Source organism: Vibrio crassostreae (assembly GCF_041439375.1).
GTDB lineage: Bacteria > Pseudomonadota > Gammaproteobacteria > Enterobacterales > Vibrionaceae > Vibrio > Vibrio crassostreae_D.
Window position 1 is genome coordinate 1 of sequence record NZ_JBGONY010000012.1, and the last position, 57,671, is coordinate 57,671.

Sequence of the window (57,671 nt, forward strand, 5' to 3'; positions counted from 1 at the left end):
ATAATCACCCATACTGGCCGTTTCTATCTGAGATCCAATTAGGAAACAAAGCCTCTCTAAAGTGCTTAACTTTCCCGAAAAATTCACAAGATTTGGCGTTCCAGTGAGTTTGTTTAGGTTAACTTCTTGCTGAGTATGCAGGTAAGTTAACTTAGGTAAATTAAGTTTTTCTATTATGTTGAGTGTTGTATCTGGGAGCATTAACCCTGTCAGGTTTTTGAATTGGTTTATCTGTTCTGGTGCTAAGTCATCAGAAGTATGTTCAAAGGTTAACTCTTGAACATTATTGACTGAACCATTTAACCATTCAAATGTATCGTAAGTTAGATGATCTAAGCGTAACTCTTTTAACCAAGGAAAAGGATTTTCTTCCTTGTTTTTTAAATTGGTTCTTCTAAGAGAAAGATCAAGACTTACTAGTCGGCTAAAGCCTTCGATTAAGTCCCAATCAGAAAATTGGGAAGATATATATATGCAATGTTGAGATAAGTTTTGCTTTCTGATTAATGCAATTAGTTCATCTATGTTATCTTCATCGCCAGGCCTGATCCCTTCAATGGCTAGTAATGTGTGATTTATGACTTTTAATGCTGGTTCACTTATGTATCTGCTAGCTATATATTTTTCTATGTGTGCTTTATCAATGTCAGTATCGAGACTTAAATGTTGTATTAGAAAATCTCTATGCCAAATAGGATCTATGGAATCTTTAAGACTTTGAATCTGTTCATCGGTTAATTTTGGAAGACCATCGAATATCGTTTTTACATGTTCCATCACTTCTTCTCCATAACCAACGCAACTCTACCCACAACTCTCACTTCATCTTCTTCGATTGTTAGAGTCGAGCCGTTAAAGCTGATCGCTAGTTTCTTACCTGGTAGACGCTGAATGTCGTTTAGAGACAGTAGGCCATCCATATCCACTAGGTAAGTGCCGCTTACTGCTTGGTGAACTTTTTTATCGGCAATGAATGTAGTCCCATCGTGCTCGATGCTCATCATATACAAACCACGCTTAGATTGACTTAAAGGCTCGCTTCAAAGCCTATGAAATATTTAATGATATACAGAATATCATTATGATCTCATATCAAGTAGCTCTAAATCTGTATTTTATGACTTGCAACAGTTACTTACGACTTTGAGGTTACTTATTCAATACGCAGGTTAGGGTGATGGAATCAGGAGGGAGATTTTTGAACTAGGAGGGATCGGCGGTTATTTTGGAGTAATCAAGGTGAAGTAAACGGCCCAGCAGATTACTACTGAGCCTCTTTGTTAAACTTTACTTCTACTTCGCATAATTCGAAGGAAACAGTGCTCGTTTCGCTTCTTCATCACGTTCGGTTTTAAATTCAACGTCTTTGCCGATTTCGCGAGCACGCAGTGCAGCAGGGCGAGTGTTGATGGCGTTAAACCAACGCTTTAAGTTCGGGTAAGGTTCTAGGCCTTCTTCACCAAGCACGAAAGGTGCTTTATCAATCCAACCCCATGCAGCGACATCGACAATGGTGTACTCATTTCCGACGATAAATTCACGACCTTCCATATGCTTCTCTAACACTTCGTAATGACGTTGTGCTTCACGTAGATAACGGTTCACAGCGTAGTCTAGGCCTGCTGGAGCAGCATGACGGAAGTGTACCGATTGGCCAGAGTATGGACCAAGGCCGCTCGCAATAAACATCATCCAAGATAGCAGTTCGGCTCTATCTTCTGGCTGACCAGCTAGCTTGCCTGTTTTCTCGGATAGGTACAGCAGGATAGCGTTAGAGTCGAATACACGTTGTCCTTCGTCTTCAATCGCGGGCGTTTTGCCGTTTGGATTGATCAAACGATATTCCGGTGTGTGTTGCTCGCCTTTTAAGGTATCGACAGGAACAAGTTCAAAATCTAGGCCTGTCTCTTCTAGAAACAGAGCGATCTTCATTGGGTTGGGTGTTTGGTGAAAATAGAACTTAAGCATGGGGTAACTCCTTGTATTGGTCATTCATTAAAGCATTACTTGAACGATCGTTCAATGTCTGATTTTTGAATTTTCTGTGAATTGATCGGTTTGATATCACACTCTGTGCCTTTTGAACTGGTCATGTGAGCGTGAATGAGCGTGGACTGGTAGGGGGATCGCGTTTTAAGTTACTGAAATAATGAACATAAAACGCACGTTTAGATTCGAGGCTGAGCTTCGAAGCTTACGGATTTAGATGGAATAGGCGTGTGGGGGCGAAGTTAAATATTCCAAAGTAATCAAGGGAGTTCCTCATAACTAGAAGCTATCTGGATATTTGAGCTTACTCTGGCGCATAAAATCGTGATCTGCAGCCACACCTTATGCAACAAATGAATATTAACCTCGGAGATTCTGGTGTGGTTCACGGTTTTTTAATCTTAGGGACTTACATTGGTGAACAAATCTGATGTGAACACTTAACGACACAGGATCTTTCCATGAAAAAGAACATTATCGCCCTCGCTCTTGGTGGCATGCTAGCCTTTGGCGCAACACCTTATTCTTTTGCTGCTAACGATGGTGCTGTACAGGCTTCTGCGGACTACGCGCAGCTGGTGACTAAGCGACAAGTTGTCGACCAACTACTTCTTGATGCGTTGCAGGCGTTTAAGTCTCCGGCAAGAATTTCTCACGCGGGCTTCACGGCTAAAATGCCAAGCAACATGGAAATTGTGACCAACCGATTGTTAGAAGCTTACCAGTTAGAACCTTACCGTACTGATTTGTTGATCTCGGCAGCGAACGCTCAGATCTACAACAAGAATGCAGAGCGCGCTATTGAGCTGTTTGAGCAAGCATTGACGGTTGCGCCAGATGATGTCGACTTACATGCGTATCTTGCGGTTTGGCAGAGATTCGAAGGCAATGACAGTGAATCCAACAAGCACATGGAGAAACTGGAAAGCCTGAACAAGGGTAAAGCAGAAGACATCAAACGCATCTTTGCTACGGTTGACCGCGTGTTAGAAACACCTCTTAAAGAGTCTGCGGATAAGGGACTGTTGAGCGACCACGGAGCCATCGTCACTTTGGGCTACGCGCTTAACCCTGATGGCTCTATGCATAAAATCTTGATTGAACGTCTTGAAACGACATTAGCAATGTCGAAAGCGAACCCAGACGCGATGATCGTGTTAACCGGCGGCGTGCCTAAGAACCATAAGACAGAAGGCAAGTTAATGGCGGATTGGCTTATCTCAAAAGGGGTAAGTAAAGATCGCATCATTGAAGAGAACTACGCGACCAGCACGGTAGGGAATGCCTTATTCAGTAGCTATGCGCTTGCTCGTCATGATATTAAGCACGCGACCATTATCAGCTCGGCAAGCCATGTTCGTCGTGGTCAAACTCTGTTTGAAATCGCTAGCTGGCAAACGGGCCCTCAGGGCATTACCTTCGATACGGTTTCTTACCCAGACAAGCCGCTCGAAGATCTTAAGAAAGCGAGCAGTGGTGAGCTTCTAGGCATCTACCGTGACGCACTGAGAACGTATGGTATGTGGAGCTACCGCTCTTACCCATTAGAGTCTCGCTAAGCCCAAGCATTATTTGCGTTTGGGAAAAGTACCGTTCGCGTTAAACCAAAGCTTCACTTGCTAGTACAATCGAGCACAGCTAGATGGTATGCTGTGCTCCTACTTAATTTAGTGTTTCAAAGGCAAAAAAATGAACCCGATTTTAGCAATGTTGAAAGAGAACAATATTAGCGACGAGCAGATCAGCGAGATATTCAAGACGTTGACCGAGAACCCTCTTGCAGCAATGGCGACAATCAGCCAACTTGGTTTACCACAAGATAAACTTCAAATGCTGATGGGTCAGGTAATGCAAAACCCTGCGCTAATCAAAGAAGCAGTTGAAGAGCTTGGCCTAGATTTTTCTAAGGTTGAAGCGGCTAAAGAGCAACTTCAAAAATAAGTGAATTTGAATGAGCTAATATCGAATTAGCTTAATCCACATTCAATAAAAAGGTCGTTTAAGTTCAGCAATAGGCTGTCTTAACGGCCTTTTTTGATCTTGGTGGCGATTTTTGACTTTGATTTGAGTGCTTTCAATCATCCTCTCTGACCCTATACATACCGACCATTCCAACACAATTTGACAGCAACCTTGCCAAATATGCACGACTATTGACAATTTACTTACTAGACTTAACTAACCTATGTGCGACCTGATATGTGCACCTTGATGAACAGAGTTTTTGGATGAAGACAGCCCTAAATAATAGGGCTAGCCGATTTGGGCCATAAGCGCGGTTTATCTATGAGTCACATTAAGGAAAAGAATAAGAGGGCAACAAACTAAGCCCTCTATTAAGCAGTGATTTATAGGAAATGAGTTATGAAGTATTTAAAGGAAACCGCTTTATCGAGCCTTGTGCTGGCTGGGCTTGTTGGTTGTGGCGGTGATTCAGGTTCATCAAGCAGCACAACACCCATTACCTTGAGCGTGAGTGATGCGCCCATTGATGAGGTTAAAGACGTCACCGTGACATTCAGTAAGGTCGCTTTACTTCCTCAAGAGGGAGGTTCGCCACTGATTTATGATGTGTATAAAACGGACGAAAACGGCGACTACGTTGATGAAAATGGCGATCCATTGCCAGATGGTGAGGACCCGATTCCATTAAGTGTGAATTTGCTAGATTACCAAGGCAGCGAGGCGCTTCCTTTGATTGAAAATGAGGTCATTCCGGTAGGCAGTTATAAGTTGTGTGTGTTCGCAAATGACGGCGATCATCCAACAGATCCATCTTACGTGATAGAAAACGATGATATGACTCGTGAGCTAACGGTGAAAGGTGAAGGCGCGTGCCCGCAAGGCGTGGGTAAAGAAGATAACGCTGGCGTACTTTACTTTAATGATTCATTTAACGTGAACCAACAAAGTAACGACTTTGTTGTCGAGTTCGATCTTCGACGTGGGCTAAAGAACAGTTCAAGTCTCCCTGATTACACCATTCAAAGAACGTCTGTGAGCCTTATCAATACGGTTGAGACAGGAAACATTGAAGGGACTGTTGCGAGTACAACTTTTGAAGCTTGTAACCCTACAAATGACAATACTTACGTTCAATCGGTTTATTTGTATGAAGGAAACGTCGACAAAGATGACATGACACCGATTGGTGGTAGTGAGGAAGTAAAACCCGTCACTTCAGCATCAGTGGCAATGAATGAAGCACAGTCTAACTATGAGTTCTCTCTGGGCTTCATTGATCCAGGTACTTACTCATTGGGTTATACCTGTACTGCGCAGTACGACAGTGATGAAGACAATGCCGATCCGGTTGCTGATGGTTTTGAAATCTATGATGTTCAAAACAGTGTTCAGGTAGTGGTTGGTCAGGATAACCAAGTATCGTTTTAAATCTTTGACGTGATTTAGCATTCGAATAAAAACGGCCTCTTATTTGGAGGCCGTTTTTGATCATGTCACTTAGCTAGCATGAATTTGATGTGCATTGAGTGTGACTCTAGGGAAGTGATAATGTAACGTTGTATCTCTTACTTGAACCTAGCGAAATGTACTCCGGCGTTGCTCATGAAATCTAGCTTAAGCATTCGATCTTACACCAAGCAATTTAATACCCATGCTCATGATGACCATCATCAACTGGTATTGCCGATCCAAGGCAGTATTAATATCGAAATGGTGGGGTATGTCGGTAAAGTGGCGGTGGGCGAATGTGTGGTGATTCCGGTAACCACAGCACATGCGTTTAAAGCGGACGAAGCAGCGCGGTTTATTGTCGCGGATATGGCTGTGTTGCCTCAGCATTTGTTAGAGCACGAGCTCTCGGTTTTCACGATAACGCCACCTTTGACGAGCTTCTTGTTGTTTGTTGAGAAGCAGCTGGAATATCAGGTCGATAGCGGTATTGAGTCATCCATCTTGGATGTGTTTTCACTGCTGTTAGAGCAACAACAAGTGAGCAAGAGCATCGACCCAAGAATCCGCGCTGTACAAAGGCTGATAGCGGATAATTACACACAACCATTATCCATTTCGCAACTTGCAGAAACGGCTTGTTTGAGCCCCACTCAATTCAAAAAACGCTTCAAAGAATGTCTGGGTATCAGTGCGCTTAAATACATCACTCGCTATCGTATGGAGAAAGCCCAAGCCTTGTTAACTCATACCGATTTACCGGTTCAATTGATTGCTGAAAATGTGGGCTATAGTGATGTGTCTGCTTTCAGTCGTCGCTTCTCTCAGCACTTTGGCATGTCTCCAAGGGCGTTTCTAGGCTCAATGAAAGACAGTCTTTAGAAACAACAATAGCGTCCTTTCGGCAAACTAACTTTTATCAATCTTCACTATTATCTATTTCAGAACTGAAAATTGGGTAATAGAAATGAATCTTGCCATCAATCGCGTTAACGAATTCCAAACGGGCACTTTAGCCATCTTGTTTGCTTCTATTTTATGGGGCACGACAGGCACCGCCGCAAGTTTTGCGCCTGATCTAAGCCCATTAGCGATTGGTGCTTTCTCTATGGGCGTCGGTGGCCTAATGCAAGCGGGATTGGCGTATCGAAAAATCCTATTCGCTTTCGACAAGCTTTTGCAGAACAAGAAGCTGTTGACGGTGAGCGCTTTGGCTTTAGCGATCTATCCTTTAGCTTTCTATTCTTCAATGAAATTATCTGGCGTGGCGATTGGTACAGTGGTTTCGATTGCTACCGCACCTTTCTTTTCTGCTCTGTTAGAGTGTCTTATTAGCAAAAAGAATAATATCAACAAACGTTGGCTCACTAGCTTTGCGATTGGTGTGGTGGGTATTGGGTTGTTGGTGTTTTCAGAATCTTCATCGACGAATGAATCCGGTGATGATCTCAAGCTGTTCGGTATTGCTTTAGGTTTGCTCGCTGGGTTGTGTTACGCCATTTATTCTTGGGCGACCAAAGCACTGATCGACAAAGGGATTAAGTCACAAGCGGCGATGGGCAGTATTTTTGGCCTGGGTGCGATGCTGTTGCTGCCAACGCTCTGGTTTACGGGGGAGAACCTGTTTTCCTCGCAGATTAACGTATTAGTCATCAGTTATCTGACGTTAATCCCACAATGCTTGGGCTATATCGCGTTCAGTTTTGGTTTACGCCACGTGACCGCGAGTAGCGCCAATCTGCTGACTCTGTTTGAACCAGTAGTTGCAGCGGTGCTTGCCGTCTGTGTTGTCGGTGAGCTGATTCCTTTTACAGGTTGGCTAGGTATGTCTCTGATTGTGTTGTGCTTGTTTATACAGTCGAAGCCATCTAAAGGAACGTTATAAGTATTTGTTTTGTTTTGCCTAATTGAAATTTTTTCATGTGTAATTCTTATAATTGAATAAAATCAGTATCTCAGTTGTGAGAGTGCTGTTACTATCGCTATCAATAGTCGGGGGGCATATACCTTATTTGGTGTTTGCTGAGATCGTTAATCGAGACCCGTTGAACCTGATTCAGTTAACACTGGCGTAGGGAACTATAAGCACTCGATCTGCGTCTGCACCCATGAAAACTTTCATGTGTTTATTGCGACTTCTCCTTCGATCGGTGTTCGTTCTCCTACGTCTTGTAAGATAGTAGGAGCGACAATGACACACAGTTCTAATTCAAAAGATTTAACGCTAAAAGCCTCAGTTTCGCAGCACTCTGCTGATGGTTCGATTCGAACAAACACTCCGATTGTATTGACGATCGCTGGTTCTGACAGTGGCGGCGGCGCAGGTATTCAAGCGGATATTAAAGCCATGTCTGCAACGGGTAGCTTCGCTTGTTCGGTGATTACTGCGATTACCTCTCAGAATACCCAAGGCGTATCAGCCATTTTTCCAATCCCACTTGAGCATGTTGCTAGCCAGTTAGATGCGGTGTTCACCGATCTGAATATCGTGGCGGTAAAAGTTGGTATGTTGGCGGATTCGCAAATCATCAAAGTCGTTGCAGACAAAATCAAACAATACCAACCAAAACACTTGGTAATTGACCCTGTAATGGTCGCGACAAGCGGCGACCTTCTTCTAGAAAACTCTGCTATCACTACGCTAAAACAAGAGCTGATTCCGCTCGCCGACATTATTACCCCTAACTTACCTGAAGGCGCGGCGTTAACAGGCAAGCCGGTACCTGAAAGCGAAGCCGAAATGCAGGACATGATTGAAGATCTGCGCGCTTTAGGTGCTAAAGCCGTTCTGCTAAAAGGTGGTCATCTAGAGAAAGATGAAAACAGCAATGACTTACTGATTCTACCAACTGCATCTGCTGTGATTAGCGCGAAGCGTTTTCCTACCAAAAACACTCATGGCACGGGCTGCACGCTCTCTTCTGCTATTGCTTCTTTCTTGGCTCAAGGCAACACGCTCCCAGAGGCTGTAGACCTGGGTAAACAATACATTTCACGCGCGATTGCCCATGCTGACGAGTTGAAAGTCGGTCAAGGTCATGGCCCAGTAAATCACTTTTTCGCTGGGCACGGTAATGTCCGTTAATACGGTTGGCGTTCAACTTAGCAATGCGACGTTGCGTTACCGAGATAGCGAGCACGCGACCCTGTCGGGGCTGTCACTTAACTTAAGCGCAGGTAAGTGGACAGTGCTACTTGGACGCAGTGGTTGTGGGAAAACGACGGTATTGTGTTATTTGGCAGGTTTGTTGGAAGACAAGGTGGAGTGGCAGGGTACATTGGCAACGTCTGATGAACTGCCTCTAACTGATCGTATCGCATACATGGCACAGCAAGATTTGTTACTGCCATGGCTATCGGTTATCGACAATGTATGCCTGAGCCATCGCTTCCAGAACACCACGAACAAGCATCAAAACGCAGAGCAAAGGAACCGAGCGTTCGAGTTACTCGCTTCAGTTGGTTTGGCCGATTACGCGGATACTACGCCGGATCAGTTGTCTGGTGGTATGCGCCAGCGTGTTGCTCTGGCTCGCACCTTAATGCAAGACAAACCTGTCGTGTTGATGGATGAGCCTTTCTCAGCACTGGATGCAGTAACAAGACACAAATTACAGACCTTAGCGTGTGAACTGTTGAGAGATAAAACCGTTGTGTTGATCACCCATGATCCGCAAGAAGCGGTGCGTCTGGCGGATAACTTGTATGTGTTGCAAGGCATGCCTGCGAGTGCTCACTCTTTACCTGTGCCTCACACCTCAACGCCACGAGTGCTCGATGGTGAGTGTGCCGAGTTGCAACAGGCGATCTTAGATCAGTTGGAGCGTGATTATGAATGATCTAATGCGAAGTGAAGCTGTGACTCAGTCAACGAACGTGCAGTCTAGCACTGAACGTTCAAGTCAGATGAATCCCGTTATGCGTTTGCTTATCAGCAGTGTTGTGATTCTTGGCTTATGGCAACTTGTGGTCGTTGTTTTCGAAATGCCGAGCTTCATTCTTCCGGCCCCCGCAGAAGTCTTTCTCAAGCTTATTGAACGCTACGATGTGTTACTCAAACACACTTGGGTGACCGCACAAGAGATCTTACTTGGGCTATTACTAGGTTTGTCTATGGGGCTGTTTTTCGCCTTGCAGATGTTGATGTTTGATCCGTTGAAACGTTGGCTGTTGCCTATCTTAATTGCGAGCCAAGCGATCCCCGTGTTTGCTATCGCTCCAGTATTGATGTTGTGGCTTGGTTACGGCATCGCGTCAAAAGTGGTGATGGCGGCGACCATTATCTTCTTCCCTGTGACCACATGTTGCTACGACGGCCTACGTAATACACCGACAGGCTATCTCGATCTTGCCAAGACGATGGGCGCATCGAAATGGCAACTGCTTCGTCACATCCAACTGCCTGCTGCACTGCCAACATTGGCGTCAGGTATTCGTGTCGCTGTGGTTATTGCTCCAATTGGCGCGGTTGTCGGCGAGTGGGTGGGTTCGAGTGAAGGGTTAGGCTATCTAATGCTGCAAGCCAATGCGCGCATGATCATTGATGAGATGTTCGCGGCCTTGTTTATCTTGGCGGTGCTCTCTATCTCGCTCTACTTCATCACAGACAAATTACTCAAAAAAGCTATCCCTTGGGAGAACCAGTGATGGCTAGCTCAATAACTCTTTGTTTAATAAAGCTTCGCTCAAGGCTATTTATCTAAACAACACCTCGTTAAAAATTAGATCGACAAACACAATAATAATATTCAAAAGGAAAGGTTAACTATGAAAAACACCAAATTGGTAGGTGCAGTAGCACTGCTTGCTTCGCTAGTTTCAGGTCATGCATTGGCGGGTTCTGAACAAAAGAAACTGACATTGATGTTGGATTGGTTTGTGAACCCGAACCATGGCCCAATTGTGATTGCTCAAGAGCGTGGTTACTTTGCTGACCAAGGCCTAGAGGTTGAAATCCAAGAGCCAGCTGACCCAAGCACTCCAGCGAAACTTGTCGCAGCAGGTAAGGTCGATTTAGCCGTAACCTACCAACCAAGCCTAACTATGGATGTGGCAGCAGGCTTGCCTCTCGTTCGCGCATCAACTCTTATCGCAACGCCACTGAACACGCTCATGGTTTTAGATAACGGCAAGAACGATTCGTTAGCGGACCTGAAAGGCAAGAAGATCGGTATTGCGATTGCGGGCAACGAAGAAGCGACGATCGGCACCATGCTGGCTCAAGAAAACGTTGAGTTTACTGACGTGCAAACCATCAATGTCGGTTGGGCACTTTCATCTTCATTGGCATCGGGCAAGGTAGACGCAATTTGGGGTGGCTTACGTAACTTCGAAACTAACCAGCTAGCGCTTGAAGGCTTTAAAGCGAAAGCATTCTTCCCAGAAGAGCATGGTGTGCCAGCTTACGATGAGCTGATCTTTGTGGCGAACGCAAAGAAACACGACGACGAAGCAATCAAAGCATTCAACAAAGCACTTGAGCAAGCAACAACTTACATCGTGAACCACCCTCAAGATTCATGGAGTGAGTTTGTGGCGTATTCACCAGATACGTTGAACAACGAACTTAACCAACGCGCGTGGAACGACACACTGACTCGTTTTGCACTTCGCCCTTCAGCTGTAGATATGAAGCGTTACGATGATTACGCGCAGTTCATGTTCGACAAAGGTATTATCAAATCACTACCAAAAGCCGCAGATTACGTACCGACTTTTGACTAAGGAATCTCATGAAATACCAAGACTTAATCCAAGCCTGTCAGCAAGATTGGCAAGACTACACCGAGCATGATTTTGTTAAAACGCTGGCGAACGGCACTCTTGCTCAGCCGTGTTTTCTGCATTATTTGAAGCAAGATTTTCTGTTTTTGAAGCAGTATGCTCGCGCTTATGCATTGGCGATTTACAAAGCTAAAACTTTGGCAGATATGCGCCGTGCTCTGCCAAGTGTTCATGCTCTATTAGATTCTGAAATTTCACACCACGTGACTTACTGTGGTCAGTGGGGTTTAACGGAATCTGACTTGGAAAACGAACCTGAAGATTTTGGCACAGTCGCTTACACGCGCTACGTTCTAGATGCAGGTATGACGGGTGATCTTGTCGATCTTTATGCGGCACTGGCTCCGTGTTCAATTGGTTATGCCGTGATTGGTAAAGCGCTTCTAGAAAGCAGTGATACTGTTTTAGAAGGTAACCCATACGCGAGTTGGTTACAGCTATACTGCGGAGAAGAGTTCCAATCGGGCGTGGCAACGGGCGCAGAGTATTTCAATCAGCTACTGGCTGAAATTGATATTAACAGCGAGCGCGGTCAGAACATCGTTCATATCTTCAAAACGGCAACACGTATGGAAGTGGCTTTCTGGCAGCAAGGTCTGAATGCACTTGATGACTCAACAGCGGATTAAAAGCGACTTTCACGAATAAGGATTAACCCATGCTAACTGAACAAATCATCCAATCGCTGCGTGCAGTACGAGAGCAAAAGCCGTTGGTTGTGAACATCACCAACTACGTGGTGATGAATAACACGGCCAATGCTCTGCTGGCGATTGGTGCTTCGCCTATCATGGCGCACTCGCAACAAGAACTGGCTGAGATGATGTCATTCTCTGGCGCGCTTGTGATTAACATCGGTACGTTAGACAGTGTTTGGACGCCAAGAATGCGCTTCGCGGTTGAACAAGCGAATGCGAACAATAAGGTTGTGGTTCTTGACCCTGTGGGTTGTGGCGCAAGTACGCTGCGTACCGAGACTTCTCGTGAAATTGCACGTTTAGCGGATAAGCTAATCATTCGTGGTAATGCGTCTGAGATTATCGCGCTAGCGGGTGAGCAAGCACAGAGCAAAGGCGTTGATGCGTTGGATAGCAGTGATGCTGCAATAGGCGCTGCGCAATGCTTAGTGGCTGAATACGGTGCGAATGTGGTTATTTCTGGTGAGACGGATTACGTTGTCACGAAAGACAGTGTTGTGACGTTAAACAATGGTCATCCAATGATGCCGTATGTGACAGGCATGGGCTGTACTTTAACAGCATTGACGGGCGCATTTGCTGCTGTCGGTGATGACAGTGGTTTGGCTGCTGCGGCGGTATTGGGTGTGGTTGGTGAAATTGCGGCTGAGAACTCACGTGGCCCAGGTAGCTTGCAGATGAACTTACTCGATGAGCTGTATCAACTAGATGAAGAGACACTGATTCAACGCTTGAAGATTCAATAGGTTTAATCTAGTTCTAAGCTCAAAACTGATAGTTCTGAGTTAATCGTTCTTAACTTAAAGCTCCTAACTAAAAGAAAGCCCCCGACACTTATGTGTAGGGGGCTTTTTATTATTGGTTCGAAACCGTGTCAGCCGTGTTGAAGGCTGGTTTCGTTAGGTTCTAAATCGATTTACTTGGCTTTCTAGGTGGTGAGCAACCTCGGTTAAGTCGCTCGCTGCACCTGAAATGCTGCTGACCGATTCTTGGTTGCTTTGTGCGATGGTATTGGCACCTTGCGCATTTTCACCCAGAGATTTGGTTAAGCAATCCTGCTCATCGACCGATACCGCGATTTGGCTGTTGGCCTGATTCAAATCTTGGATGTGTTGGTTAATCACATGCAAATTCTGAGAAGCTTGCTGTGCCTGAGTTGAAGCATCAGAAACGGTGCTATGACTCTCTTTGATCGACTCTAACGCATCTTTAGCGCCACGTTGTAGCGAAGTGATGAGTTCATCAATCTGGCTCGCAGAATCTTGAGTACGCTTAGCGAGCGTTCTCACTTCATCGGCTACGACAGCAAACCCACGACCTTGTTCACCCGCACGAGCGGCTTCAATGGCAGCGTTCAATGCCAGTAGGTTGGTTTGCTCAGATACACCTTTAATTACTTCAAGAATGGCACCAATGTTCATCGACTCTTTGTGTAAGTCAGTCACTTTTTGGCTGCTGACCTGCATGCTTTCATCGGCGCTGCCAATTTCATGCAGTGTTTTGTCTACTTCTTTCAGTCCCATCGCCACATTCTCGGTTGCTTGGTTAGCAACTTGAGACGCGTGGTTAGCACTTGCCGCAATTTCTGATGTGCTTGAAGCCAATTGATCAACGGCAGAAGAGATATTGATCATTTCGCTGTTCAATTGTGTTGCGTTGGTCGAGCTGTTGTTTGTCACTTGATTGAGTGACTCCGACATCTCACCAATACGCACACTAGAGCGGTTCACTTGGCCAACAATATCGCGCAGAGACTCAATGGTGATCTCCATGTTGGTTAGCAGTTCACCAATCTCGTTCTTGCTCTCAATGTTCACTTCAACATTCAGATTGCCCTGAGAAAGTTCGTTGGTGATTTGTTTAACCTGCGCGATGCCTGTGGTAATAGAGCGAGTCACCAACACGGCGCTCGTCATGCCAATAACTAAGGCAACTCCTGTCAGCAATATAATGATTTGAATCGAGCGCTTTTCACTGGCTTGCAGTACAGGCGTGAGCGCTTGCTTTTGTTGTTCGAGAATACTTTGAGCATCGGCGACCGCAATCGCTAAACTGTCGCCAATAGAGGCGAGGGTAGCGGTTCTTTGCGTGTTCTCAATCATTTGTTGATGAACTTGCTCAAAGCCCTTTGCATACGCTTCGCGTTGGTTCGAGAAGTCTTCAATCAGCTCACTTTGATAAGGCGATGATTTGAGAGATTCAATGTCGCCTTCGATACCTGGTAGCGCGTATTCAAAGATATCTTTGCCCGCTTCATAGGTTTTGAGGTCGTTGTTGTTTGAGTAACTGAGCACGGTGATCTTGGCTGCGAGGAAGTTCTCCATCAACATGCCGGCGTATAAGCTCGCGTTTGGATCATTGTTATTGTAAGACTCATACAACAAGCTCTGAGCAGCTTTCAGTGCGTTGGTCTCTCGTTTGACCATCTCAACGTTTACCAGTTGTTCAATGAGGAGCTCACTCTGTTTCATTGACCCATAAGCCACATCAAAGGCCGCAACGCTGTCTTGCACTAATTGCAGGCTCGACAAGCTATCGGTGTTGGTGGTGGTTTGGATTAAGTTGTTCAGCAGTTCATCAATCGCGAGTTTACTTGATTGATAATTCGTTTCGTACTGTTCATCCAATGACTCTAAGTAACGTTCAGAAGCCAAACGCACCTGAAGAAAGTGCACTTGAATGTTGCCTGAGAGTGTCGCTTTATGGCTGAGTTCACTGTATTGGCTGAAGCCGTTCGACAAGGTTTGGATACCTTTGTAACTCACAAAGCCTGAAATGACGAAAAAGAGCAAGCAGATGGCATAACCCAGCTTGATCTTGAGCGCTATAGAAAGGTGGCGCATAACTATCCCTATATTTACCTGATTCCTTCATAGCGAAGTATTCCATAAAACAGCGTTCTGGGCAGGCTTAAGTGAATAGTTTGTGTAATAAGTAACGCTTTCGTTAAAAATTTCAGGGTTTTCGGTATGCTTTCAACGAGTTGCATATTCAATGGTGCGCGCTTAATTGAGCTAATTTAGTATTAACTTCCATGCACATGATGCGAATTGTCGGTAAAATGGTAGCAACTCAATTTAGACTCCGACTCCAAAGGCACGATATGAACCCTTATAAGCTCTACTTAGTAACGGATGACCAACAAGATTTAGAAACGCTTAAGTTCGTGGTTGAACAAGCAATCGCTGGTGGTGTCACTATGGTTCAAGTAAGAGAGAAGCATGGAGATGTGAGAGCTTTTATTGAACGAGCGCAGGCCGTTAAGTCGATTTTGTCTGGTTCAGGTGTGCCGTTGATCATTAATGATCGAGTTGATGTGGCATTGGCCGTTGATGCCGATGGTTTGCACTTGGGGCAATCGGATATGCCTGCCGCGTTAGCACGCAAGCTGATTGGCCCAGACAAGATTCTTGGTCTGTCGATCGAAACTGAGCAACAGCTTCAAGAAGCCGATAGTTTGCCGATCGATTACATTGGCCTCAGTGCGCTTTTTGCCACACCGACCAAGACGAATCTAAAGAAACATTGGGGTTATGAAGGCATTCAAATGGCGTTGGAAACAACGAAGTTGCCGATTGTGGGTATCGGTGGAATCAACGAGTCGAACATTCCGCAGTTAGTTGAGAGCGGTATTCATGGGTTAGCACTGGTATCTGCGATATGTCACGCTGAAGATCCAAAACAAGCGACGCGGGATCTGTTGTCTCTGATGGGAGAGTGAAGGGGTTATAGACTAGAAAACAAATGAGGTTAACCATTTGTTTTCTAGTTAAAGAACAGGCTCATAGAAAGGCTAAATTGGCCTATCGCTTGAGCTTTTAAGACAATTTATTTAATACACAGTTTGGTTTACTGAGCGCATAAAGCAACAGTACCGATGATCATAAGAACGATCGCGGCATACCAGCCGTATTGTGCGGTCTTATCAGCAACAAACACCTTAATGTAGTTGAGCTCTTCATGTGCCATTGCGATGAAGTCCGTGTAGTTAATCGATAACTCACGGCTCGCTTCTTTCAAGTCTTGCTGAAGTTTGTTGAAAGCCTCATCGATGAAGCCTTTTGTTTCTGAAACAGACGGAGTAGCAACCAAAGTTAAGCTATTCCAAACCGCCATACGCGATTCATACTCGCTTTCACTGACACAATTAAGTACGCGTAAATCATACTCTCGTTTGTTACGCTCTTTGCCCATTTTCTCAGGGCAAATATTTCTTAAAACGTTCACGACAAATTTTCCAAAAGGTTCATTTAGATATAAAAAAGCACTCGAAGAGCGCTCATAAACTGGGTGCGAATCAATATTCAAAAGTGATCTATTTGAAGCTTTCACAAGTGGTTGCAGGGCAGGGGCACTTATGTGGGAGATTTGAAGTTGGGTCAGTGATGTTAAAGAGCGATTTGGGTCTGTCTACATTCGTTTGAAAAGACACACCCGGTTGGGATCGCAGTGTAGTTAGGTCACTTTTGGACATCAACTAAGGTGTTTTATCCACACGACAAAGAAAATTATCGGCACGAAAAGCGGAAATGAGGTAGCGGTGGTGAGTTCCACACCGATGTTGAATCTCTGAATTGACGATTTTTTCAAAAATGGAATGGCTTTAAAAAAACAGAGGAGTTTTGAAAATAGAGGTGCTTTCAAAAATAGATGTGCTTTCAAAAATACAGGAGACTAGTTGGCTTGCCATTGATTGTATTGCAGTGAGTGTCCCTTAAGTTGCTCAATCAAGCTGGTCAGCACTGGCCCATTAATGTGGCTGCGAGACACTAAGCAACCCACTGGAGTAATCCAACCACCATGCTCGTGTGCCACTGGCAGTGCTACGAGATCGCCTTTTTGAATGCCTTCCATCACCATCATTTCAGGCACATTTGCCCAGCCAACGTTCTGTTCAACGAGATCGATGATCGTTTTGTGGTTGTTGGCATACCAAAGCATCGAGCTAATACCGTAGGTGAACCACAGTTCGCGCTGCTTTGAACTGCGATGCACACATTGGCGGTAACGCTTTAGATCTGAGTCTTGTACTACCGACATTTGGCTGAGTTCGTGAGTGGCGGAGCTAACTGTAAGAAAGCGGGCTTGGCCCAGTAAGAAGAAGTCCATATCCACTTTAAGTTCACCATCCGCATAGATGATGCCAATCTGCGCTTTGCCGCGTCTTACGAGGTCTTCCACATCGAAGGTTGAGGCCGTAATAATATCGAAGTGCGTGATTGGGAACTGATCGGCCAGTGAGCTGATTATCTTAATGAAATTCTTATCTATGATGCTTTCATCAACCGCAATGATCAGTTCGTGCTCATCTTCTTGTGTGAGCGATTCTACTTTTTGGTCGAAGTACTTTTGTTGGTCGAGAATCGACTTAGCGACAGGTAATAACGCTTTACCTGTGTTGGTCAAAACGGGGATGTTTTTCTCTCGGTTAAATAGCTCTTGGTCGATGGCAATTTCTAGGTTGGCGATCGACTGGCTGACTCCAGACTGAGCGCGTTTCAGTTTGCGAGCGGCGGCAGAGAAAGAGCCACTTTCACACACAGTGACGAAGACTTTTAATTGCTCAAAACTGTACATGTTATCTCTCGCTCAATACCAAAGGGGGTAATCACTCCTAGGCTATCACTATTCGTGATGGCTGTTAACTTTCTCTTATTATTTCAGGTGACATAATCTCGACCAATCCAACACGTAATAGATTATTTAGAGGAATGTATGAGTACGTTAGAAAGAGTGTTTCATTCAGTGTTATTTGAAGTATTGGCCGTAACACTATCAATTATAGGCTTAGCGATATTTACTGATCATGATGTGAATGCCTTATCAGGAACCATGATAGTTGTTGCGACCATCGCGATGATTTGGAACTACTGTTTCAACCGCATTTTTGATCGCTACTTCACGGGTGAAAAATCAAAGCGTTCGCTGAAATTGCGTGTTTTTCACGTGGTGTTGTTTGAAGCTGGTCTTCTCATAGCGACAATCCCAGTGATGGCTTTCTTGCTTAATGTGGGGATTTGGCAGGCATTCTTAATGGATATCGGCGTGACCATTTTTATTACCATTTACGCGTTTGTGTTTAATCTGATTTATGATCATATACGAGCATTCTGGGTACGCAGAGCGGACTTAGCCGTTCAGTAATCTACCAAGTCAGTAAACACGAGCTTGGTTACTAACCGTTTGTTTATTCGTTATTTTGACGGAGATATTCGGTTAGTAACTCTAGGTAACGCGGCGTTTGTTCTGCTATCTTAAATAAGGTGATAATTAGAGTTCTTGAAAGAACAGATTAAGAGGAAAGGATGCCAAATACCTCTCAGATAATGACAGTTGTAGATAAGAAGGAAGTCGAGCTGTTCGCGGAACTGTTCAAACATATTGATGGTGAAATCTACACCTTACTACGCAGTGCCCAAATCCCTAATGATATTCTCACCAGTAATGACCATTACGATTATCTCCCTGAGACAACGGTTAAGAACGTGGTCAAGATTATGGGGGAATCTGCGTCGAGAGAAGAGTTTTCGCTGTTTATGTGGAGTTTTTGCAAGCAAACCTATGTACCAAGGTTTGTGGCTAAGCTAAGTCAGCAGGATTCATTGAAAAGTGCGCTAGACCAATTTGGTGAGCAGCTGAAGCTCGTATCCAATGGTGCGAATGTCTATACCAAGCAATCTGGAGGCAAGTGGTGGTTGGTTCGCGAGAAGCCGTTTACTAACGCGCCTTGGTTTAAGTTCGCTGAGCTGTTCTCTGTCATTTTCATCAACGAGCTACTTTTAGTATTAACGCAAGGGCGTTGGAAGCCGTCTGAGGTTGGCATTCAGAATGGCGATCTCGAATGCTTTCAATCTCTACCACAAATGGGCAGTGCTCAGTTTTATACGCATAGGCCGGTCACTGCCTTTGAGATCCCTGAAGATATCATGCTTGCACCGATTGTTTTACCCAAAATTGCTCAAGTACCAGATCTCATTAAGCCTTTGCCTAGCACATTCCTGAGCGCTTTTAAGCTTGTTATTAAACCTTATCTCACGATGGGGAAACTCCCAATTAGCTTAGCTTCTGAGATTCTGAATATTCATGTCAGAACGATCCAGCGTCGATTGGAAAGTGAAGGGGTGGTCTACAAAACCTTGATTGAAGAGATGGTTCTTGAGCAGGTTTTAGAATTGCTTAAGCAGTCAGATCTATCGATCACGCAAGTAGGTGCGAAAATGGGCTATTCCGATTCTTCCCACTTTACCCGAGCGTTCAAACGACAGATGAACATGACGCCAAGACAGTACCGAAAAGAGCACAGCTAAAACCAGTAAGTAAAAACAGGAGCCTGCACGCAGAATTATTTATTGTCACCAAATGGCCATTTATCGACCTTGAATACTGGCAATATCACTACTAAGTTATTGAATGTGGATGAGTTGTTTTTTTTAGCGAGTTTCGCGGCTGACAAAAACACCTTTGAAACCTCATGACACTCATTAGTAGTTACGGAATCGTTATGGGAAGTGGACTCCACTCATAAACGGAATCAAGGTGTATAAATGAAAAATGCAGGCTTAAAACTCTCTGTTGTTGCTCTTTCGTGTTCATTTGCTCTTTCTGCAAATGCCGCATCAACGCTATTTACTAACGTCGATGTGTTCAATGGTACTGAAAACAAATTGTACGAAGACCATCATGTATTAGTCGAAGACAATCTTATCAAACAAATCTCTGCGAGCCCGATAGAGGCTGGTGACGCTGTAGTGATCGACGGCGAAGGCAAAACGCTAATGCCGGGTTTAATCGAAGGCCATGGTCACTTGTTGCTGAATGGCGGTAATCTAAGTGACCACGAAAACAACCGTACGATTGAAGAACTGGCTGCTCGAGCAACAGTGAACGCGAACGCTGCGTTTCAATCAGGTTTCACCACGTGGCGTGATGCTGGTGGCTTGAATACTGGCTTACGTAAAACAATCGATTCTGGCATGTTGCCGGGCCCTCGACTCTACACATCAGGCGCATTTATTGGCCCGACGGGTTCGCATGCCGATTTCAGTAACCTAACCACGGCTAACCAACACTTCTTTGGTTCATCAACCAGTATGGCTCGAAATAGCGTGAGCTTTAATGCCGATGGTATTACAGAAATCAAAGCCGCTGCTCGTCAAAACTTCAAGCAAGGCAATACGCAAATTAAGATCATGTCTTCGGGTGGTGTGGCTTCAACATTTGACCCTTGGCAGCTGAATGCGATGTCTGCGGAAGAAATTGAAGCTGCCGTGGAAATTGCTGATGCGTATGGCTCTTACGTGATGTCGCACGCCTACAGTAAAAAAGCGATCATGCGTAACTTGGATGCGGGTGTTAAAACGATCGAGCACGGTTTCATGTTCGATGGCGATATCGCTGACAAGATGGAAGATAAAGACGCTTACATCACAACTAACATGACCGCGTTTTCACCTTACCTGACGCAGATCGAAGCGATCAACTCGAACCCTGCCTCTAAGCGTAAAGCGGAGTCGGCAACCAAAGCATTCAAAGACTACATCTCGAACGTCAACAAGTACCAACCGAAATGGGGTTTCCACACAGACTGTGTTGGTGACGTGGTTTCTTGTATCAAACAAACTGACCATACGATCTTCCTTGCGGGTAAAGAGTTAGGCAACTTCTTCACTTTGAAAGGGATGACATCGGTAAATGGTGAGATCGTTAAGTTATCTGGCGTGATGGACCCATACCCAGAGGGTAAGTTAGGCGTGATTGAAGCGGGCGCATACGCCGATATCATTATTGTTGAAGGCAACCCACTTGAAGACTTGTCAGTAATTGGGGCAAACGAAAAATGGTTTGATGCAGAGCCGCGCAGCCCCGAAATCGACACCATTAAAGTCATCATGAAAGACGGCAAAGTCTACAAAAACACGCTGTAGTTCAGTTCGACAACTCAGTTAGAAATTAAGCTTTAATGGGTGACCTATCTGGGTAGGTCACCTCTCTTCAAGGTGTTCCTTATGCAAAAAATGCTTTCTCTTATCCTGTCGGTGGTATCACTGACGGCCGTTGCTTTTCCTACTTTTGCTGAAACTGCGATGAATCTTGAGTGGCAAGATCTGAACTCAGAGTCTCACGAAATGAAAGTAGAAATGCCGGATCTCACCGATCAACAAATGCGTCTATTACAAGGTGTGATAGCAATGAGTGCATCAGAGGAAGAGCAAGCTCAACAACAGGTTTTATTATTTAAACAAACGCTAAAAGAGCAGGGTGTAGACGCAGACGAAGTGATCGCACTGCGTGACGAATACATGCAAACCATGAAAGCAAACGCCGAAGCTATCACGACAGAGTTTGATGGCAAGAAAGTACGAGTTCCCGGTTTCATCGTTCCACTGGAGTTCTCAGAGGGAATGACAGCAACAGAGTTTCTGTTAGTGCCTGTGGCGGGTGCGTGTATCCACATGCCGCCACCACCTGCAAACCAGATTGTGCGCGTGTCTTTCCCTGAAGGCTTTCAGGTACAGAACGTTCAGTATCCAGTGTGGGTAGAAGGTGACTTTAGCTCCAACAAAGTGACTGAAGAGGTCTTCCTAGTCGATGGAAAAAGTAACCTCACTATGGGTTATGAAATGAAAGCTTCGATGATCGAAGACTATTATGAAAAAGAAAATTAATGGTTGTCATCAAATGACAATTTTCAATGTGAGTAATGAATAAAATAAAACTAACTTAAAAAGCACTGGTGACATGATGAACTCAAGATTCTCTAAAGTAAGTATGGCAATTGTGATGGCAGCGAGCACAATGAGCGGCGTTGTTTACGGCGCTAACTTTGAAGGCCCAGATTCTGTTGAAAATACAATTGCAGAGCAGAAAGCACAAAAGAAATCTTGGAGGGAGTCATTAGCTGAAGATGGTTTTACATTTGGTGCAGATTACTTTGCTTTGGGGCTGACCTCTGGGGATGGGGTTGGCGGCGATAGCGTTGATGCATCGTCGGGTGTGGCACGATTATACGGTTCATGGCATCTATTAGGTAAGGACACACAGAACTCAGGTAGCCTGGTTTGGAAGGTGGAACATAGGCATGCCTATGGTGATACTGCGCCAAAAGACTATTCATTCGGCCCGCTTGGCTATGTTGGTGCAATTGGCCCTGCATACAGTGACCAAGGGTTCCGTGTTACGGACTTAAACTGGAAGCAAAAAATCAATGATGGCAAAGGCACCATTGTCGTTGGTTGGCAGGATGTAACGAACTATGCGGATGTTTACGCTCTAGCAAGCCCGTGGTCTGGCTTTACTAACTTGGCATTCTCGACAGGCTCAGGTGCGATGGGCTTACCGGATGACGGTGTATTGGCCCTTTCTGCCGGTCATATGCTAGGCGAAAACTTTTATGTGGTCGGTGGTATCGCTGATGCAAATGGTCAGTCAGATGATATTTTTGATGGCTTTGATAGCGCTTTTGGTAGTGATGCGTCTTACTTTACAACCTTGGAGTTAGGTTGGACGGCTTCACAAGAACTGATTTATACCGATAACTTCCATGTGACGTTCTGGGACTTTGGTGACGATACTCGCCACAGTAATAGCCTTGCTGCGGAAGGTGGCTCGGGCGTTAACTTTTCATGGAGTCAGTTCATGACTGATCAAGTGATGCCGTTTGTACGTGGTGGTTTCTCTGAAGGGGACGTTGCCCTTTACGATAAATCGATTTCTGTTGGTATGGGTTACTTTGGATTAGGAAAACCAACCAACAATTTAGGCGTGGCACTTAATTGGGCAGAAGTGAATGGTGATTCTTTTGCAGCTGATGCGAAAGCAATAAGTGGTAATACAGAGCAATGGACGGCTGAAATTTACTACAACATGCAGTTTGGCGACCATTTCCAAGTAACGCCTGACATCCAGTACATAAAGGATCCTGCATTCTCTAATGAAAGCAGCGCTTGGGTATTCGGTATTAGAGCGAGAGTCTTTATCTAACTTCTCTGTTTGTTAATCGCTGAAACGTAAAGAATAGATGTAAAAAGTGAGCCTGTTCGGCTCACTTTTTTTGTCTTAGGTCTGTATCAAAAGCGGCTATGCTTTTTCGGCTTTGGGCGTGTCATCGAGTGCGAAGTAGATCTTTGAAACAATAATCTCTGCGACCAAGATCGTGAATACCACAGCGAAGAACGCTACGACACCATTCCAAGGGCCTGTGAAATCTACCTTGTCTCCAAACAAGATATTGATGGCTTCCAGCATCACAAACTTAGAGCCCACTAGAATCACGTAACTGGATAAACCGCGATAAATCTTAGGCGCAGTCCCCGGTTTAGATTTGAAGTAATCAGCCAGCTTATGTTCTAAACCGATAGACAATTTGAGCAATAGCTGGAGCAGAATCGCAGCTGTAAATGAGATGGTGAAAGACTCGATATTGACGAAGTCCCAGTATTCATCAAAAAAATTAAGAACGGTTAAATCGACGAGTACCGCAAGCGTGTATCCGACAAAGAGTCGTTGGGGCGTATTAAATCCGTATACTTTTTCTATATTGCTCATCTACTTCTTCCTGAGTAAAGGGTTATAAAAAACTTAGGAGTTAATCCTATAATTTTCAAACGCTTATTGTTTTATATGCGAAACAAGTCTTAAAGTCAGTTTGGCGCATTATGGTAAGTAAGGGTTTTAAGAATGATCCAAGATAAGACTCCAATTTAGACAGAGGCGCATATGATTATTCATTTTAGAATCCAAGACGTAGAAGAACTTTGGGGGGCCATCGATTTAGCAACGCTCTTGCAGTTGGAACTGAGAGCAGTATCAACCACACCGTTAACTCTCTGATTGAATTAGTTAAGTTACCAATTACACTTGAAGCATAAGTTTGAATGGAGTCAACTTAATGCTTTCACCCCTATCGCACTATCCCCGTTCTATTATTCTGCTCTTAATGGGCCTCAGTTCTTCCTCGGCCTATGCATCCAATGAATTGATTCAGAACCGCTTAGAGAAGATATTTTCTGTATCAATTGCGCTGACTGACAGCGATGCCATTTCAATTGGCTTTGTGGATTTTGATCCTAATTCGTTTATCAACTTAAACGACAGTGGTTTTGGATCCGATAAAACCATCGATACTCGAAGCCAAGTGAGTGTGGGCTCCATCCCTTACTCTTCCGTGATTAAAACGGATGACCCTGACTTTGACCTTATTTGGTCTGTGCGAGGGTCTTATGCGCTTTCTGAACAGGATATTGAGATCTCATCAGATGTGACTCCTGACCGTCGTGTTAACCCAAATGAAGACTCGGTATTGGGCCTGTATGGCTTTTTCGGAGGGCAAAACCATTTAAACCAACATTGGTCTATCGCCTATGGCTTAGGCACTCACTTGCTCTATTACCGCAATAAATACGAATACAACAACAGCTACTCTCAAGCATTTCAATCTCAGCTAGACGGCTACGCGTTGAATACATCAGCATGGGCGCTTGTTGCAGAACCTTCAGTCAAACTTCAATACTTGCAACCAAAGGAGTGGGGCAGTTGGAATGTGTCTTCAAGAGTTCGTTACTTTTATGGAACAGGCTGGGGCGAAGCGAACGATGGCGATATCGGTAACCCAGAAGGGATGCGATTCATTAATGAACTAGAGTTTAGGCAAAATGTAGCGCTCGATGCTTGGTCGCTTAATAACCCTCAAATCCACTATAACTTAACAAGAATTGATGTCGCGGGTGATTTGACTGCTCCTTTAGATACGCACTATTACTATGAATTCGGGGCCGGATTAGTATTTGATGTGCCTTACGATTCTTACTTTTTTGACAACTTCGGGATTGGAATTAACTTCAATTATGGCAGCTCACTCAGTGGCGGTAGCTTGCTATTCTTACTCAATAATTAGCATAAGTTGTTGATCTTAATGGTACTCATATAATTTGAATTTGTATGTGTCGTAAAATGGTAAATATCTTAGTGAAAACTTAGCCATCATAGTCATTCGCCCATCACTAGAGCAGACTATGAATAAGTTAAGTTTTGACCGAAAAATGCCGCTATACGTGGTGTCTACACTTGCCCTTAATATGGCAGTTAGCTTGTGGTTATTGAGTATGGCTTCTTCTGCAGTCATGGCTTTTTCTGTATGCGCGTTGTTTTTTCTCAGTACGATCATTACTGCACGCCTATATCGACATGAAATGGCTCAAAGCAAGAATAGCTTGTCGGAAGCGATCATTGATGGCGTCGCTGGTTTTATTGTCCTCGATAGTCAATTGAGGGTCATACAAGTGAATCAACAGTTCTCTCGGGTTTCAGGTTATGCCTTTGACCAAGTCGAAGCTCGTCCTATTTCTGACCTCTGTTTTATGAACAACAGTGGTTTGATATCGACCATTGCGACCTCGCTTAAGCAAAATCACAGATGGAAAGGTGAGTTGAGTGGTGTCAGCCGACTTGGTGAACACTTTACGGTTAATGCAGTTGTCGAAAAGCTAACCGAAATATTGCCGAACAACGAAAAATACGTTGTAACTTTTACCGATATTAGTCGACGTAAGGTGCTCGAACGCCAATTAAGAATACTGGTTGAAACGGACTCACTCACAGGTTGCTGGAATCGCCGCCGCTTTGATAAAGAGTTAAGTCACTACTCAAACCTAGCTGATCGCTACGGTCATACACACTCCTGTTTAGCACTGATCGATTTGGATCACTTTAAAGCAATTAATGATAACCATGGTCATGATCAAGGTGATACAGCTCTTAAAGAGGTGGCCGAACTGTTGAAGAAAAACATCAGAGATACCGATATCGTGGCACGAGTTGGGGGGGAAGAATTTGCGATTTTGATGCCAGAAACCAACCTGTCAGAAGCGATTGAAGCTATGTATCGGTTAAAAGAAGTGATTGCTAAAGACACAACACTAAACCTAACGGTAAGTAGTGGTGTGTCTGAAATACAAGCGTATGCCGAAGCGACGTATCGCAGCGCGGATAGGGCGCTTTACCGTGCAAAAGGTAACGGCCGAAATAGAGTGTGTAGTTCCAGTTAGGATTATCTGAAGCCAATTGCACTTGGTTAATCGGTTAGAACTGTTTTACGCGGAAATTGAGCGTTGATAAATCTTAGGCGTAAGGCCGGAAACTCGCTTAAATGCTCTAGAAAAGTGAGAGATATTGGTGTATCCCAACTGGCTCGAAATGTAGGTCAGCGTATGTCCTTCTTCCATAAGCTCACATGCGACTGAAAACATAAGGTTTTCTTTGATTTTTCGATAGGTCGTATTTTCATTTTTGAGTTTGCGTTGAAACGTTCGCACAGAGAAGTTGAGCAGTTCAGCCGCTTCTTCAAGTGAGAGGTCTTGTTCTTTCATATAGGGCTTGAGTAGCTCATAAACGCTGTCAGTAAAGCTCGTGTGCCACTCAACAATCGCAGGCTTGTTACTCAGATCTTTGGCCGTGAGACGAATAGGGATTTGTAAGATCTCGTCAGGGATCATAATGGCTGTAGAGCTATGGTCGATAAACAGTTGGCAGTGACTTGAAAGCAGTGTTTTAACGATGTCTGTGTTATGCCCTTGTAAGCGGACTTTGGTTGGTTGCCAAGGTGATTTAGATAAAATGGTTATTAGTTCAATGATATAGGTGATAGCGAAAACTTCACCCCATTGGAACATCGGAGAACTATCTTCAGGGGCGGTTCGACAGAACCAACTTTGCCCATGCTCTTGGATAAAGTCGACTCTGCTGCCGGGAGAATCGTAGGTGAAAATCGTGTTGATGTGTTTTAACGAATCTTCAATCGTTTCGAACTCGGTAAATTGATGCAATACGTATGGGATGATTCTTTGTTTAAAGGCGAGGGCGAGTAGGTCTGTAAAGCGAGAGACGCCGAGTTGTGACGACGTTAGATAAATCAGTCGTTTAATCGATTCTGATGGCACAAAATCGCTTTCAGACTCGATAAGATCAGGCGGCAAACCCGAATCCTTTAGCAATTTATGTAGGTCAAGTCCGTAGTCAGTAAAAACTTGAACCAGTATTTTTGCGTAATTGGTTTGAATTACAGGCACTTGGTAAGTGGCGTCAACCATATTTCAACAGTCCTTGTATGCAATTGCATTATTTAGACACGCGTATCATTTAGCGTGTTTAGTTTAATAAATCTAACCCTATTTACTTGAGTTTTCCATGGTCGGGTTTATTTTTAAGGTATTAATTTTGTTGATGTTAGTTATTTAGAAGGGAGTCCCATGTCTGAAGTCACAGGGAACAAGCAAGACGATAGTGAAGAAGTTACTCAACCAAAAAACGGAAAAGACAGGGTAAGAAAGGTCACGAACTACCTCCTATTTTTTGTGGCATTTACGCTGCTATTCAGTGTAATCGCTGATCGTATTATTCCAATCACTGATAATGCACGCGTGAAGGGTTATATCGTCCCGATTAAACCAGAGGTGTCGGGCAAAGTTTTGGATATTTTAGTCCAACCGAATCAATTGGTTAATCAAGGTGATACGCTCGCCATTCTTGATGAATCGGATTACCGAATTGCCGTTGCACAAGCTGAACAAAATCTCGAAATTGCCGGGCAAAATGTTGGTGCACAAACAGCGAGTATTGCTTCTGCACAGGCAAAGCTTACGTCAGCGATTGTTGAAAGACAAAACACCAAGTTGCAAGCTAAACGTGTATTGGAGATGGCCGACAAAGGTGTGGTATCTAAATCTGATGCAGACAAAGCTAGGGCAGCTCTAGCAACTTCTCGAGCGGCTGTTGTTAATGCAGAGGCGGATCTTGAAGGTGCGAAACAACAAATGGGTAAAGAAGGCGAAGAAAACAGCCAAGTGAAAGCCGCATTACTGGCGTTGGAGCAAGCTCAATTAAACCTAGAACGTACGGTTATTAAAGCGCCGACTCAAGGTGGTGTGTCTAATTTCAGTTTGTCAGAAGGTTTCTATGCATCTGCAGGGCAAGCCATTATGACGTTTGTTTCTACTGAAGATATTTGGATTGAAGCCTACTTCCGTGAAAACAGCCTGGGTAATGTCACCGTGGGTGATGAAGTGGAAGTCGCTCTCGATTTTGCTCCGGGGCAAATCGTTAAAGGCCGAGTGAGCAGCATCGATTGGGGTGTGGACTGGGGGCAAAATGATCAAGCGGGGAAACTTGCTCAAGCGAGTCAGCAAACAGGCTGGTTACGTCAAACTCAGATGCTTCCTATCATGATTGAATTTGAACGCGATGATATGCAAGGAATGTTGAGAGTTGGTGGGCAAGCGGACGTGATTGTTTACAGCGGTGATAACTTTGTTTTCAATGCGATAGGCAAATTGTGGATTCGATTTATAAGCGTATTGTCTTATGTCCGATAAGCCCATTCTCGACCAACAAACACAGCAACGGATCCTGCGTTACACCGTTGGGGTCACGTTGGCTGTATTTTTGGCGGCGTGGATCAATTGGCCATTGGCATTTGTGGCTCCTGTATTCACAGCCAAGTTCTTAATCGATAAGCCAGATCTCCATAAAGAAACCGTCTACGAGCTGTTATTGGCCGTGGTGGTGACCATGGGGTTGGGCTTGTTGTTATCTCGTGGAATCACACACTACCCAGTCCCTCTTTTGATTTTAGTGGGCTTGATGATGCTTTGGGGTTACTACTTATTCGTTGATCCTAAATGGAATTTGTTTGCAACGATTCTGTTGATCGCAGTGCTCATGTTGCCGTTCATGGCCATTTCTAATCCGGGTGTTTCCGTATTATTAGCATCGGGCTTGGCAACCTCAGGTGTGGTTTCGGTGACGATTTTTGCACTCGTACATTTCTTTTTTCCGGAGCCTAAATCTGAATTCTCAGGGTTCGCCGCAGCACCACTCGAAAAGAAACAGCGTTGGTATGCGGCCTTTAGGGCGATGATTATCTCCTATCCAGTAGTTTGTTTTTTCTTTATTTTTCAAATATCTGAAGCTTTACTGACAATGATGTTCATTGCCTTGCTATCGTTGATGATTACGTCAGAGAAGTCGATAAAGTTGAGCGCTTTTCTGGTGATAAGTAACGGTATCGGGGGATTGCTGGCGATTGCTGCTTTTTCAATTCTTTCTATAGTACCCAACATTGTCTTCTATTCTTTGTTTATAGGACTTATTGCCATTCTTATGGCTACCAAGATCTACACGGTTCCTGAAAAAGCACCTATTTTCGCCACTGTATTTAGTACCTTACTGGTACTGGTTGGTAGCACATTGATGAGCTCCGGTGACATCGATAGCAACACATTCATACGCATATTCCAATTAGTGTTAATTGGCATATATATGATTTTGGCTTCACTCTTCCTTGAAACTAGGAATTGGAAGTTCTTACAAAATCAGCCTTAATTTTGCTCTTACAAGGACGTCTCATGAAGTTAACCGATGATTTTTCAAAACAGGCGATAGACGCTGCCATCAAGATCGCAGCGATAGCCATGCTTGTGTATTGGTGTTTTTCTATTTTGCGCCCATTCATTCTTTTGGTGATATGGGGCGCGATCATTGCGACTGCGTTGTATCCAGTGGCGGTCGCAATTTCAAATAAAACCGGGATGTCGAAAGGCAAAGCCAGTGCATTACTGAGTTTCATCGGCGTGTTATTGCTGTTGATTCCACTGGTTGCGCTTTCTTCAGGTATCTACACCAGCGCATCCGATTTGATGGCGGGGCTACAAGATGGAACTTTGTCACTGCCTAAACCGAAAGAATCTTTGCAAGACATCCCTTTGATTGGTGAAAAGGTCTATGCAACTTTGGTTCATGCCTCGAACAATATCGAGGGGGTGTTCATTAAGTATGCTGAAGAACTCAAGATATTCGCTTCAAAAGTGGCCTCAGTTTTAGGCTCACTAGGTGGTGGTTTCATTCAATTTATTATCTCGACCATTATTGCTGGCGCGTTCATGAGTAATGCCGATAAATGCCAAACAGGAGTCACTCATTTAGTGGCGCGTTTAACGGACGGCAAAGGTGAAGAACTGGTTCAGCTGTCTAAGTCGACCGTGCGCAGTGTTGTGCAAGGCGTGATTGGTGTTGCTGTGATTCAATCCATGATGTCGGCAATCGGTTTGGTGATTGCAGGCGTTCCTGCTGCTGCGTTTTGGGCGCTCGCTGTGCTGCTCATTGCAATAATCCAACTTCCACCGATTCTTGCTCTACTGCCTGCGATTATTTACATGTTCAGCGTTGAATCGACGTTAGCGGCGAGCTTGTTCTTAGTGTGGTGTATTTTGGTGAGCGGCAGTGACGCTATCTTGAAGCCAGTATTGCTAAGCCGTGGCTCTCATATTCCAATGTTGGTGATTCTGTTGGGCGCATTAGGTGGCATGGCGATGTCGGGCATTGTCGGCTTGTTTGTCGGTGCTGTGATACTGAGTTTAAGCTATGAACTGATGATGGCGTGGCTTGGGCTTGAAGAGAAAAACCAAGAAGAAACTGAGAAAAAAAACGCAGAGGTCGAGGAAAAATAGATGAAGCCAGTCTCTAAAGACGACAACTTCTACTTCTTGTTTTATGCATTGTTAGTGCTGTTTTTTGGCTGTGCAGTGATGCAACAGTTTTATCCGCAGGGTCAAAAGACCATTCTTTTTTTGATCATTATTACTTTGGCTGTTTCGATTGTGGGCATCCATAAAGAGCGAGCCTTGTATCGCTCTTGGTATGGTCTGCTATTGATAACCGCTACGGTGTCTGGGGTATTCTCATTTTTGGAGGACTATAACCTTTCGATAGTGACGTTAACGGCATTGGCGGTGTTTCTGTTCTCACACATTTATTCCGCTCTTAAACAGGTGATGCAAGCCACGAAGGTCACGCCCAATCACATTATTGGTTCTATCTGTATTTACTTACTGATAGGGCTGGCTTGGGCGACCATCTACTTGTTGATTCTGGAAATTTTGCCCAATGCATTTAATGGTTTGGAAGAAAAAATTTGGCTGACGAACCTGTTTAATGCACTGTATTTTAGTTTCATCACGCTAACCACCGTTGGATATGGTGACATTTCACCGGCTTTGCCCGTCGCACAGTTCTTCGTGTTTATGGAATCCATTATTGGCAGTTTTTATTTAGCCATCATGGTCGCGAGTTTGGTGAGTATCCGGCTTGCACAGTCTCAATCTCAATAGAACACATACAAAGAAGCCCAGCAGTAGCCGGGCTTTTTTTGTTTTACGCTTTTCAAAGTCAAACGTAGCTTTCAGGTTGAACTCCCTATGAGCTACGAATCTTAAGTGTTAGTGCGAGCTACAAATCTTAAGCTTCAGTGCCTTGAATCTTCTCTAGTTCAGCGATAGTCGTTTGCGATACAAGCTGACCATCCATGTAATAGCTCACGTTCTGACCATCTTTAATTCCAGTCAGCGTTGCGGTTTCGCCGCTTGTGTAGACAATGTCCATTTGAATGGTGTTTTCGTCGATTTTGATCATCTCACCAGTCTCAATGGCACGATTGTTTGAAATTGGCCCTACAGGCGCTTCTTTGAGGCTTGGATCAAGCTCATCATTCACTTTGAAGTGGGTATCTGTTTTGGTATCAAAGATGTGTGGCGAACCACTGATTGGGTTTTTACCCGTCCAGAACTCCAATGAGTTGAATACCACATAATCGGCCGCGGTAGTAATACCGTATACAGGTGCTAATAAGAAGTTCACACCAGCACGAGCATAACGGTTGTCGACAACTTCGACGTTAAATTTCATCACTTTCCCTGTTACGGCGTTACTACCGATACAACCAGTTAGCGCAGAAGCCAAAACCGTTAGTCCTACAATTTTAAGTGCAATCTTTTTCATTTAAGTACCTGTATAAGTTAGAAGTCTGTTTTGTTGGAACAGGTGTAGTATGGATTTTAATCGATGATCAGTTTTACCATTTAACGCCATCGGCGATATAAAATGGATTCGACTTTAGACACCAAAAGCCAGGCATCAAAAACTAGATATAGAAAAGCTAGATATAGAAAAGTTAGGTATAGATAAGTTAGGTATAAAACGTTGGGTATAAAAAAAGCGCGACCTAAAAGGGCGCGCTTCATGTTTTTTAAAGGAGTGTCGTGCTAATAACAGCGGCTACTTCATGACGTAGGTATAAGTCTTCACCGCAAGCCAGCGGAAAAATCGGAATAAAAGGGTTGTGGCTTTAACGGTAAACTTGGCGATTGATACCATTGCTTCTGCAGCAATGCTCATGCATTTATGTAAGTCAGAATCTTTGTATTCAGAATAGGTCATGGTTATTTCTCATTGTTATCTTTCATAAGTAAGTAATGACTCCTGTCTGGCTCTATACCCTGTGCGACTAATGTACGAATATTCGCCGGTTGAGACTTACCATTTAATGCCATATAGATTGAAAGTTAGCCGAAAGAGAAGACGTTGAGATAATTTAAGGACATACCTAGGTGTAACTCATGAAGTTACCAAGAAATCGTGGATAATAGTGGTATGATCGCGGGCTCAGCACCGTGAGTTATCAAGAATAGGAAAGAGAATGACTAACCTTACAGAGCAGCAAGAAGCTGCAATGGCGACGTTTAAGGAAAACTTACACCTTCCAAATGGTGGTTTTCATAAACTGATTATCGAGCTAAGTAAGGAATATCAGCTGCCTTTCCAAAAGGTTCGTGGCGTTTTAAAGAAAGCTCAAAAAGACGTCGAACGTCAAATACGCGAAGATTTTGCGAGTATCGATGATAGGGTTCTTAGCCAAGAGAATTGGGTGAACATTATTAAGTCAAAACTTGTCGAGCTGGCGGAAGATAATCAAACGGTGATGGATAAGCTGCAACTCAATCTGAAATATCAAAAAGTATTGTCGGCAACCAATGGTTCAATCGCAAGTGAAGACGAGCGTGACGAATTGATTGAAGAGCTGATTCAAGCTTATGAGAAAGAGGTGTTCAAACCTTTACTGGCGATGCTGCATACAACAAAGCTGTATTGGAAGTTAATGCTGGTGGATGAGACATGTAAGATGAATGAGGAGAATCGTGAGAAGTTCAGTGATTACCCTCAACACATGCAAGCTGCAGAACACTTATATACTCTTGATCAAAAGTTAAGGTCGATGCCGTTAACTTATTAGTCCATGAACGCAATGATAATGACTCATTGGTGATTCAGAGTTTGATATAAGTTGGTTTCAATAGAAGTACGATAACCTAGCTAGCGTTAGCCGCGTGTGAAATGCAAAAAGGGCTAGGTTTCTGATCTGTTTTACTTCTACTCTATTTTGTTCTGCTAGAGCGAATTGAGGGTGATATCTTTGACTTTTTTATATCTGTCGAACTAGATGGTGTTTCTTTTGTAGCCTTTGGGAAATGCTATAGGAGTGTGAAATGTCCTAGGGTGTTTCCGTTGCCTGAAACGATAGTTCCGATGCTTTCTCGTTCATTAAATTCAAAGTCGATGAGATAACTGTGATGTTGTAGCTTGGGCAATATGTGGCGGTGGAGTATATCGCTATTGAGCTGTCGAATCTCTGTGACCCATGAAATCTCTTCTTTGTGTAAGTCTATTTTAATCTTGAGCATTTATTACCTTTTAGTTTATTAACTGTTTTTTCGCGTGATAGTTGGTACCAATGGGTTTGTCTTGTTGTTCTGCGTGACATAACTGTGCCTTGTGTTTATTACATTTATATTTAAGTAGTCGATCTATTTTGAATTCGCTAAAAAGAAAGCAAATGATGAATAGAACGGTAGTGGGATCTGATTTAAAAGCTATTGAATGACTATCTAGGTGAAAGCTGACGCAGAGATGGTGTAACGAGGAATCGAGAACTGTCTTTGTGGAACTTGGACTTACTTTAGCATTAACAGCTCTATAGATTAGAGCCAGGAGGCGAACTATACGCCTAGTTTTTTAAATTACAACCCTATTTTCAATTAATTTTAAAAATATTTTTGATTGATTTATCATCATCTGTTGAGGATGAGTGAACGAAGGGGGTGTGATGAGTCATGTGTTTTTAACCCATCTGTGATTTTGCATCTAGTCGTATTCTTTACAATGAGTAATGTCAATTTAACGGCAAATTTGTAGATTCTTAAGTGGCTGTTATATAGCATCTTTACATTGTAAATTGTAATTCGAAGTTTTGGCTGAAGTCTAGTGACTTCAGGGGCTATGGCATGTGTTTACACTTAATGCTTATACACATATTAGTCGTGTTTACTTTTTACCTGCTCTACGGTTTAGCTTGTTTTTGCCATCTTTTTTTTCTCTCTAACTTATGATCATTTTACCCTTCGCCGCCTTTGTCATTTTTTGAGTCACTCTCAATTCTCTCCCGACTACGCAAAACATGAATACCCACTTTTACGTTTCTGAATAACAAAATAGTTGTGCCTCAATTTTATCGCAAATATAATTGATAATAATTATCACTTGCGTTACAAGTTTGTTGTCAATTCAATGGCAAACTTTAAATTATCGTTATTTAGCAGTTGTGTACTCCCCATGCTCATTTATGAGTAGTGTGACTTTTATTGTCATGAGTGGTGGTTTATCTCAATGGCAAAGGAAGAAACATGAAGAAAACTATTAATTCAGTTCGCCAGTTACTGAGTGGACTTGCCATCGTTCTTGCATCGTCTTTGATGATGACCGTTCAAGCGGAAACCGTGACTATTGAGCACGTAAAGGGCACAGCACAGTTTGATGAAGTACCACAACGAGTGGTGGTTCTTGGCTTTGGTAGCTTGGATGTGTTGGATAAAATTGGTGTGAAACCAGTAGGCGCGCCTCACAGCCTAATGCCTGATTACCTTTCGTCATACAAAGAAACGACGGCGAATACTGGCTCGTTGAGCGAACCTGATTTTGAAGCTATCTACATGTTGAAACCTGATGTGATCATCGCGGAAAACCGTATGCTTAAGGTTTACGACAAGCTGGCGCAAATTGCTCCGACCATCATGTTCTCTATTGAGGGCGACAAGTACTGGGCTGATGCTCAACAAAACTGGCGCGCACTCGGCCAGCTGTTTAATAAACAAGCAGAAGTGGAAGCGATCATCACAGAGACTCAAGATTCGATTGCAGCGGTAAACGATAAAGTAACCTCTGGCGAAACCACTGCGATGATGCTGATGAACAACGGCAATAACATTGCGATGTTCAACAAAGGTAGTCGCTTCTCAATCATCTTTGATGACTTCGGATACGTTGAATCAAAGAGTGCGACAGTGGCTCCAATTAAAGGGACACACGGTAACTTAATCTCGTTCGAATACATTGCCGATGCAAAACCTGAAGTACTTTATGTTCTCGACCGTGAAAAAGCGATTGGTAAGTCAGAAGGTCGCGCACAACAGCTGTTTGATAACCCATTAGTTGCGTCGACACCTGCAGCGCAGCAAGGCAACATCGTTTACCTTGATTCAAGTGCTTGGTATTTAGCGGGTGGTGGCGTGACAGCGATTCACAGAATGTTGGGTGATATTGAACGCACGATTCAATAGTCACCAACCATTAGATTTCCGGGCTTATAAGAACGTTCTTATAAGCCCTTTTTCACTTTTCATACGGACTCAAAGAGCCCTACCTTTAGTATTATTTCTATGTTGAAACCCGTTGCCGCTGCTGTATTTCTTGTTGTGTTATGCGTTACGTCGTTAATGATTGGGGTCGCTGAAATCAGTTTTAGTGACTTCTTCAATGGCAACCAACACGCCAATTCCATTTATGTTGTTAGTCGGATACCTCGACTGTTCGCGATCGTGCTAGCTGGGGCGGGTTTAAGTGTTGCTGGCCTTATCATGCAACAGATTGTTCAGAACAAGTTCGCTGCACCTTCTACGATGGGCACGATTGATTGTGCCATGTTGGGTTACATCGTCGGTATTCTGGTGCTGGGTAATGCCGCTCAATGGAGCTACTTAGGCTTTATCTTTGCGTTTGCGGTGTTAGGCACCATGTTGTTGGTTCGCTTCTTACAACACCTCAAGTTCAAGAATGCGGTGTTGGTGCCTTTAATTGGCATCATGTATGGCAACGTTGTCTCATCTCTAACAACCTTTATTGCTTACAAATACGATTTAGTACAAACCATGTCGGCATGGACAATGGCGAACTTTGCGAGTGTATTGCAAGGCAGCTATGAAATCCTTTACCTCGCGGTTCCTGCATGTGTGTTGGCTTATTACTTTGCGAGTCAGTTCAGTGCGGCAAGTATTGGTGAAAGCTTCGCAAAAAACATCGGCCTCAATTATCAAAAGATCGTTTTCATTGGTGTTGCTCTTGTCGCGATCTGTGCCTCTTCGGTGGTGATGATCGTTGGTGTTATCCCATTCCTTGGCCTTATCGTGCCGAATATCGTGTCGTTGATGATGGGCGATAACATGAAAAAGATTCTGCCTTGGACAGCTTACTGGGGCGTGATCTTGGTATTGGCCTGCGACTTGTTAGCTCGAATCGTCATCTTCCCTTACGAGATTCCAATCTCAATGGTAATCAGTGTCTTTGGCGGTTTGATTTTTATCTACCTAATCATGAGAGACAAGTCGAATGCGTGATTCAGTAAAAATTGCGATTCTGGCTATCGCGTCTTTGGGGATGGCGGCAGTATTTGTGGGGCAGGGGCTTACGTGGGATAACTACGAGTTCTTCTTGTCTCTGCGACTACCAAAACTGCTGTCGATTGTGTTGGCGGCGGTGGCGATTTCTGCATCGTCATTGGTTTTTCAAACCATCACCAATAATCGAATTCTAACCCCTTCAATTTTGGGTTTTGACAGTTTGTACATGCTGGTGCAGACAGTGCTTCTGTTTGTGTTTGGTGGTACTAGCTTTTGGGTAATTGATGCAATCGCGAACTTTTCATTGTCTGTGACTGTGATGATCTTGTTCTCGTTTGCGCTGTTCCATTTTTACTTCAAGAGTAAGCGAAACAACGTATTTACACTGTTGTTGATTGGTATTGTGTGCGGCAGAGTATTCTCAAGCTTGGCTAACTTCCTTGCGATGTTGATTGATCCGAACGAGTTTGCCGTGCTGCAAAATGTGATGTTCGCGAGCTTCAATAACGTGAAAGGTGAACTGGTTTACCTCAGCCTTATTCCACTGGGTTTGAGCTTGCTTGGTCTGTGGTTGTTGGCTCCCAAGCTTGATGTGCTTTGGCTTGGTGTTGATAACGCGACAAGCTTGGGCGTGAACACCAAGCGATTGACTCAGATTACCTTAGTGATTGTGTCAGTGATGGTCGCGGTATCGACGGCTTTGGTTGGCCCTGTGCTGTTCTTTGGTTTGATCACCGTGAGCTTAGCGCGTCAGATATTCAAATCTTATCAACATCGCGTGCTTATCATCGCGAGCAGTTTGTTAGCGGTCGTTCTATTGGTTTCAGGCCAATGGTTTATCGAAAAAGTAATGGCGTTTGAAACCACTGTGAGCGTGATCATTAACTTGGTCGGCGGTTTGTATTTTATGTTCTTGTTGTTACGCACCAGAATTCAGTAAAGGTAGTAAGTAGTGATTAAATTAACAGGTTTGAGTAAGAAGTATGGCAAGACACTTGTGGTGGATGATGCCAGTGCCATGTTCCCGAAAGGGGAAGTGACTTCTATCATTGGCCCAAATGGTGCGGGTAAAAGTACTCTGCTTTCAATGGCAAGCCGCTTAACAGAAAGTGATGCGGGCGAGGTCGTTATTGGCGATAAGTTACTGGCTGAATGGGATACCAAAGAGCTTGCGAAGCACCTTGCCGTGTTAAGACAATCAAACAACATCAATATGCGATTTACGATTCGTGAGCTGGTCTGTTTTGGGCGTTTTCCGCATTCCCAAGGTCGCTTGAAAGACGAAGATCATAAGATCGTCGATACAGCGCTAGAACACCTTGGCATTACCGATATCCAAAACAAATACCTTGATGAGTTGAGTGGTGGTCAGCGTCAAATGGCGTTTATCGCGATGGTTGTGGCGCAAGATACAGATTATGTGTTCCTAGATGAACCACTGAACAATCTTGATATTAAACACTCGGTCGAAATCATGCAGACGCTGCGTCGTTTAGCGCATGAGTTCAATAAAGCGGTGGTGATCGTGATTCACGACATCAATTTTGCTTCTTGTTACTCTGATAACATTGTCGCGATGAAGAAGGGCCAAGTGGTTAAGTCGGGTAAGGTCTCTGAAGTGGTTGAAAAGTCAGTGATGGAATCGATCTACGAGATCCCATTTGAGATTCGCGAGTTCGATGGCGTTCGAATCTGTATGTATTATTCAGGTTGTTAGATTACTGGGTCTCTAGCCTGCTTAACCCCTTAGTTACCGAAATGAAAAGAGCTCCCATATGAGGAGCTCTTTTCGTATGGTTCATATGTCCAAGACAGCATATTCCCTCTTGTGTTATACGCTAATCTCTGCCGTATTTTTGACATCAGACGAGGATCAAACCGTTAGTTTGATGTCACTCGAAGATCGACTCTTCATTTTTAACAATCATTTGTCATTTTCATGTTGAGAGGTACGAAAACCCATCTACACTATGTTTATAACTGTTTGATTTTTATAAGAGGTGTCAATGAGTCGTAAACCTATAGTGTTAGTCGTGGATGACACCCCAAGTAACTTAGATGTGTTAACGGCAATCCTCAAAGATACCTATCAAGTTAAGGTCGCGATTAACGGTACTATCGGTATCAAAATAGCGAAGATGGTGCCGCAGCCAGATCTTATTCTCCTTGATATCATGATGCCTGACATCGATGGCTACGAAGTGTGCCGTCAATTAAAAGCTCAGCCAAATACTGCGCATATCCCCATTATATTCGTTACCGCAAAGATTGGCCCTGAAGCCGAAGTAAAAGGCTTGTCCTTAGGTGCTGTTGATTATTTAACGAAGCCAATTACACCTGAAATTGCACTACAACGTGTAAAAACCCATATTGCTCTTTATGACCAGCAACGAGCTTTGTTTAGTCAGGTGAAAGAGAAAACCCAAGAGATCAATCTCGGCAAACTAGAAACGCTCAACATATTGGGTAGAGCCGCTGAATTTAAAGATAACGAAACAGGCATGCATGTTATGCGCATGAGCCATTATTGCGAGATATTAGCCAAAGCCTTGGGCATGACAGACGAAGATGCCGAGACCTTACGTGATGCAGCGCCGATGCATGATATTGGCAAGATTGGCATTCCTGACAGTGTGTTACTGAAGCCAGGTAAATTGGATGCCGATGAATGGACTACCATGCAGAAACACGTCGAGTTCGGTGTTGAAATCCTTGGTAGGCAGGGCGATTCCAAACTGATGCGTATGGCCATTCAAGTCGCGCAGTATCACCATGAAAAGTGGGATGGCAGTGGTTACCCAAACCAGATAGCCGGCGAAGATATTCCATTGGTCGGACGAATTGCGGCCGTTGCTGACGTATTTGATGCCCTGACAGCAGAGCGTCCTTACAAGAAGGCTTGGAGTGTCGATGAGGCGCTGAGCTTGTTTGAAGAACAGAAAGGCAAGCATTTTGATCCGACTATCGTCGATCTTTTTTTCGTCAACTTGCCCGAAATACTAGCGATTAAAGAGAAATTCAAAGATGAATAAGCGCTTTGTTATATGGATTAAGCAGTGCTTTATACTCATTTCTAGTTTGTTGTTTCTTCTCATTGGTTTACCACATGCTCATGCCGTGAGTGTTAGTGAAGATGATTTAACCCGGTGGTTAGAAAGTAAACCTAAAGTGACCTTTATCGCGCTTTCCAGTCATTATCCTTATTCGTTTATTGATGATAAAGGGGAGGTGTCCGGTATCATTCGGGATTGGGCGAACGAGTTTGAACTTAATTATGGAATTGAGACGGATTTTATAAGCGTAAACTCTAATTCTGACGCGAAACAAGCGCTACTTGATGGGAAAGGAGATGTTTTCCCTTTCCAACAGTTTGATCCGAGCGAAGGTGGGCGATTTCTCGCTACTAATCCTTACATCCCTTACCAAATCGCGGTGATTCTTCCTACCGACGACCCTACCACCGACAACATTGAGCAGTCCGATAAGCGGCGTATCGCCATGGTTCAAGATAGTATCGATCTAGAAAAGTCGGGGGTACAACTCAGCTCAATCGAAAGAGTCCAATTTGATACTGCGATTGATGCTATCCGAGCACTGGAAGATGGTTCAGTCGATGGGATGCTCGCCGAGCCCGTTACAACATTAAATCTTGCTCACAAGAGTGGTGTATACAGTTTAGCGGTCAATTACGTTCTCGACCGCTGGAAATACATAGAAGCTGCAATGGTTGTTCGTACTAAGGACACCGAATTGCTTGCTTTGTTAAACCAACAAATCGCAACGTTTGATATTGGGAAGAAAAACCGGATTCTATCGCATTGGTTAAAAGACTCACCCTACCGGACTCCAGTTAAAGGGGTATTTGGTTTTGGTAATCCACCATATATGTACCCGGATAGCACTTCTGTCGGTATCGAACACGACATTATGCAAAGGGCTCTAAACAATATGGGCTATCGATTAGGTGACGTTGTCACGCTGCCTCGTAGTGCTGCGAATCAAGCCATCGATAACAATAGTTCGATATCGTTTGTCTCAGGGATACAGGCTGACGGGTCTTCAGTGCACTTTTTGAGTGATAAAGTCATGGGTGTTGAGTTCGTGCCCGTTTCGTTAAAAAGACGTAACTTGAATCTCAAATCTGCCAAAAACCTGTCTTTAGGTGCTTTGTTATTCGATGAAACATCACCAATAAAAAATTCTGTCGAACTACTTAAAGATAAGGTGAGCATCGATCGAATTGAAGATATTGATAGCTTAGAGTCTGCATTTTCTCAACTACGAGCACAAAATGTTGACTTGTTAATGGTCGAAAAACGGGTATTAAGATGGTTTGTGACAAATACTCGTTTCATTGAAATGCGTGAAATCGAACTACACGAAGATTTTAAAGTCGACTATCCAATTTATGTTGATTTTAGAACGCCCAAGTTAAGAGACAGTTTTAACGAAGCGATTAAATATTTAAAGCAAACTGATGATGAGTTTGAACAGATACTTGAAACCCAAGTTAAGAATGATCTTACTCCTGTACTTAGAAAAGCCGATATTATCGCTCAAATATCCGCTTACTTTATTGTGAATGACCGCTTCGAAGAACTCCCTAAGATCTTTGACATATTCGATGCTGAGCACACATTCAAGGTTATTTCTGCTCAAGCGGATAATAATAAACGACCGATTGAATCTTGGTATTTAGGCGAAGTATTAGATTCTTCACTGAGTAAAAAGAATACGTCTGAATTATCATCTGTTACCAAAGGTGCTGGTTATAAAACGCAAACAGGAAGTATTAATGCGGGCTTCATGACATTTTATTTTGATGTCAATTCGGTTGAGAGTAATTATGTGTATTTCCCTTCAATTGACCAATTTGAGTCGTTTGGTGAAGGAGCTCAGCGTTATATCTCAGATGTTTACCAATCGAACAGCCTGACTGGTGAACTTCTTAACCTAAGTCAGAAAGAGCGTCAATGGATCAAGGATCATCCCGAACTAAAGATAGGTATCGATCCAAACTCATTACCTTATGAAGCTTTGTCAAACAAGGATGAATATATAGGGATGATTGATGATTACCTCAAGTTAATTGAACAAAAAACCGGACTGCGTCTTAGTCATGTCGACGTTGAAAGTTGGCAAGAAACTCGTCGCCTCGTTGATCATCGACGAGTACATTTAGTGTCAGCTGCGGTTGAGAATCGCTCATTAGGCGAAAGTGTAAAGCCAGCAAAAGCGCTATTCTCTAGTCGCCTTGCGATAGCTTCAAGGCGTGATGTAAATAGTATTGTGCTTAAAGAGGCTAAAGGTTGGAAGCTTGGAATATTAGCCAGTGGTGCTAATACCGAAGCCATTGTTGAAAGTTACCCAAATATTGAATGGGATCTTGTCGAATCCACCAAAGAAGGGTTGGATCGAGTTGAATCTGGTGAGCTCGATGGATTTATTGATACTGTCGATGTGTTGAATTATTTGATCAATTCATTTGGTTATCGAGGTATCGGAATTATTGGTCGATTGGATTTCTTTTTGTCGCCGACCTTACACGTCATTAAATCAGAGCCGTTATTACTGTCTATTGTTAACAAAGCAATAGGAAGTATCTCTGCAGAAGACCACCAAAAAATATCCGCTAAATGGGCGGCACCTAAAGCGATTGAAAAAGTTGATTACCAACTCGTTTATACCATCTCGGTATTTTCCGTGGTGATAGTGTTGTTGATTGTATTTTGGAATAGGAAATTATCCAAGCAAATCATTATTGCCAATAACGCTACCGAAGCACTTCGTAAAGCACAAAATCAGCTTTACAACATTTTGAACACGTCCCCTATAGCTGCGAGTGTTATTGTCGACGAACAAGTTCGTTATACGAATGATACGGCGAAACGTCTTTTTGGAGTAGAGCGAAGAGAGCTCTCTTCTATTGATGTTGAAGTCGTTTACAACACTTTATCCGATCGTGATACTTTGTATAAAGAACTGAATCTTAACGGTAAGGTTGTGAATCGGGAGTTAGTGCTTCGGAAATTTGATGGCAGTCGTTTTGTCGCCCTTGTTAGTTACTACCTACTCGAGCTTGATGGGGAAGTCGCGACTCTATTTTGGGCTTTTGATATTTCAGAAATGAAACGCCTAAATGAACAACTAGAAGAAGAGAAAAAGCGAGCCGATTTGGCGAGCCAAGCCAAATCTGAATTCTTAGCTAACATGAGCCATGAAATAAGAACGCCGATGAACGCGATTATTGGTTTATCTTATCTAGCGATTGGGGAAATATCTAATCCGGTCGCTCGAAATTATATTGAGAAAGTGCATCGTTCGGGTCATTCATTATTAACTATCATCAACGATATTCTTGATTTCTCAAAGATAGAAGCGGGTCAGCTTGTTATCGATAGTATTCCATTTGATCCTGTAACGACATTCAAAGATGTGATTGAGTTGATGGAGTCGAAAGCAATCGAAAAGCAGCTGAATTTATCAATGTCGATTGCACCGGGACTAGAGACGCCAATGCTTGGTGACCCATTGAGGCTATTTCAGGTAATCCTGAACCTTATTGGTAATGCCATTAAATTTACAGAGCATGGGCAAGTAACCTTAGCCGTTGAACTGGTCAAATCTGACGAGAACAGTGTGAGTATGAAGATCATTGTTTCTGATACCGGGATAGGCATATCAGAAGAGAACCTACATAAACTATTTCAAGCGTTTAGCCAAGCAGATAGTACCACCACGCGCAGGTTTGGGGGCACAGGTTTAGGGCTTAATATCAGTCAAAAGCTTGTACAAGCCATGGGCAGTGAAATTTCAGTAGTGAGCATATTGGGACATGGCAGTGAGTTCTCTTTCCCTTTGACGTTACCTAGATCGAACACAGAGGAACTCGCGGACTTTAAGTCGCAAGAACTTAAACTGGATTATCATATTGAGTTTAAAGGACAAAGGGTGTTGTTGGTTGAAGACAACGAGCTGAACCAAGATTTAGCTCTGGCATATTTTAGTCGTGCTAAATTGAATGCTGATCTAGCCGAAAATGGCGCAGAAGCCGTGGCGTTAGCTCAAACTAACGATTACGAAATGATTTTTATGGACCTTCAAATGCCGATTATGGATGGCTTTGAAGCGACGCGTCAGATCCGTGAGTTTGATTCGCAGGTTCCTATTATCGCGATGTCCGCCAATGTGTTTGCTGATGCGAAGCAAAGAGCAAGAGACGCAGGTGTAACGGACTTCTTAGACAAGCCGATTATCATCGATAAAGCGACTTCTTTGATCATCAAATACATCGTGCCGGAGGTGATGGTAGAAGGGAAGGTAGCGTCGTTAGATGGGCAGGCAGAACAACTCGAAGACCTAACAAGTCAACCTAACAGCATTAATGTGATCAGTGTGTTTTCTCAGCAACGATTTGAACAGCTCACTCATCATGATGCGGAACTTCAAAACAAACTGGTTGGGAAGTTCCATAGCAGTGCGCCAAGTATGATGGTTGATGCGTTTGATAATTTGGCACAAGACGATTGGATTACGCTGGAAAGAAACCTGCATACTTTGAAAAGTATGGCAGCGTCGATTGGCGGCCTCCGGTTTGCTGATTTGATGGGGGAGTTAGAAGATAAAGCTCACAATCGTTTGTGTGATGATCAAGCCCTCAGAGAAGGTGAGGTGAGGTTAGTTGAGCTTATTACAGCAACGGAAAGCCTGATTGTGACGCCACAAGTAGAATACATGAGTGAAGCGAGTGCGATGGGAGCCGTGGTCAAAGAAGATCAAAGGGTTAAGCTGCTCTCGCTGCTGGAAGCTTATGATAACGATGCAACGCAATACGTGGCCGAGTTACTTGCAGAGTATCCAAATTCTGTCGCGCTTAACGATGTGCAAAGTGCGTTAGATAATTATGACTTCGAGCGAGCGTGTGAGGTTCTCAATACCTTGGAATAAGCCGCTTTGCTTAGTCGGCATATAACAGTTGCTGTCTTATAGCGATTACTGTCTGAATAACAAGCACTTCAGTATTAAAGCCTTTAACCTTTTGGGTTAAAGGCTTTAAATTTAATCAACTAATCAACTAATCAACTAATCAACGCTTCTAACCACTCACGTTTTGTTTGATCAGATCGATAACTGTATCGTATCGGTGCGGCAGTTTTCTGTTTCGTTTTTGAACCAGATACAGTATTTCCTCAACCTCTACTTTGGGTGGCACAACGTGCAACTTGTCTCTTTCTGGGAAGTGCTCAACGGCGCCAGCCGGTAAGACGGTAAAGCCTAACCCTTTCGATACTGGCAGCAAGATCTGGTGAAGCTGATTGATGTAGCCAGATCTTGGTATTTCATTAACGTTGATGTTCGCGAGATCCTTGTCTCCACACAGATCGAAATACAAAGACAGGTAGTGAGCAGAATCTGGATGCGCAATAAGGCCAATGTCGTGCAGAACTTGTGGTGTTATCTCTAAGTGAGCCAGACTGCTGTGAACGATGAGGCAGAGTGCTTCTTTACCAATGACTTGGCTTTGATAGTAACTGTCGTTTGGGGAGTGCCTGACAATGCCGATATCGGTGGTACCTTGGATTAGGTCGTTCAATATCTTTTTGTTTGGAGCCGCTTCTAAGTTAATGCTCAGATCTTGGTGTTGCTGCTGAAGTTCAAGAAGCTTGGGATACAGACGTAAAGAGAGTGAACCCGAACAGGATAGATGACATTGCCCAGCATAAGGATTGTCAAAACTCAGAGATTCGAATAAATCTTCTTGGTCTTTTTCTAGCTTGAGCGCATAGCGATACATAATCCGACCCTGTTCGGTCAGCTCGAAGCTTTTATTTTCCCGAGAAAGCAGGTCACAATTGCAAGCTTGTTCAAGCTTCTTGATGTGCTGGCTCACTCCTGGTTGTGTCATGTACAACTTTTCTGCGGTTTGGGTGAAATGTCCAACTTCAACCAGAGTCTTAAATGTATTGAGCCAAAGTGGATTGATCATACTCACCTTCAAATGCTAAAGCCTATAAATAACAGAAAATTATTATTATCTTAAGTAATGATAATTTCAACTCTAGCGTCTTAAGTAACGCTAATCAAAGTCATATGGTGGTAACTATTTATATTCGTCTATTGGCCGCTTTGTAGAGTTGCTATGAGTAACAAAGTGTTGCGACTTTGTTGATTATTTGGTCTATTGACCAACTGTGCTCATATTTAGGAACGAAGATGAATAGAAATGTTTGGCTGCTCTCACTGTGTCAGGCCTTGTTGATGACGGGTAACATATTACTGATCTCTGTGATTGGCTTGATCGGCAAGCAGATTGCGCCCAGTGTGAGCATGATTACCTTGCCGGTTGCACTGCAGTTTTTGGGTTTAATGGCAGCCACTATTCCTGCGTCTCTAATTTCAGGTAAGTTAGGGAGAAAGCGAGGATTTAGCATTGGTAATGTGGTTGGCATTACAGGGGCTAGCCTTGCCACTTACGCACTGTCTCAGCAAAATTTCTATCTGTTTTGTTTCGCCACGTTCTTACTTGGGATAGGCATAGGTTTTGGCACGCTTTATCGCTTTGCTGCAATCGAGGTGTGTGATGAAAATGCCCGTCATCGAGCGATATCTATATCGATGGCTGGTGGCGTTTTAGCAGCAGTATTGGGGCCAAACTTGGCGATTATGTCTCAACAGTGGTCGCAAGATGGCTTGTACATTGGTGCTTTTGCTTCTTTGATTGGATTGAACATTCTTGCGTTACTCATCTTACAAACCATTCAGTTTCCTAAAGTCTCTTTTAATAGTCAGGCTCCCAAAGCCGATCCTTTAGGTGTGATCGTTAAAGCGCCGAACTTTATTGGTGCGGTCTTTGCAGCCATGGTTGCTTACGCCGTGATGAACATTTTGATGACGGCAACACCATTAGCGATGATTGGTTGCGGGTTCGACTTTACTAAAGCTGCTGGTGTGATTGAGTGGCATGTTCTGGGGATGTTTGTACCTGCATTTTTTACCGGATCACTTATCGAGAGGTTTGGCTCAAGAATGATGATCTTGGCAGGCGGGATTCTGTTCGTCGTCTGTATCGCGATTAACATTCATGGAGAATCTATTTGGCACTTCAGAGCGGCTCTAGTTGTGCTTGGTGTGGGTTGGAACTTCATGTTTATCGCGGCAACAGGTTTGTTTAGTCAGTCCTACCAATCGCAGAATAAAGCTAAGGCACAAGCGTTTAATGAATTTATTGTCTTTGGCTGTGTGACTATTACAGCGATGCTCTCTGGCTGGCTAGAATCGACAGCAGGGTGGCAGAACCTCAATATCTACGTATTACCATTCGTGTTAGCTGTTATCTTGCTGTTCGCATTTAGTGCTCGTAAATCGCGTATTCAAAAGCAGCCTGTGTGATGGCTCATCGAATGGTGGTTCAGTAAATTCGTTACTGTGATTAGAACCCTAGTATCTCGAACTACGACAAATAAAAAGCCCTACCAAATCGGTAGGGCTTTTGCTTACGGCTTAAATAATAACGTTTCCTTAAAACTGCTGTCTTGGCTCATGCTCGAAGACAACAGTGCTTAAGCTTGCTTGTAAGTACGCGTGATAGAGCCGCGTACTTATTTTGATGGTCTATCGTTTAAGACCTAAGACCTAAGACCTAAGACCTAAGACCCAAGATGAGCTACAGGTCGACCAAAATTGTCTTAGTCGTAATCCCACCTTGGTCATCGATTATCTTCAGTGTCACCTCGTGCTCTCCGTATGAAGGGAAGATTGAAGTGAATGTGCGACCTCGTTTCACCTTTCCGTTTGGAAGTGTCCACTCGGTATCAACAATACGACCATCGCTGTCTGAACTCGTAGACCACATGGTTACCCAGCGACCCAAGTGAATGTACTTTGCACTCGCTTCTGGAAGGGCGTTTGGAGATTCAACACTCACTACGGAGCTAAATGAATCGGTAGCGCCTTTGTCGTCAACAACAGTCAAGTTCACCGTGTATTCACCGGCTTGCTCGTAAGACCAAGTTGGTGCCACTTCGTTACTTGTTGTGCCGTTGCCAAAGTCCCATAGATAACTGGCGATCTCACCGTCTTGATCAGAACTGAAGTTACGTGCAGAAATGTTCAGGCCAGTGACATTGAGCTCGAAGTTCGCAGTAGGGGCGATGTTGTGTTGGCTTACTTTCGATAAGCGAACCACGCCGTATTCGTTGTTGTCACTCTGATTCACAATATCAACGGCTAAGCCAAACTCCGTTAGGATACGTCCTGAATCAGGCGCTTGTGGAGAGGTGTAATCTTGGTCGTCAGAGAAGCTAGCATTGCCAACCAAACTGGTATCTTCAAGTACATCATCGTCGCTGTTCACAAGACGCATTGGGGTATGATCTTTGAGTGAAAACGCAGCATCACGAACTTGATAACGAGTTTGAGCGACTTCACCGGATTTTTCCCAAGTCATGGCATTCTGGTCTGCATCGACCACACCTAACCAACCTTCACCTGGGTGTTTGCCTACCCAGTTATCAGTCAGCGACTCGTCTACGTACCAAATGATCAAACCTGGATCGAATGAGATGAGTTGGCCCATGCGTTTGATGTTGGCTAGACCTTCATCAACGTCCATGTGGCTACGCCATTGCAGTAGGTAGTAGTGTTGCGCTTGGTGGAATCCATTACTTAGCTTGTAGCCATTTAGGGCGAAGGTGGAGTTGCTTTCTCCATCGTCTATTAAGGTTACTTCACCATCCACGACCACACTGAGGTTATCCAAATAGAAACCTTCCATCGCCAAGCCACCATCGGTGATGTACTCAAACGAAAGCTCTACTTCTTGGCCTGCCCATTGTGAAACGTCGAACTCAGCGTCAACCCATCCGCCAGATTCGCCGCCAATAGCAGGAACGAGGCCAGTATTGTATGGGTCATCCATTGAGGTGATGTTGCCAGCTATTGCTTGTCCGTTGATTAGCACGCGAGCGAAGTCGTAGTCTTTCTCTATTTCATGCCACGCTTTGAACGAAAGCAATGCCGAATCACCCGCTGGAATCACCAACTTGCGAGTCATGCTATTTTTCAGATCATCGCCTTTTTGAGAGTGGAATGAATACTCTCCCTCAAAGGGTTTCAGACTTTCAATTTGCTTTTCAGGAAGATCGACCTTAATCATGTTCGGACGGCTGTTATCCGTTGTTTGGAACAGCGTATAAACTTGTGGGTTGTCTTCTAGGTCATCAATCGAGATTTGATCATCGTTAACCCAGCGACCACCAATCGATTTTTGTAGGAAGTGCTTTGCCCAAGAGCTGAATGCTGTTGGTTGTGTGCCACCAATTTTGCCAGCCCAGCTGCCTGAAGACATGATTGACCAGTAAGATACTGGTTCACCCTTGCCTGTGTATTGCGTGTCGTACTCGTCTGGTAAGCCTAAATCATGGCCATACTCGTGAGCACAGACACCAGCTGCGGCATCAATCGGTTGAATGGTGTAATCAAATGCCGCGTATTGGCCACCAAAGCGGTCGGGAAGCGAGCTAGAGGTACCTTCAAGCACATGTGTGCGACCAAGGTTGAATCGGTGAGACCAGATAGCATCAGGGCCTAATACGCCACCACCGGCTTCTTCGCCCACAGATGCGTGGAACACCATTAGATGATCAATCACACCATCGGGTTCACGAAAATTTCCGTCACCGTCGTAATCGTAACGATCTTCGATATCGTAATCGGCTAGGTTGATACTCGGATCTTGAGCCAATTGATTAAGCGCTTCACGAACCAGTTCCTGTGCGTTTAAGTCGTTGTCGGTGGTAGGGGAGTTACCACCATAGAATGACGCAGGTTTAGAGGCGCGATACCAACCTGCCGCTTGACCTGCAACGCTGTAACTATCACCTGATTCGCTTTGGTAATACTGACGCATCGAGATTAGGTTTTCGCCATTTGGCCCCGTGTAGCCAGAATTTGAAAACAACAACTCTTGATAATGTTCAGGGTTGTAGCTCTCGTAGAGCATTTGCGTGTGCTCTTCGGTCAGCTTGTTGTTATCCCAGTTCAAATCAGGGAAATCGACCAACAGAGCGAGTACTTTATCGGTACGCTTGGTGCCGACTTCCAAAGCAAAGACGCTGGCCTTTTTAACGCCAGATCCTTTCTCAATGGCTTTGAGTATTTTCGCTCGTTGCTCAAGTGCTTTTTTACCGAATTGAGCGTCGCCTTTAAAACCGGAATTGATCTTATTTTTTAAGTAACGGTCAAGTGCGTCGTGTTTTGCCACATCGGTTGCATCTTGGTCGACTAAGCCTTGTCTAACTAGCATTTCAATAAGTTTGTCTTCATTAACAACGCCTAAATCAATAGGTGTTTTTGCATAACTACTGACGCTAAATAGAGTAAGCATTGCTGAAGCCAACAATGTTTTTCTCATCATTTTCATTATATTTCCTTTTTATATTTCCATGTCGATATCAGTATCAACTGCCTTATTCGAATCAGTTGTCCGAGTCTGGCCTAATACACTCTTGTGGTGTCTTATTTAACTGACGTGTGTTTGTTGTATGTTTCGTACTTTCCATCTTTTTTATACTTTCTATTTCTTTTGTATTGGTTGTCTCTTTTCTATTTTTTGAATCAAACTGAGTGCTCTTTACTTTTTTAGCGTTTAGATAGATACGCAAAGCTTCTTGATTGCCCTCATAGGTTAAGCCAGGACAGATAACGCCTCGTTCAATCAATGACTTCAGCAATAGTTCGTCGTTCTCAATAGTGGAAGCCTGTGACAGTGAGGAAAAAATGAGAACCATTAAAGCCATTGTTTTGTGTGACATTCTTATATCAAGCCATCAGTTTTGATTATGTAACAAAATATATTTATAAAATTAACCAATCAAACGAATAATCATTACAAATCATTATTCGTTCCGGTTTCAACATTAAGAGTTAATATCAAATAAGGATGGTTATTTATTTTATTGTCAGTTATTTAGTAAGGTTGGGCGCATTAATAGCTGATAGTTTTAATATTTAATATCATCGTTAGGTAAATGGTTATTCTGCTTCAGAACGCTTTATACAAGGTGTGGAGTTAAAATTAATAAAACAAATTTTTTATTATCTATGTTTAAAAAATGCATGTAATAATTGAGTTATTAGTAAATACCCATGCTGAAATTATTTTCAGTGTTTCAAGGGCGTGAAATTTAACAATAGCGGAGGTGATAGGAGCACCAAGTCGTAAAAAAGAGCCCGTATTTGAGCTCTTTTCCTTTTATTCTCGTTGGCGATTTACTTATGACTGAGAGACATCACGATAAAAATAACGTTCACAAGTACGTGGATTCATGCGCTTAATGACGTTTGATATTAAGGCGATAACCAGCACTGAGAATACTAACCTTCCCCAAAATATGGTGTAAAAGTCAGCCCCAATTAACATGATCAAAAGTGTATCTTCAATCAAACTGTGGAGTAGATTGAGCAGCATGATTGCAGTGAATACATCTCTCGCCGAGATATGTCCCTTTTTAGCTTCATTGATCAATAAGCCGCCGCCAAACGAAAGACCAAGCGTGATTCCGATGATCGTTAAGTTGGTTGCGTCCTTGCTAATTCCTAGCAGTCTCAAGAAGGGTCTTAACAATATTGCCATGAGCTTTTCAACGCCTAGAATCTTTAAAATCTTGAGTAGCAGTAATAGTGCTGAAATGACGATGAAGATAACAGCAAAACTTTTTAGCTGCTCAATAGCCCATCCAAGATAGCTCGTGTCTCCAGATACTTCAGGCTGCCAAAGCACGGTTGCTGGGTAGTTGAGCAAATCCCCGTCTTGATAACTGAGATTGAGTAACCATGCCAGCACCAAGCTACCACCGACCCTCACTGATAGCGTAGCCAGCCAACTCACACCCGCCTTTTTAGCTATTGCACCCTCAATCGGTAATGAATGCGCTAGTAGCATCATGCTGCCTAAAACCGAGGCTTGAGCAACCGTTAAGGGAGCATCGGAATTAATAAGAATAATCAGCCCCGCATAGATGTTAGTGAGTATGGTGGTTGCCCATACCAAGCCCATTTCTTTCGGTAATCCGACGCTTTCCATTATTGGGCTTAGCCATTCGCTAAGAATCACGACGCCGCCAAGTTCTTCAACGACCTTTATCACGATGATGATTGGAATCATGATTCGGAAAAGAGTCGAGGTGACATCGAAAATCTCTCTGAGGAGTTCTTTAAAAAATTGATAGATTGATTTCATAGTTACGACCATGGTTCGATTGTTTGGAATGAGAAGATCTTACCTTGATTATTGTGATGGTTATTTCAAAATCCACATCAATATTCGACTCGAATTTTTTATTTGTCGTAGTATTCGAAATTATTAGTCATGAAATTAGAGTATTGAGAAATTATGGAAATTGATCGTATAGATAGAAATATTCTCGTTGAACTGCAGAAGAATAACCGAATCCCAAACCTCACATTGGCTGAGATGGTTGGGTTATCGCCTCCGGCTTGCTTAAAGCGAGTGAAACGATTGAGAGAGGAAGGCGTGATTGTGAGTGATGTGTCTATTATCAACCCAGAGCTTACAGGCAGTAAGATGACTTTGGTTGTGTCCGTAGAAATGGAACGAGACCGAGGGGATATTTATCAAATCTTTCGCCATTCTATTTCTAAGGCGTCAGAGGTCACGCAGTGCTATCAGATATCGGGCAGTTTTGACTTTATGTTGATTGTGACGGTCAAAGACATTCAAGCCTACGAAGATTTTGTTGAACGAGTACTGCGCAAAGACTTAAACATTCGCAAGTTCCATACCTCTGTTTCAATGAGAACCGTGAAATTTACCACTGCAGTTAACTTAGATGAGTCATGACCGCTAATTTGAGAAGAGAAAAGGCGTGAAGCTTTGAGCTTTGTGAGGTGTCAGGCGTATTTTTGTATAAATAGCAGGCATTTACATAAAATGTGACGTTCATATTTTGTCATAACTTTAATAATTGTATATATTCCTCGCCTAAAACAATAATTAACAAAAGTTAATATAAATGACTGTCAGTTCATCTTCTCAATCTCGTGAAACGCTTCTAAGCGAAAACGAACAACTTGTCTCGACTACCGACCTTAAAGGTGTGATTACTTACAGTAATGATGCTTTTTGTCGCATTGCGGAATACAGCCAACAAGAGCTGCTAGGGCAACACCACAATATCGTGAGGCATAACGATATGCCGAAAGCGGCTTTTGCTGATATGTGGGTTAACCTAAAGCAGGGTAAAGCGTGGCGCGGTATCGTAAAAAATAAAACCCAATCTGGTGGTTACTACTGGGTTGATGCTTACGTTACCCCTATTTATGATGGCGGGAAGGTGAGTGGCTACCAATCGGTTCGTGTTAAGCCTAAAAACGAATGGGTACAAGTCGCGGATAAGGCTTACCAAAGCTTATTGAAGGCTGAGAGGTCGGGTCGTCAATGGTCGTTGCAGATCAGTGACAGTGTTCGTTACGCAGTGTTACTAGGTTCTTTAGCAGCCCCTTTGATTTCAAACCTAATCGAAGTAGGGCAAGTATCGCAATGGTTGTTGAGCTTACTTCCTGTTTCCGCATTAGCATTGCTTTTCCGACAAGAGCTCATTGATACTCCATTGCAGTTAAAAAAGCTGCAATCTAAATTCGATAGTGTCAGTCGCCTTGTCTATTCAGGTAATAGTCAGTTCTCTGTTGCCGACTTTCACTTAAAACTATTGTCTGCAAGAATCCGCACCGTGTTAGGTCGCATGACAGACTCAGCCAAGCCACTACAGGATTTGGCGGACAACCTGAATGCCACGTCATTTGAAGTATCAGAAGCCTTAGACCAACAAACAAAAGACATTCTTCAAGTACGAGAGGCGACTGAAGAGGTTGAAGTAACTGCGAACGAGGTCTCTTATCGTACAGAAGAAGCGCACCAGATTGTTGATGTAACTTTGCAAACCTGTGCTGGTGCTAAAGAGAGCATTAATCAAACCCATCGAAATTTAGAAAGCTTAGCTTCACAGGCTGAAAAGGCGACTCAAACAACTTACCAATTGAGCGATCAAGCGCAGAGCGTAAGTAAGATAATGGAAGAGATTGGTGGAATCGCCGAACAAACCAACTTGTTGGCACTAAACGCAGCAATTGAAGCGGCTAGAGCGGGCGAGCAAGGACGAGGCTTTGCCGTTGTTGCCGACGAAGTACGTGCGCTATCAGGTCGTACGTCAAAGGCTACGGTTCAGATCAAAGAGAGTATCGACACCATGTTAGCGACGATTGAAGGTTGGCAAAAGGATATCCTGGCCAATCGAGAGCAAACCGACGCGTGTGGTGATGTGGCGAAGGTGAGTGCAGAGCGCTTGTCTGAAGTGGAAACCTTGATGCAATCAATGAACGAGCTGATGCAGTCTGTCGAAAGTTCCGCGCATAAACAGCGTCAGTTATCGAGTGATGTAAACTTGCACATGCAGTCTATCGCGTCTACTGCCGAGCAAAACTTAGTGGCAACGCATTCCGTGAAAGATCACTCCACTGAGCTAAAAGAGCAAGTGAATGAGTTCTATCACTTGGCGAAGCGCTTCGAAGAGAAATAACCGTTAAAGACAAGCTGAATGAGAGATAAGAGAAAGCCTTGCGAAATTTGCAGGGCTTTTTTATAAGTTAGTATTATCGGTTTGTAAATCTTTGAAACAAAAATAGAACACCGTTCAATTACCGTTGAGTTACACTTCTAACATCCTAATCAAATTTTGAGTTACCGAGATGCGCCCCCTTATTTTTACCGTTTTTTGTTTCAGTCTTATGAGTTTCCCAAGCTTAGCTTCAAAGGGTTCTCACTATCTCTATACGGGATATCAGAATACACGAGTCAGTGACGATGGCTTTCAAGATTACTTTGAAGGTTCTTACAATAACTCAGGCAGTAAGCAACTTTACGGCGGCTATTTCGGGGGGAATTATGCTGTAACGGATTCTCTGTTTGTTGGTTTCGACTCTTCGAAGACCACACGATCTTCAACGACTTTGTCCGATATGTCTATTCAATTGGGTTGGTACCATTCTGTCAGCCAACAAGTGGAATTGTATGCCTCTGGTGGTGTGAATTGGGTAAGACCGGAAAGACGCTCTTCGTGCCGTAATGACACCATTTGGGATCCGTGTGATCGAGAGACCATTAAAAATTACGATGAGGGTTTTATTGGTGAGGCGGGGGCTGTCGTATCACTCAATGATCGTTGGTCACTGCAACCTTTTTATCGCTATTCAGATACCCATCAACATGGTCTAAATAACTTCGGGATTGTGAGTTCGGTTGATATTCTTTCTTGGCTCGCTGTCGACGCTGGATATGACCATACTTATAGCAAAAACCTAAAGCAGAATACGATTCGAGTGGGTGCGCGGTTTACGTTTTAACGGCTAAAACGCAAAGATACAAAAAAGCCCCGCATTTTCATGCGGGGCTTTTAGTATGCTTCAACCTATTTAAAGGCGAGACAGTGTCTTCAAGATTAAGCTAGAAGCTCTTTCGCTGTGTTTATTACGTTTTCAGTAGTGAAACCAAACATCTTGAATAGCTCACCTGCTGGTGCAGATTCGCCGAACGTTGTCATACCGATGATCTTGCCACCGAAACCAACGTACTTGTACCAGAAGTCAGCGATGCCAGCTTCTACTGCGATACGAGCAGTAACGTCAGATGGAAGTACAGACTCACGGTATTCAGCGTCTTGCTTATCAAACGCGTCGGTTGCAGGCATAGAAACTACGCGTACTTTCTTACCTTCAGCTGTTAATTCAGCAGCAGCGTTAACCGCTAGTTCAACTTCAGAACCTGTTGCGATAAGGATAAGCTCTGGCTTGCCTTCACAATCTTTCAGGATGTAACCACCCTTAGCGATGTTAGCAACTTGCTCAGCGTCACGATCTTGTTGTGCAAGGTTTTGACGAGAGAAGATAAGTGCAGAAGGACCATCTTTACGCTCGATTGCCAGTTTCCAAGCCACTGCAGACTCAACTTGGTCACATGGGCGCCATGTGCTCATGTTTGGAGTTAGACGTAGAGAAGCGATCTGCTCAACCGGTTGGTGAGTAGGACCATCTTCGCCAAGACCGATAGAGTCATGCGTGTAAACTTGGATGTTCTGAGTTTTCATCAGAGCTGCCATACGCATAGCGTTACGAGCGTATTCCATGAACATTAGGAACGTTGCGCCGTATGGTACGAAACCACCGTGCAGGGCGATACCGTTCATGATAGCTGTCATACCGAATTCACGTACACCGTAGTGGATGTAGTTACCTGAGAAGTCGTTTGCTTCAAGAGACTTAGAACCAGACCACATGGTTAGGTTAGAAGGCGCAAGGTCAGCAGAGCCGCCCATGAATTCAGGTAGCATAGCACCGAACGCTTCTAGTGCATTTTGAGATGCTTTACGTGATGCGATGTTTGCTGGGTTAGCTTGAAGATCAGCGATGATTGCCGATGCTTTCTCTTCCCATTCTGCAGGAAGATCACCGTTTACGCGGCGTTTGAATTCAGCTGCCAGCTCAGGGTATGCTGCTTCATAAGCTGCAAGTTTCTCGTTCCACGCTGCTTCCTTAGCTGCGCCTGCTTCTTTCGCATCCCACTCTGAGTAAACTTCCGACGGAATTTCAAAAGGACCGTGCTCCCAACCTAATTCTTTACGTGTTGCTGCAATTTCTTCAGCGCCTAGTGGTGCACCGTGACAGTCGTGCGTACCTGCTTTGTTTGGAGAACCAAAGCCAATTACTGTTTTAGTACAGATTAGAGTAGGGCGAGGATCTGCTTTAGCCGCTTCAATTGCTGCGTTGATAGCGTCAGAGTTGTGACCATCTACTGCTGGGATTACGTGCCAGCCGTAAGCTTCGAAACGCTTAGGTGTATCGTCAGAGAACCAACCTTCAACTTCACCATCGATGGAGATACCGTTGTCATCCCAGAAAGCAACCAGCTTACCAAGACCTAGCGTACCCGCTAGAGAGCATGCTTCGTGAGAGATACCTTCCATCAGACAGCCGTCACCCATGAATGCATAAGTGTAGTGGTCTACGATGTCGTGGCCTTCTTTGTTGAATTGTGCCGCAAGCGCTTTCTCAGCCATTGCCATACCAACAGCGTTAGTGATGCCTTGACCTAGAGGACCAGTAGTCGTCTCGATGCCTGGTGCATAACCGTACTCTGGGTGACCCGGAGTCTTAGAGTGCAGTTGACGGAAGTTCTTAAGATCTTCAATTGAAAGCTCGTAACCTGCTAGGTGAAGCAGAGAGTAAATCAGCATAGAGCCGTGGCCGTTAGACAGGATAAAACGGTCGCGGTCAGCCCACTCTGGGTTTGCTGGGTTGTGGTTCAAGTGGCCACGCCAAAGAACTTCAGCGATGTCCGCCATACCCATAGGTGCGCCAGGGTGACCAGAGTTTGCTTGTTGTACGCCGTCCATGCTTAGAGCACGAATAGCGTTAGCTAGATGTTTGCGGTTCATAGAAACTTCCGAATAAAAATTAAGATAAACAAATTGATAAAAGTAGGGGAACTGAACGTTCCCCTATTTGAAATTGGTAAGAGTGATTACAGCTTAGCTGCAATCATTTCTTCTAGTTTGCCTTGGTCAACTGCGAAGTTGCGGATGCCTTCAGCTAGTTTCTCAACAGCCATTACGTCTTGGTTGTGATCCCATAGGAACTCAGCGTGAGTCATCGCTGCTGGACGCTCTTTAGTACCGTTAGAGTCGATTAGCTTCTCTACTACTTCACCTTCTGCTGCTTCTAGGTCTGCTAGAAGTTGAGGTGCGATAGTTAGACGGTCACAACCAGCAAGTTCAAGGATCTCGCCAATGTTACGGAAGCTTGCGCCCATAACAACAGTTTTGTAACCGTGGTCTTTGTAGTAGTTGTAGATATCTGAAACAGAGATTACACCTGGATCTTCTGAAGCTTCGAAATCACGACCTTCTTTCGCCTTGTACCAGTCCATGATACGACCTACGAAAGGAGAGATTAGGAATACTCCAGCTTCAGCACAAGCACGAGCTTGAGCGAAAGAGAATAGAAGCGTTAGGTTACAGTTGATGCCTTCTTTCTCTAGGATTTCAGCAGCGCGGATACCTTCCCAAGTTGAAGCCAGTTTGATAAGGATGCGGTCGTTCGTGATGCCAGCGTCGTTGTACATTTTGATAAGCTGACGAGCTTTAGCAACGCTGCCTTCCATGTCGTA

General features: G+C 43.8%; 50 protein-coding genes, 1 pseudogene and 1 riboswitch (1 of these 52 running past the window's edge). Of the genes and pseudogenes, 34 read left to right on the plus strand and 17 right to left on the minus strand.

The features are described from left to right. From ACED45_RS07400 to ACED45_RS07410, 3 genes and pseudogenes are all read right to left on the minus strand, one after another. The coding region (locus ACED45_RS07400) for a hypothetical protein (protein WP_371713648.1) at positions 1 to 777 on the minus strand (777 nt) is incomplete at its 3' end. After that, a pseudogene (locus ACED45_RS07405) lies at positions 777 to 986 on the minus strand (transcriptional regulator); the annotation flags it as partial. The pseudogene ACED45_RS07405 and the gene ACED45_RS07400, both read right to left, overlap by 1 nt. A 307-nt stretch (positions 987 to 1,293) precedes the next feature. Further along, entirely contained in the window at positions 1,294 to 1,968 is a 675-nt protein-coding gene (locus ACED45_RS07410) for a glutathione S-transferase family protein (RefSeq protein ID WP_102257583.1), read from the minus strand. Positions 1,969 to 2,450: 482 nt separating this feature from the next. Between ACED45_RS07410 and ACED45_RS07415 the strand changes: the two genes are divergently transcribed. From ACED45_RS07415 to thiM, 11 genes are all read left to right on the plus strand, one after another. Then, entirely contained in the window at positions 2,451 to 3,548 is a 1,098-nt protein-coding gene (locus ACED45_RS07415) for an ElyC/SanA/YdcF family protein (protein ID WP_371713649.1), read from the plus strand. Between the two features lie 130 nt (positions 3,549 to 3,678). Continuing rightward, entirely contained in the window at positions 3,679 to 3,930 is a 252-nt protein-coding gene (locus ACED45_RS07420) for a DUF2999 family protein (RefSeq protein WP_009844829.1), read from the plus strand. A gap of 423 nt (positions 3,931 to 4,353) precedes the next feature. After that, positions 4,354 to 5,382 (plus strand): DUF4382 domain-containing protein, encoded by a 1,029-nt coding sequence (locus tag ACED45_RS07425; protein WP_371713650.1) that lies wholly within the window; start codon positions 4,354 to 4,356, stop codon positions 5,380 to 5,382. 174 nt (positions 5,383 to 5,556) lie between these two features. After that, a complete protein-coding gene (locus ACED45_RS07430) occupies positions 5,557 to 6,285 on the plus strand; it encodes a helix-turn-helix domain-containing protein (protein WP_371713651.1) in 729 nt (242 codons plus the stop codon). 85 nt (positions 6,286 to 6,370) lie between these two features. Beyond that, on the plus strand, positions 6,371 to 7,288 hold the full coding sequence (locus ACED45_RS07435) for a DMT family transporter (protein ID WP_102394458.1): 918 nt from the start codon (positions 6,371 to 6,373) through the stop codon (positions 7,286 to 7,288). A gap of 98 nt (positions 7,289 to 7,386) precedes the next feature. After that, positions 7,387 to 7,498, plus strand: a riboswitch (TPP riboswitch). Positions 7,499 to 7,594: 96 nt separating this feature from the next. Beyond that, on the plus strand, positions 7,595 to 8,488 hold the full coding sequence (gene thiD, locus ACED45_RS07440) for a bifunctional hydroxymethylpyrimidine kinase/phosphomethylpyrimidine kinase (protein WP_170964257.1): 894 nt from the start codon (positions 7,595 to 7,597) through the stop codon (positions 8,486 to 8,488). Then, positions 8,478 to 9,242: an ABC transporter ATP-binding protein gene (locus tag ACED45_RS07445; protein WP_104216410.1), complete on the plus strand. Its 765-nt coding sequence runs from the start codon at positions 8,478 to 8,480 to the stop codon at positions 9,240 to 9,242. The genes thiD and ACED45_RS07445 overlap by 11 nt, the downstream gene beginning before the upstream one ends. Beyond that, on the plus strand, positions 9,235 to 10,050 hold the full coding sequence (locus ACED45_RS07450) for an ABC transporter permease (protein ID WP_371713652.1): 816 nt from the start codon (positions 9,235 to 9,237) through the stop codon (positions 10,048 to 10,050). Before ACED45_RS07445 ends, ACED45_RS07450 begins: the two co-directional genes overlap by 8 nt. 120 nt (positions 10,051 to 10,170) lie before the next feature. Continuing rightward, positions 10,171 to 11,127 (plus strand): ABC transporter substrate-binding protein, encoded by a 957-nt coding sequence (locus ACED45_RS07455; RefSeq protein WP_136978323.1) that lies wholly within the window; start codon positions 10,171 to 10,173, stop codon positions 11,125 to 11,127. 8 nt (positions 11,128 to 11,135) lie between these two features. Further along, on the plus strand, positions 11,136 to 11,816 hold the full coding sequence (gene tenA, locus ACED45_RS07460; RefSeq protein WP_371713653.1) for a thiaminase II: 681 nt from the start codon (positions 11,136 to 11,138) through the stop codon (positions 11,814 to 11,816). Between the two features lie 29 nt (positions 11,817 to 11,845). Beyond that, on the plus strand, positions 11,846 to 12,631 hold the full coding sequence (thiM, locus tag ACED45_RS07465; protein WP_371713654.1) for a hydroxyethylthiazole kinase: 786 nt from the start codon (positions 11,846 to 11,848) through the stop codon (positions 12,629 to 12,631). Between the two features lie 153 nt (positions 12,632 to 12,784). On the opposite strand, the gene ACED45_RS07470 is transcribed toward thiM, so the two are convergent. After that, positions 12,785 to 14,728 carry a methyl-accepting chemotaxis protein gene (locus tag ACED45_RS07470; protein ID WP_371713655.1) on the minus strand — a complete coding sequence of 648 codons (1,944 nt, stop codon included), beginning with the start codon at positions 14,726 to 14,728 and terminating at the stop codon, positions 12,785 to 12,787. Between the two features lie 260 nt (positions 14,729 to 14,988). Here ACED45_RS07470 and thiE point away from each other — a divergent pair, with 260 nt between their 5' ends. After that, on the plus strand, positions 14,989 to 15,606 hold the full coding sequence (thiE, locus tag ACED45_RS07475) for a thiamine phosphate synthase (protein ID WP_371713656.1): 618 nt from the start codon (positions 14,989 to 14,991) through the stop codon (positions 15,604 to 15,606). A 128-nt stretch (positions 15,607 to 15,734) separates the two neighbouring features. Here thiE and ACED45_RS07480 read toward each other — a convergent pair whose 3' ends face one another. After that, positions 15,735 to 16,079, minus strand: a complete 345-nt coding sequence (locus ACED45_RS07480; RefSeq protein ID WP_009844840.1) for a hypothetical protein — start codon at positions 16,077 to 16,079, stop codon at positions 15,735 to 15,737. A gap of 480 nt (positions 16,080 to 16,559) precedes the next feature. Further along, complete coding sequence (locus ACED45_RS07485) at positions 16,560 to 17,462, minus strand: LysR family transcriptional regulator (RefSeq protein ID WP_108093158.1); 903 nt, start codon at positions 17,460 to 17,462, stop codon at positions 16,560 to 16,562. Positions 17,463 to 17,600: 138 nt separating this feature from the next. Between ACED45_RS07485 and ACED45_RS07490 the strand changes: the two genes are divergently transcribed. The 5 genes from ACED45_RS07490 to ACED45_RS07510 all read left to right on the plus strand — a co-directional run bounded on the left by ACED45_RS07490 (position 17,601) and on the right by ACED45_RS07510 (position 22,865). Continuing rightward, complete coding sequence (locus ACED45_RS07490) at positions 17,601 to 18,029, plus strand: PACE efflux transporter (RefSeq protein WP_102501232.1); 429 nt, start codon at positions 17,601 to 17,603, stop codon at positions 18,027 to 18,029. 182 nt (positions 18,030 to 18,211) lie between these two features. Next, positions 18,212 to 19,192: a helix-turn-helix domain-containing protein gene (locus ACED45_RS07495; RefSeq protein WP_371713693.1), complete on the plus strand. Its 981-nt coding sequence runs from the start codon at positions 18,212 to 18,214 to the stop codon at positions 19,190 to 19,192. A gap of 237 nt (positions 19,193 to 19,429) precedes the next feature. Next, complete coding sequence (locus tag ACED45_RS07500) at positions 19,430 to 20,809, plus strand: metal-dependent hydrolase family protein (protein WP_017071981.1); 1,380 nt, start codon at positions 19,430 to 19,432, stop codon at positions 20,807 to 20,809. A gap of 81 nt (positions 20,810 to 20,890) precedes the next feature. Next, positions 20,891 to 21,550 carry a DUF3299 domain-containing protein gene (locus ACED45_RS07505; RefSeq protein WP_108093156.1) on the plus strand — a complete coding sequence of 220 codons (660 nt, stop codon included), beginning with the start codon at positions 20,891 to 20,893 and terminating at the stop codon, positions 21,548 to 21,550. A 115-nt stretch (positions 21,551 to 21,665) separates the two neighbouring features. Continuing rightward, positions 21,666 to 22,865, plus strand: coding sequence for a carbohydrate porin (locus tag ACED45_RS07510; RefSeq protein ID WP_371713694.1), 1,200 nt, complete (start codon positions 21,666 to 21,668; stop codon positions 22,863 to 22,865). A 96-nt stretch (positions 22,866 to 22,961) separates the two neighbouring features. Here ACED45_RS07510 and ACED45_RS07515 read toward each other — a convergent pair whose 3' ends face one another. Continuing rightward, a complete protein-coding gene (locus ACED45_RS07515; protein WP_371713657.1) occupies positions 22,962 to 23,429 on the minus strand; it encodes a hypothetical protein in 468 nt (155 codons plus the stop codon). A gap of 343 nt (positions 23,430 to 23,772) precedes the next feature. Between ACED45_RS07515 and ACED45_RS07520 the strand changes: the two genes are divergently transcribed. Next, positions 23,773 to 24,777 carry a Solitary outer membrane autotransporter beta-barrel domain gene (locus ACED45_RS07520; RefSeq protein ID WP_054545669.1) on the plus strand — a complete coding sequence of 335 codons (1,005 nt, stop codon included), beginning with the start codon at positions 23,773 to 23,775 and terminating at the stop codon, positions 24,775 to 24,777. Positions 24,778 to 24,895: 118 nt separating this feature from the next. Continuing rightward, positions 24,896 to 25,927 carry a GGDEF domain-containing protein gene (locus ACED45_RS07525; RefSeq protein WP_371713658.1) on the plus strand — a complete coding sequence of 344 codons (1,032 nt, stop codon included), beginning with the start codon at positions 24,896 to 24,898 and terminating at the stop codon, positions 25,925 to 25,927. Positions 25,928 to 25,972: 45 nt separating this feature from the next. Here ACED45_RS07525 and ACED45_RS07530 read toward each other — a convergent pair whose 3' ends face one another. Further along, entirely contained in the window at positions 25,973 to 26,968 is a 996-nt protein-coding gene (locus ACED45_RS07530; RefSeq protein ID WP_017109122.1) for a helix-turn-helix domain-containing protein, read from the minus strand. 159 nt (positions 26,969 to 27,127) lie between these two features. Here ACED45_RS07530 and ACED45_RS07535 point away from each other — a divergent pair, with 159 nt between their 5' ends. The 4 genes from ACED45_RS07535 to ACED45_RS07550 are packed head-to-tail and all read left to right on the plus strand — an operon-like array spanning position 27,128 to position 31,042. Next, positions 27,128 to 28,249, plus strand: a complete 1,122-nt coding sequence (locus tag ACED45_RS07535) for an HlyD family secretion protein (RefSeq protein ID WP_017109123.1) — start codon at positions 27,128 to 27,130, stop codon at positions 28,247 to 28,249. Beyond that, the gene (locus ACED45_RS07540; protein ID WP_371713659.1) at positions 28,239 to 29,258 is read left to right on the plus strand and encodes a DUF2955 domain-containing protein; all 1,020 of its coding nucleotides are present in this window, start codon (positions 28,239 to 28,241) and stop codon (positions 29,256 to 29,258) included. The genes ACED45_RS07535 and ACED45_RS07540 overlap by 11 nt, the downstream gene beginning before the upstream one ends. 23 nt (positions 29,259 to 29,281) lie before the next feature. Next, the gene (locus ACED45_RS07545; RefSeq protein WP_371713660.1) at positions 29,282 to 30,382 is read left to right on the plus strand and encodes an AI-2E family transporter; all 1,101 of its coding nucleotides are present in this window, start codon (positions 29,282 to 29,284) and stop codon (positions 30,380 to 30,382) included. Further along, the gene (locus tag ACED45_RS07550; RefSeq protein WP_017109126.1) at positions 30,383 to 31,042 is read left to right on the plus strand and encodes a potassium channel family protein; all 660 of its coding nucleotides are present in this window, start codon (positions 30,383 to 30,385) and stop codon (positions 31,040 to 31,042) included. 127 nt (positions 31,043 to 31,169) lie between these two features. Here the strand turns inward: ACED45_RS07550 and ACED45_RS07555 are convergent, their stop codons facing one another. Both ACED45_RS07555 and ACED45_RS07560 read right to left on the minus strand, forming a co-directional pair. Then, positions 31,170 to 31,709 (minus strand): DUF3332 domain-containing protein, encoded by a 540-nt coding sequence (locus ACED45_RS07555; protein ID WP_017109127.1) that lies wholly within the window; start codon positions 31,707 to 31,709, stop codon positions 31,170 to 31,172. Positions 31,710 to 31,985: 276 nt separating this feature from the next. Continuing rightward, complete coding sequence (locus ACED45_RS07560; protein ID WP_165689581.1) at positions 31,986 to 32,147, minus strand: hypothetical protein; 162 nt, start codon at positions 32,145 to 32,147, stop codon at positions 31,986 to 31,988. 259 nt (positions 32,148 to 32,406) lie between these two features. Between ACED45_RS07560 and ACED45_RS07565 the strand changes: the two genes are divergently transcribed. Beyond that, entirely contained in the window at positions 32,407 to 33,000 is a 594-nt protein-coding gene (locus tag ACED45_RS07565; protein ID WP_102513308.1) for a hypothetical protein, read from the plus strand. Between the two features lie 238 nt (positions 33,001 to 33,238). Here the strand turns inward: ACED45_RS07565 and ACED45_RS07570 are convergent, their stop codons facing one another. Further along, on the minus strand, positions 33,239 to 33,448 hold the full coding sequence (locus ACED45_RS07570; protein ID WP_004731601.1) for a hypothetical protein: 210 nt from the start codon (positions 33,446 to 33,448) through the stop codon (positions 33,239 to 33,241). A 999-nt stretch (positions 33,449 to 34,447) separates the two neighbouring features. Here ACED45_RS07570 and ACED45_RS07575 point away from each other — a divergent pair. The 6 genes from ACED45_RS07575 (at position 34,448) to ACED45_RS07600 (ending at position 44,383) form a co-directional block, all read left to right on the plus strand. Beyond that, entirely contained in the window at positions 34,448 to 35,380 is a 933-nt protein-coding gene (locus ACED45_RS07575) for a siderophore ABC transporter substrate-binding protein (protein ID WP_371713661.1), read from the plus strand. A 99-nt stretch (positions 35,381 to 35,479) separates the two neighbouring features. After that, a complete protein-coding gene (locus ACED45_RS07580) occupies positions 35,480 to 36,433 on the plus strand; it encodes an ABC transporter permease (RefSeq protein WP_371713662.1) in 954 nt (317 codons plus the stop codon). Next, positions 36,426 to 37,376: an iron chelate uptake ABC transporter family permease subunit gene (locus ACED45_RS07585; RefSeq protein ID WP_371713663.1), complete on the plus strand. Its 951-nt coding sequence runs from the start codon at positions 36,426 to 36,428 to the stop codon at positions 37,374 to 37,376. The genes ACED45_RS07580 and ACED45_RS07585 overlap by 8 nt, the downstream gene beginning before the upstream one ends. A gap of 12 nt (positions 37,377 to 37,388) precedes the next feature. After that, entirely contained in the window at positions 37,389 to 38,153 is a 765-nt protein-coding gene (locus ACED45_RS07590) for an iron ABC transporter ATP-binding protein (protein ID WP_371713664.1), read from the plus strand. 289 nt (positions 38,154 to 38,442) lie between these two features. Continuing rightward, the gene (locus ACED45_RS07595) at positions 38,443 to 39,468 is read left to right on the plus strand and encodes an HD-GYP domain-containing protein (protein ID WP_054545659.1); all 1,026 of its coding nucleotides are present in this window, start codon (positions 38,443 to 38,445) and stop codon (positions 39,466 to 39,468) included. Continuing rightward, positions 39,461 to 44,383, plus strand: coding sequence for an ATP-binding protein (locus tag ACED45_RS07600; RefSeq protein WP_371713665.1), 4,923 nt, complete (start codon positions 39,461 to 39,463; stop codon positions 44,381 to 44,383). Before ACED45_RS07595 ends, ACED45_RS07600 begins: the two co-directional genes overlap by 8 nt. A 148-nt stretch (positions 44,384 to 44,531) precedes the next feature. Here ACED45_RS07600 and ACED45_RS07605 read toward each other — a convergent pair whose 3' ends face one another. Then, positions 44,532 to 45,422 carry a LysR family transcriptional regulator gene (locus ACED45_RS07605; RefSeq protein WP_017082005.1) on the minus strand — a complete coding sequence of 297 codons (891 nt, stop codon included), beginning with the start codon at positions 45,420 to 45,422 and terminating at the stop codon, positions 44,532 to 44,534. Positions 45,423 to 45,649: 227 nt separating this feature from the next. Here ACED45_RS07605 and ACED45_RS07610 point away from each other — a divergent pair, with 227 nt between their 5' ends. After that, positions 45,650 to 46,825, plus strand: a complete 1,176-nt coding sequence (locus ACED45_RS07610; protein ID WP_004731587.1) for an MFS transporter — start codon at positions 45,650 to 45,652, stop codon at positions 46,823 to 46,825. 274 nt (positions 46,826 to 47,099) lie between these two features. On the opposite strand, the gene ACED45_RS07615 is transcribed toward ACED45_RS07610, so the two are convergent. The 3 genes from ACED45_RS07615 to ACED45_RS07625 form a co-directional block, all read right to left on the minus strand. Then, positions 47,100 to 49,856, minus strand: coding sequence for an immune inhibitor A domain-containing protein (locus ACED45_RS07615; protein WP_371713666.1), 2,757 nt, complete (start codon positions 49,854 to 49,856; stop codon positions 47,100 to 47,102). A 55-nt stretch (positions 49,857 to 49,911) separates the two neighbouring features. Continuing rightward, the gene (locus ACED45_RS07620) at positions 49,912 to 50,247 is read right to left on the minus strand and encodes a hypothetical protein (RefSeq protein WP_029405926.1); all 336 of its coding nucleotides are present in this window, start codon (positions 50,245 to 50,247) and stop codon (positions 49,912 to 49,914) included. Between the two features lie 461 nt (positions 50,248 to 50,708). Continuing rightward, entirely contained in the window at positions 50,709 to 51,674 is a 966-nt protein-coding gene (locus tag ACED45_RS07625) for a hypothetical protein (protein WP_061022313.1), read from the minus strand. A gap of 153 nt (positions 51,675 to 51,827) precedes the next feature. Here ACED45_RS07625 and ACED45_RS07630 point away from each other — a divergent pair, with 153 nt between their 5' ends. The 3 genes from ACED45_RS07630 (at position 51,828) to ACED45_RS07640 (ending at position 54,853) form a co-directional block, all read left to right on the plus strand. Beyond that, positions 51,828 to 52,295, plus strand: coding sequence for an Lrp/AsnC family transcriptional regulator (locus tag ACED45_RS07630; protein ID WP_017086398.1), 468 nt, complete (start codon positions 51,828 to 51,830; stop codon positions 52,293 to 52,295). A gap of 172 nt (positions 52,296 to 52,467) precedes the next feature. Beyond that, positions 52,468 to 54,030, plus strand: a complete 1,563-nt coding sequence (locus tag ACED45_RS07635; protein ID WP_371713667.1) for a methyl-accepting chemotaxis protein — start codon at positions 52,468 to 52,470, stop codon at positions 54,028 to 54,030. A gap of 169 nt (positions 54,031 to 54,199) precedes the next feature. Continuing rightward, complete coding sequence (locus ACED45_RS07640) at positions 54,200 to 54,853, plus strand: outer membrane beta-barrel protein (RefSeq protein WP_371713668.1); 654 nt, start codon at positions 54,200 to 54,202, stop codon at positions 54,851 to 54,853. 95 nt (positions 54,854 to 54,948) lie between these two features. Here ACED45_RS07640 and tkt read toward each other — a convergent pair whose 3' ends face one another. Together tkt and tal are read right to left on the minus strand one after the other, a co-directional pair. Further along, the gene (gene tkt, locus ACED45_RS07645) at positions 54,949 to 56,940 is read right to left on the minus strand and encodes a transketolase (protein WP_371713669.1); all 1,992 of its coding nucleotides are present in this window, start codon (positions 56,938 to 56,940) and stop codon (positions 54,949 to 54,951) included. Between the two features lie 86 nt (positions 56,941 to 57,026). Further along, on the minus strand, positions 57,027 to 57,671 hold the 3' portion of the coding sequence (tal, locus tag ACED45_RS07650; RefSeq protein WP_371713670.1) for a transaldolase. 306 nt of this gene lie beyond the right edge of the window; the window shows 645 of its 951 coding nt (coding positions 307–951); its start codon lies beyond the right edge, outside the window; the stop codon is at positions 57,027 to 57,029.

Bases quoted from the DNA above. Each gene is read 5' to 3' on its own strand.
- ACED45_RS07575 (WP_371713661.1), top strand. From the start codon at position 34,448: ATGAAGAAAACTATTAATTCAGTTCGCCAGTTACTGAGTGGACTTGCC.
- ACED45_RS07515 (WP_371713657.1), bottom strand. From the start codon at position 23,429: ATGAGCAATATAGAAAAAGTATACGGATTTAATACGCCCCAACGACTC.
- ACED45_RS07640 (WP_371713668.1), top strand. From the start codon at position 54,200: ATGCGCCCCCTTATTTTTACCGTTTTTTGTTTCAGTCTTATGAGTTTC.
- ACED45_RS07430 (WP_371713651.1), top strand. From the start codon at position 5,557: ATGAAATCTAGCTTAAGCATTCGATCTTACACCAAGCAATTTAATACC.
- ACED45_RS07470 (WP_371713655.1), bottom strand. From the start codon at position 14,728: ATGCGCCACCTTTCTATAGCGCTCAAGATCAAGCTGGGTTATGCCATC.
- ACED45_RS07540 (WP_371713659.1), top strand. From the start codon at position 28,239: ATGTCCGATAAGCCCATTCTCGACCAACAAACACAGCAACGGATCCTG.
- ACED45_RS07420 (WP_009844829.1), top strand. From the start codon at position 3,679: ATGAACCCGATTTTAGCAATGTTGAAAGAGAACAATATTAGCGACGAG.
- tkt (WP_371713669.1), bottom strand. From the start codon at position 56,940: ATGAACCGCAAACATCTAGCTAACGCTATTCGTGCTCTAAGCATGGAC.
- ACED45_RS07570 (WP_004731601.1), bottom strand. From the start codon at position 33,448: ATGCTCAAGATTAAAATAGACTTACACAAAGAAGAGATTTCATGGGTC.
- ACED45_RS07620 (WP_029405926.1), bottom strand. From the start codon at position 50,247: ATGTCACACAAAACAATGGCTTTAATGGTTCTCATTTTTTCCTCACTG.
- ACED45_RS07520 (WP_054545669.1), top strand. From the start codon at position 23,773: ATGCTTTCACCCCTATCGCACTATCCCCGTTCTATTATTCTGCTCTTA.
- ACED45_RS07600 (WP_371713665.1), top strand. From the start codon at position 39,461: ATGAATAAGCGCTTTGTTATATGGATTAAGCAGTGCTTTATACTCATT.
- ACED45_RS07510 (WP_371713694.1), top strand. From the start codon at position 21,666: ATGGCAGCGAGCACAATGAGCGGCGTTGTTTACGGCGCTAACTTTGAA.
- ACED45_RS07615 (WP_371713666.1), bottom strand. From the start codon at position 49,856: ATGAAAATGATGAGAAAAACATTGTTGGCTTCAGCAATGCTTACTCTA.
- ACED45_RS07555 (WP_017109127.1), bottom strand. From the start codon at position 31,709: ATGAAAAAGATTGCACTTAAAATTGTAGGACTAACGGTTTTGGCTTCT.
- ACED45_RS07595 (WP_054545659.1), top strand. From the start codon at position 38,443: ATGAGTCGTAAACCTATAGTGTTAGTCGTGGATGACACCCCAAGTAAC.
- ACED45_RS07410 (WP_102257583.1), bottom strand. From the start codon at position 1,968: ATGCTTAAGTTCTATTTTCACCAAACACCCAACCCAATGAAGATCGCT.
- ACED45_RS07445 (WP_104216410.1), top strand. From the start codon at position 8,478: ATGTCCGTTAATACGGTTGGCGTTCAACTTAGCAATGCGACGTTGCGT.
- ACED45_RS07535 (WP_017109123.1), top strand. From the start codon at position 27,128: ATGTCTGAAGTCACAGGGAACAAGCAAGACGATAGTGAAGAAGTTACT.
- ACED45_RS07635 (WP_371713667.1), top strand. From the start codon at position 52,468: ATGACTGTCAGTTCATCTTCTCAATCTCGTGAAACGCTTCTAAGCGAA.
- ACED45_RS07495 (WP_371713693.1), top strand. From the start codon at position 18,212: ATGACAGTTGTAGATAAGAAGGAAGTCGAGCTGTTCGCGGAACTGTTC.
- ACED45_RS07450 (WP_371713652.1), top strand. From the start codon at position 9,235: ATGAATGATCTAATGCGAAGTGAAGCTGTGACTCAGTCAACGAACGTG.
- ACED45_RS07435 (WP_102394458.1), top strand. From the start codon at position 6,371: ATGAATCTTGCCATCAATCGCGTTAACGAATTCCAAACGGGCACTTTA.
- ACED45_RS07415 (WP_371713649.1), top strand. From the start codon at position 2,451: ATGAAAAAGAACATTATCGCCCTCGCTCTTGGTGGCATGCTAGCCTTT.
- ACED45_RS07425 (WP_371713650.1), top strand. From the start codon at position 4,354: ATGAAGTATTTAAAGGAAACCGCTTTATCGAGCCTTGTGCTGGCTGGG.
- ACED45_RS07585 (WP_371713663.1), top strand. From the start codon at position 36,426: ATGCGTGATTCAGTAAAAATTGCGATTCTGGCTATCGCGTCTTTGGGG.
- ACED45_RS07485 (WP_108093158.1), bottom strand. From the start codon at position 17,462: ATGTACAGTTTTGAGCAATTAAAAGTCTTCGTCACTGTGTGTGAAAGT.
- ACED45_RS07580 (WP_371713662.1), top strand. From the start codon at position 35,480: ATGTTGAAACCCGTTGCCGCTGCTGTATTTCTTGTTGTGTTATGCGTT.
- thiM (WP_371713654.1), top strand. From the start codon at position 11,846: ATGCTAACTGAACAAATCATCCAATCGCTGCGTGCAGTACGAGAGCAA.
- ACED45_RS07500 (WP_017071981.1), top strand. From the start codon at position 19,430: ATGAAAAATGCAGGCTTAAAACTCTCTGTTGTTGCTCTTTCGTGTTCA.
- ACED45_RS07605 (WP_017082005.1), bottom strand. From the start codon at position 45,422: ATGATCAATCCACTTTGGCTCAATACATTTAAGACTCTGGTTGAAGTT.
- ACED45_RS07505 (WP_108093156.1), top strand. From the start codon at position 20,891: ATGCAAAAAATGCTTTCTCTTATCCTGTCGGTGGTATCACTGACGGCC.
- thiE (WP_371713656.1), top strand. From the start codon at position 14,989: ATGAACCCTTATAAGCTCTACTTAGTAACGGATGACCAACAAGATTTA.
- ACED45_RS07490 (WP_102501232.1), top strand. From the start codon at position 17,601: ATGAGTACGTTAGAAAGAGTGTTTCATTCAGTGTTATTTGAAGTATTG.
- ACED45_RS07550 (WP_017109126.1), top strand. From the start codon at position 30,383: ATGAAGCCAGTCTCTAAAGACGACAACTTCTACTTCTTGTTTTATGCA.
- ACED45_RS07625 (WP_061022313.1), bottom strand. From the start codon at position 51,674: ATGAAATCAATCTATCAATTTTTTAAAGAACTCCTCAGAGAGATTTTC.
- ACED45_RS07455 (WP_136978323.1), top strand. From the start codon at position 10,171: ATGAAAAACACCAAATTGGTAGGTGCAGTAGCACTGCTTGCTTCGCTA.
- ACED45_RS07530 (WP_017109122.1), bottom strand. From the start codon at position 26,968: ATGGTTGACGCCACTTACCAAGTGCCTGTAATTCAAACCAATTACGCA.
- thiD (WP_170964257.1), top strand. From the start codon at position 7,595: ATGACACACAGTTCTAATTCAAAAGATTTAACGCTAAAAGCCTCAGTT.
- ACED45_RS07545 (WP_371713660.1), top strand. From the start codon at position 29,282: ATGAAGTTAACCGATGATTTTTCAAAACAGGCGATAGACGCTGCCATC.
- ACED45_RS07630 (WP_017086398.1), top strand. From the start codon at position 51,828: ATGGAAATTGATCGTATAGATAGAAATATTCTCGTTGAACTGCAGAAG.
- ACED45_RS07560 (WP_165689581.1), bottom strand. From the start codon at position 32,147: ATGACCTATTCTGAATACAAAGATTCTGACTTACATAAATGCATGAGC.
- ACED45_RS07480 (WP_009844840.1), bottom strand. From the start codon at position 16,079: ATGGGCAAAGAGCGTAACAAACGAGAGTATGATTTACGCGTACTTAAT.
- tenA (WP_371713653.1), top strand. From the start codon at position 11,136: ATGAAATACCAAGACTTAATCCAAGCCTGTCAGCAAGATTGGCAAGAC.
- ACED45_RS07610 (WP_004731587.1), top strand. From the start codon at position 45,650: ATGAATAGAAATGTTTGGCTGCTCTCACTGTGTCAGGCCTTGTTGATG.
- ACED45_RS07565 (WP_102513308.1), top strand. From the start codon at position 32,407: ATGACTAACCTTACAGAGCAGCAAGAAGCTGCAATGGCGACGTTTAAG.
- ACED45_RS07525 (WP_371713658.1), top strand. From the start codon at position 24,896: ATGAATAAGTTAAGTTTTGACCGAAAAATGCCGCTATACGTGGTGTCT.